Source organism: Patulibacter sp. NPDC049589, assembly GCF_040675535.1.
GTDB lineage: Bacteria > Actinomycetota > Thermoleophilia > Solirubrobacterales > Solirubrobacteraceae > Patulibacter.
This window is the reverse complement of record NZ_JBFAPC010000001.1, coordinates 1-57,671: the sequence shown is the minus strand read 5'-3', so window position 1 is coordinate 57,671 and position 57,671 is coordinate 1. Positions and strand designations below refer to the sequence as shown.

Genomic DNA, 57,671 nt, shown 5'->3' with positions numbered 1-57,671 from the left:
CACTCCTCGTCGTACGTGGTCGCGCCCATCACCTCGCGCGGACGGGCGATCGGCTTCCTCCACGCCGACCGCCGCGACGGCGACCAGCCGGTCACCGACATCGACCGCGACCGGATCGCGGCGTTCGCGTCGTGCTTCGGCCTGATCTACGAGCAGTCCGTCCTGCGCACCCGGCTCAAGGACCAGCTCGAGCGCTCCCGCGGAACGTTCGCCGCGGCCGAGTCGACCCTCGAGACGCTGGAGCGCTCCCGACTGGAGCTCGACGAGGCCGTGCTCGCCGCCGCGGAGGCCGCCGAGGCCGACGCCCGCTCGCGCATCTCGTCCGAGTCCTCCGCGATGCCGCGGATCGCGTCGGTCCTGACCGCCCGCGAGCGCGAGGTCCTGGGCCTGATGGCCGAGGGCGCCACGAACACCCGCATCGCGGAGCAGCTCGTGATCGCCGAGGGCACGGTCAAGTCCCACGTCAAGCACATCCTGCGCAAGCTCCACGCCCCCACGCGCGCCGCGGCGGTCGCCCGCTACGCCCACCTCTCGCAGCGGACGGAGCAGCACGCGTGAGCACCGCCGCACCCGCGGCGGTCCGCGCCCGCAACGCCGCCGACACCGCCCGCCAGCTCAACGACCTCGCCGGCCGGCTGCGCACCTGCGGCGTGGTCGTGCGCCCCTCCCGCGTGACCCCCGACGGGCTCCAGGCGGGCCTGGCGATGATCGACCAGGCGCTGGCCGGCGTCATGGAGCAGCTGCCGACGGCCGGCGCGAGCCGGCGCGCGCGGCTCGCGGCGATGACCGTCGAGCTGCACGACTGTCGGCGCAGCATCCGCGCGACCCGCATGGCCGGCCGCGGCCGGCCGGTCGACGCGATCAGCCAGGCGATCGGCCGCCTGCGCCGGGTCCGCTCGACGGCCGGGATCCTCGACCGCGTCTGCGCCGAGTCCGCCGAGGCGTGCGGCCTCTCGCGCGTCGCGCTGTCCGTCTTCTCGCACGGGGAGTGGAGCGTCCGGGGCGTCCACCCCGCCTCGGACGACGGGACGTCCCCGTGGAAGGACGGCCTGACCGAGTGGATGGTCTTCGAGTCCGGCACGCCGCGCCTCGTCGACGCCCGGCCGGCGCGGACGGGCGCCGACCCGATGGCCGGCGCCGCTCCCGGGGGCGACGAGTCCTACGTCGTCGTGCCGATCCAGGTGTCCTCCGGGGTGCTGGGGCTGCTCCGCGGCGACCACCACCCCTCCGACCGCCCGGTCGACGACGTCGACCGCGACCTGCTCGCGACGTTCGCGCGCGCCTTCGGCGACGTCTACGAGCGCAGCGCCCTGCTCGAGCGCCTCGAGCGCCAGCGCAAGGCCCTCGTGACGGCGTTCGAGGCCGAGCTCGACGCCGCCGACCGGCTCGTCGACGCGGAGTTCGACCTCTCCGAGGTCGAGCACGACGACCTCCTCCCCCGCGCGTCGGAGGACCACGGGGCGATCGACGAGCTGCTGACGCCGCGCGAGCGCGAGGTCGTCGCGCTGATCGTCGCCGGGGCCGCCAACGGCGCGATCGCCGAGCGCCTGGTGATCTCGACCGGGACGGTCAAGTCGCACGTCAAGCGGATCCTCCGCAAGCTCGGCGCGGCCAACCGCTCCGAGGCGATCTCGCGGTACCTCGAGCTCAAGCGCACCGGCGCCTGAGCGCCCGGACACCCGTCGCGGGGGCCGGTCACCCGGCCTGGCCCGGGGCCGGGACGGAGGTGAGTGCCTGCGGGTCGTACCCCCGTCGGGAGGCCCCGGTCCCTCCGTGTAGGGACGCCCCCGCCGGGAGCCGGGGCTAGCGTCGAGGAGGCTCGACGGTCGCCCCGCGCGTCCCGGCCCGCCACCCACCGCCCGCCCGCCAGGGGAACCCGCATGGCCTCCACCGACATCAGCACCCGCCGACCGCTCCCCGAGGCCCTCCGTGCCGCGACGCTCTGCGAGGCGTTCGCGACGACCGTGGCCGAGCGGCCCGACGACGTCGCGCTGCGCACCAGCGGACCGGACGGCGTCTCGATCACGTGGTCCCAGTACCGGGAACGCGTCCGTCGGATCGCCGCCGGCCTGCAGGCGATGGGCGTGGGGCGCGGCGACAGCGTCGCGCTGATGCTGACCAACGTGCCGGAGTTCCACCTCGTCGACACCGCCGCGCTGCACCTGGGCGCGGGCGCGTTCTCGCTCTACAACACGAGCCCGGCCGAGCAGCTGCTCGCCCCGCTGCGCAACTCCGAGGCGCGGATCGCGATCACCGAGGCGGCGTTCACGGCGACGCTCGCCGAGGCCGCGACGCTCGAGCCGACGCTGCAGCACGTCGTCTCGATCGACGGCGGCGAGGGCGCCACGTCCAGCCTGCAGGCGCTCGAGGAGGCCGGCGACCCGGACTTCGACCTCGACGCCGCCGCCGCGTCCGTGCAGGCGGACGACGTGGCGGTCCTCGTCTACACCTCGGGCACCACCGGCGTCCCGAAGGGCGTCCAGCACTCCCACGCGGGCCTGCTCTTCAACCTCCGCACGATGGAGACGTTCGCGCCCCCGACGCTCGGCGGCCGCGTCGTCTCGTACCTGCCGATGGCGCACATCGCCGAGCGCTACATCAGCCACTACGGCTCGCTCGCGTTCGGCTACGAGGTCACCTGCTGCCCCGACCCGAAGGTCCTCGCGGCGACGCTCGCGGAGGCCCGCCCGACGCGGCTGTTCGCGGTCCCGCGGATCCTCGAGAAGCTCGCCCTGGGCATCGAGCGGGCCGCCGCGGCGTCGCCCGAGCTCGCCGACGCGGTCCGGAAGGGCCGCGAGACCGTCGAGGCGATCCAGGCGGGCTGCCCGCCGCAGTTCCACCCCGGCGTCGGCCCCGAGGCCGAGGTCGTGCTCGCCGGCCTGCGCACGCAGCTCGGCCTCGACCAGCTGGAGTGGTTCGGCGTGGCCGCCGCCCCGTCGCCGCCGGAGGTGCTGCAGCTCTTCCACGCCGTCGGCCTCGAGGTCGTCGAGTTCTGGGGCATGTCCGAGACGGTCTTCACGATCTCCAACCCCCTGGAGCGCAACAAGCTCGGGACGGTCGGCCTGCCGCTGCCCGGCGTCGAGGTCCGCCTGGCGGACGACGGCGAGATCCTCGTCCGCGGCGAGAACGTGATGGTCGGCTACCGGGGCGACCCGGAGCGCACGGCCGAGGCGCTGGACGCCGACGGCTGGATGCACTCCGGCGACGTCGCCACGCGGGACGCCGACGGCTACCTGACGATCGTCGACCGCAAGAAGGAGCTGATCGTCAACGCGGCGGGGAAGAACATGTCCCCGGCCGGCATCGAGATGGCGATCAAGCCCGAGAGCGCGCTGATCGGGCAGATCGCCGCGATCGGGGACCGGCGGCCGTACAACGTCGCGCTGATCGCGCTGGACCGCGAGGCGCTGCAGGGCTTCGCCGAGCAGGAGGGCCTCGTCGCCGACGACCTCGCCGAGCTGACGACGCACGAGGCCGTCGTCGCCGCGGTCGACGCCGCCGTGGCACGCGGCAACCGCAAGCTCTCGCGCGTCGAGCAGATCAAGCGCTTCCAGATCGTGCCCGAGAAGTGGGCGCCCGGCGGCGACGAGCTGACGCCGACGATGAAGCTCAAGCGCCGCGTGATCCACGACCGCTACGCCCCGGAGATCGACGCGCTCTACGAGGCGCCGCGCTGAGCGGCGGGTCCGGCGGGGCGACCGCACCGCGTCGGCCCCGGCCGGCCGCGCGCCGGCGTCCCGCCCGCGCCTACGCCCCGGCGGGCTCCCCCGCCACGGTCGCGACGACGAGGTAGTCGACGCCCTCCACGAACGGCCACCGCCACAGCGCGGTGGCCAGGACGGGGATCCCGAGCGCCTCGACGGCGCGGCGGGGATCGGACTCGCGCGGCCCCTTCGTGCGCGCCGCGAGCGCCAGCGCGGCCGGCAGGTCGGTCTCCGCCGCCTCCAGGACGTCCTCCAGGTCGACGGGCTGCTCGTAGCCGTTGCCCCAGCACGCGAGGTCCTGGAGGTGGACGACGACCGGCGCGGACGCGTGGAGCCGCGCGACGACGGCGGCGGTGAGCGCCGCGCCGTGTCCGCCGATGGCCGCCCGCCGCCGGTCGGCGGGGACGCCCGCGTCCAGGAGCGCCGGGTAGAGCAGCTGGCTGTAGAGGAGGTCGCCGATCACCAGGTCGTACGGGCCGCCCGGCAGCGGGGCCGCCGAGCCCGGGGCGCCGCCGGGCGCCGGCGGCCCGACGGGATCGCCGCCCGCCGCGACGGCCCCCCGGACGACGTGGTCCGCGGCCCCGCCGGTGACGTCGTGGCGGAGCGTCCGCACGCGGCGGCGCAGCCCGCGGCGCACCCGGCCCCGGGCCCGCAGCGCCGCGTCGGGGTCGATGTCCAGCAGCGTCACGGACGACGCCCGCGCGGCGATCGCGCCGAGCGGCAGGTCGTCCCCGTTGCCGGCGCCGACGACCGCGACGCGCGCGCCCGGGACGAGGTGGTCCTGCAGCAGCGCGGCGAGCGCGGCGCGGGCCGGCGCCCAGCGGGCGCGGCGGCCGCGCTCCCGGCGGGTGTTGCGGGACGCGTTGGCGTCGGCGACCGGGCCGTCGGGGCTCATCGCCGCGGGACGCTAGCGGTCCGGCGCCGCCCCGTCCGTCGCGCCGTGGTCGGCGGCCACGACGGTGGTGCGGACGGGCGCGTCCGGTCGCGGAGCTGCGGCCAGGGGCTCGGGGAGCGGGGCGGCGGACGGGTGGCCCCGCCCGCCGGTGCTCACGTCGTGCGGCCCGCGACCACGCGGTAGGCGGTGAGGACGATCACGACGCCGATGATCGCGCTGAGCAGGCCGCCCAGGTCGAACGCGTCGTGGTCGCCGATGCCCAGCCCGCGGGTGAAGATGAAGTAGCCGACGAGCGCGCCGACCAGGCCGATGACCGTCGTGATCACGATGCCGCCGGGGTCCTCGCCCGGGACGAGCGCCTTGCCGACGAATCCGGCCACGAGGCCGAGGATGATGGCTCCGATCATGGAGCGTCCCTTCGTTGAGGTGGTCGCGGGCGGAACCCGACCGCCCGCGTGGCGGGACGCGTCGGGGTGCTGCCGCGTGTGGGGCGTCGCTACCCCGCCCCCGTCCCGGCAACCACGGGCGCGGGCCGATCAGACGAACGTCCGTACGCGTACGCCGTCCGGCGCCGTGGAGATCGGTGCTACGTTCCGGGTACCGGGCCTGTGACGACCGACACGGACGACGACCATGGACCACGAGGCGCAGCACCCACGAGCGATCCCCCGCAACGTCGCGACCGACGTCGGCGCGCGGTTCGTCGCCGTCGCGCTGGCCGTCGGGGCGGTCGTCGTGTTCGTGGTCGGCACGATCTTCTGGACGAAGCTCATGACCGACACGTTCAGCCCGCTCGGCTACGCGATGACACCGGTGGGGATGTACGGCATCGCGATCGTTCTGATCCCGCTGATGGGCGTCATCCACCGGCTGTGGATGAGCGGCGACGTCGATCGCCGCGAGGGCGTCGCCCAGGCCGCGGAGCGCGACCGGCTGCGCACGTCGCTGCTCGGCGCCCCGCAGCAGGGCGGGTTCCGCGGCGTGCGCGCCGCGCCGCCCCCGGACGACCTGCTGTTCGGCGACGACCCGGCGGAGCTGCGCCGGCGGCGACGCGAGGGGCGCTGAGTCGATCCGTCCCGGGGCCCCCGTCCGTCGGTGGATCGGCCGATGGTCAGTCCCCCCGGACGGCGCCGGTCACGCGCGTCCGCCGGTCGGGGTCCAGCGACCCTCGAGCGCCAGCACCCCGTTCATGAAGTTCGAGAGCAGCATCTGCGGCTCCCCGACCTCGAGGTCCGGCATCCGCGCGGTGAACTCCCGGAGGATGCTCTTGACCATCTGCCGACCGAGCGCCGAGCCCATGCAGTAGTGCGCGCCGTTGCCGAAGCTCAGGTGACGATTCGGCTGCCGCCGGAGGTCGAAGCGGTCCGGGTCGGGGAACGCGTCGGGGTCGCGGTTGCCCGAGCAGTACCAGAGGACGACCTTGTCACCCGCCTTGATGATCGTGCCGTCCAGGTCGTAGTCCTGCGTGGCCGTGCGGCGGAAGTGCATCAGCGGCGGCGACCAGCGCATCAGCTCCTCGACGGCGACGTCGAGCCGACCCTCGAGGTCCTCGAGCAGCACGGCCTTCTGGTCCGGGTGCTTCTGGAGGTTGATGATCGCGTGGGCCATCGCGTGGCGCGAGGTGTCGTTCGCCGCCCCGACGAGCAGCGTGAAGAACGCGCCGAGCTCCGGCTCGGTCAGTCCCTGACCGTCGTGCTGCGCCTGCACGATCCAGGTCATCAGGTTGTCGTCGGGCTCGCGACGGCAGCGCTCGGCCTCCTCGAACGCGATCGCCATGATCCGCTGGGCCGCATCCTGGAAGACGACCAGCGGGGGCCCGATGTGGGCGTAGGAAGGATCGGCCCAGGCCCCGAGCTGCTCGGCGGCCTCGATCAGGACATCACGGCGGTGCTCCTCCTGGATGCCCACGAACACCTCGGCGAACACGTAGCCCGGGAGCTGCTTGAAGACCAGCTCGCAGAGGTCGCCCTGGCCGAGCGGCGCGACGCCGTCGACGATGCGGCGGGCCACGGTGGCGATCTGCTCCTCCATCCGCCGGATGTTGCGGGGGTTGAACGCCGACTGGGTGATGTCGCGCAGCGCCTTGTGACGCGGGTCGTCCATCACGATGAACGAGAGAATCGTCTCGAGCTGCGGGAAGTCGTCGAGGAAGACGCCGTCGGCCGAGGAGAACGCCTCGGGGTTCCGGGAGATCTCGCGGATGTGCTCGTAGCGCGCGATCGCCCAGTAGCCCTTGGAGTTCTCGAGGCCGGGCGCGAGCGGGTCGGGGGCCCGCTGCCACGACACGGGGCGGTTCTCGCGCAGCCAGCGGAACGAGCGCTCCCGCTCCTCGTAGGGACGTGCCCAGAACTCGAGGGAGCTCAGGTCGATGTCCGTATCGGGGGTCGCGGTGCTCATGGTGGTGGTCCTCGGGTTGTGGGGCTCGGAGGGGTGGGGGGGCGCGGTCCGCGCTGCGTGGCCGGCGGACTCAGGCGGTGGCGACGCCGCTGATCGACAACGCGTCCTCGCGGATCAGGTCCGCGGCGCGCTCGGCGATCATCAGCGTCGGGGCGTTCGTGTTGCCGCGCGTCACGGTCGGCATCACCGACGCGTCGACGACGCGGAGCCCGTCGATGCCCCGGACGCGCAGCCGCGGGTCGACGACCCGGCCGATCCCGCAGGTCGACGTCGGGTGGTAGAGGCCCCAGCCGGTGCGCCGGGCGAAGGCGATGAGGCCCTCGTCGTCGTCCCGGTCGGGGCCGACGATGCAGCCGGTCGAGATCTCGGCGAGCGGCTCCTGGCGCGCGATCTCGAGCGCGATGCGCAGGCCGGCCACCATCGCGGCGCGGTCCTCGTCCGTCGTCAGGTGGTTGTTGACGATCCGCGGCTTCGCGTACGGGTCGGCGCTGCGCAGCCGGACGCTCCCGCGGCTCGTCGGCTTCACGACGCACGGTCCGAACGCGAAGGCCGGCCCCGTCGGTGGCGTGAGGCCCTCGTCGGAGAAGCCGACGGCCGCGACGTGGAACTGGAGGTCGGGCGCCGGGAGTCCCGGACGCGAGCGCACGAAGCCCGCGCCCTCCGCGACGTTCGACGTCAGGGGGCCGCGTCCCTCGCGCTCCAGCTGCGACAGGGCCTCGGGGCTGAACGCCGTCTCCAGCGTCGGGATCCGGGAGCCGAAGTTCAGGAGCGCGCAGACGTGATCCTGGAGCTCGTCGCCGACGGGCAGGTCGGCCCGCACGGGAATCCCGAGGCCGGTGAGGTGCTCGGCCGGCCCGATGCCCGACTGCATCAGCAGGGTCGGCGAGCCGTAGGCCCCCGCCGAGAGCACGACCTCGCGCTCGGCCCGCAGCTCGAGCCGCTCGCCGTGGCGCTCGACGGCGACGCCGACCGCGCGGTCGCCCTCGAGCAGGATCCGCAGGACGCGCGTCCGGCTGATCAGCTCGAGGTTCTCCCGGTGGAGCACCGGGTGCAGGAACGCCGCGGCCGCGCTGCAGCGCAGACCGGCCCGCTGCGTCACCTGGAGCGCGCCGAAGCCGTCCTGTCGCGGACCGTTGAAGTCGGGGTTGCGCGGATGGCCGGCCGCCTCCGCCGCCCGCACGAACGCCTCCGTCACCGGGTGGTTCGAGCGGCTGTCGGACACCGCGAGCGGACCGTCGGCCCCGTGGTGGTCGTCGGCGCCGCGCTCGTTGGCCTCGGAGCGGCGGAAGTACGGGAGGACGTCGTCGGCGGACCAGCCGTCGGCCCCGTCGGCCGCCCAGCCGTCGTAGTCCGCCGCGTTGCCGCGGATGTAGATCATGGCGTTCGTGCTGCTCGAACCCCCGACGACCAGGCCCCGGGGCAGGTAGACGTGGCGCCCGTCGAGTCCCGGCTCGGCCTCGGAGCTGAAGTCCCAGTCGTAGCCGGACTTGAACAGCGACCCGAACGCCACGGGGACGTGCAGCTCCTGCGCGTCGTCGGGTCCGCCGGCCTCGACGAGCGCGACCCGGACACCGGGATCCTCGCTCAGGCGGGCCGCGAGGACGCAGCCCGCCGATCCTGCACCGACGACGACGTAGTCGTAGGGGACCGGGGCGTTCGGATCGGAGCTCATGCGACGAACCTCCCAGGCGATGTCGGGTGCCGACGTCGGCCGCGTGGGGGAACCCGATACCCCATCGGGACGACGCCCCGGGGGCGACGGGGGACTAGCGTCGGGACGTGAGCGTCCCCGGAGCCCCCTCCCCCGCCCCGCCGCCCCCGCTCGTCCCGTCCCGGTCGGAGCTCGTGCGGCAACGCGACGCCGTGCGCCGCCGCCTGGAGCGACCGTCGGCGGGCGCGGCCGAGGACCTCGCGCGGCTCGTCGGCCTCGACCGGGCCATCTGCACCCACGACGGGCAGCGGCGCTCCGACGGCGCCGATGCGCTCCTGCGGGTCCACCGGGAGCTGGCGGGTCTCCGCCGCCTCGAGACGCCGGCGCAGCTCGTGGAGGCGTCACCCCGGGCCCTGGTCGCCACCGGGCGGTTCAGCCGCGCGATGCTCTCGCAGGTCCACGACGGCGTGTGGGACCCGAAGGTCATGGCCGCCCGCGACGGCGCCGACCCCGAGGAGACCGGCTTCCGGGACTTCATCCAGGAGGTCCGCCTGCCACTGGAGCGGCTCCGCCTGGAGACCGAGATGGCCCGGCGGCGGATGCCGGCCCTCGTCGACGACCCGGCCCACGACGACCGGGTCTTCGCCGACATCGTCGCGATGTCGCGGACGACGTCGTACGTGGCCGCTCCCGTCGTCGCGTCGCAGCGGGTCATCGGCTTCTTCCACGCCGACCGCTACGGGACGACGGCGCCGTGCGACGCGACGGACCGCGATCTGCTCCGCGACTTCGCCGACCGGTTCTCCGTGCTCTTCGAACGCGCGGTCCTGGCGGAGCGGCTCCGCGAGCAGCACGGCCGCCTGCGACGGGCGTTCCAGGACGCCATCACCGCGATCGACGAGCTCGCCGCGGCCGACGTCCCGATGGCCCGGGCCCGCCCCGGCGTCGTCCCGCACCCCGTCGCGGTCGAGGGCGCCGCGGCGGGAGCCGTGCCCCTGACGGGCCGTGAGCGGGAGATCCTCGACGGGCTCGCGCAGGGACTCGGCAACGCCCAGATCGCCGCGCGGCTCGTCGTCGCGGAGGAGACCGTCCGCTCGCACCTCAAGCGCATCAACCGCAAGCTCGGGACGTCGTCGAGGTCCGGCGCCGTCGCGGAGTACCTGCGCCGACCGGCGGGCCCGCGCGGGCCGGTCGCCCGAGACCGATGAGTGCATCGCGGCCCGCGGCCGCGACGTCGGCCGGCGCCATGCACGCCGCGGTGGACCGGATCCTCGGACCCGGCGACGCCGCGCACCCCCGCGTGCCGCCGCACCGGTCCGACGCCCTGGCCGCCCTCACCCGCCGGGTGGCCGACGGACTGGCCGGCGTCGTCGACGAGCAGGAGCGCCGCGCGCTCGTCGGGATCGCCGTGCGCGCGGCGGACCTCGCGGCCGCGGACCACGAGGCGTCGGCCGGCGCGCACGTCGACCTCCGTCGGCAGGTCGACGAAGGCCTGCGCCGCCTCCTGCGACTCGGCGGGTCCGCGGAGCTCGAGGACGCGATCTGCCGCGAGGCGTCGCGCGCGTGCGGATTCGAGCGCGTCCTCCTCAGCCGCCTCGACGCGGACCACTGGTGGCCGTGGCGCCTGTGCACGACCGGGGGCCTGGACCCCGCCTCCGACCCCGTGCACCGCGGGGCCGACGGCGGCAGGGCGCTCCCCTTCGCGGGGTCGCCGGTCGAGGCCCGGGTCGTGCGCTCCGGCCGGCCCGAGATCGTCCAGGCCGTTCCCGGCACCGAGCCCGCCCGGGGCGTCCTCCCCGGCTCGTCCTCGCTGGTCGTCGTGCCGATCGCGCCCGCGGGCCGGGCCCTCGGACTGCTCCATGCCGACCACGCCGACCGGCGGCCCGTCGACGCCGTCGACCAGGACGTCCTGGTGGTCTTCGCCGAGACGGTCGGCTGGATCCTCGAGCGCCGCGAGGTCTCGGAGCGGTTGCGGGCCCAGCGAGCGCGCGGATCGGCGCTCCAGGCCACGGTCGACGCGATGCCGGGCGACGACGAGGCCGTCGAGCTCTCCCGCGCGTCGGACTCGCGCGCCGGCACCGGGCTGCCCGCGACCACCCTCCGCGACGAGACCGCGCTGGCCGACATCCTCACCCCCCGCGAGCTCGAGGTCCTCGACTGCGTCGTTCGCGGACTGGGCAACCGGGAGATCAGCCACGACCTCTACATCACGCGCGCCACCGCGAAGACGCACGTCAGCCGGATCCTCCGGAAGCTCGGCGCACCGAACCGCGCGGCCGCGGTGGGTCTCGTCCTGGGTCGCGGGGCCCGGGAGGGCTGAGGGGCGACCCGGCCACGGCGGCCCGGGGTCCGTGGCCCGCCGGGGCTACGATCCCGCCCCGTGCCCCAGCTCCTCATCATCGGCATCGGCGTCGGCGACCCCGACCACGTCACCGTCCAGGCGGTGCGCGCGCTGGACGCCTTCGACGTGCTGTTCGCGGTCGTCAAGCCCGGTGTCGACGAGCCGCTCGCCCTGCGCCGCACCGTCGTCGAGCGCCACCGCACCGCCGGCCCGTACCGCACGGTCGAGCTGCCCGATCCGCCGCGGGAGCGCGAGGTCGACGGGGACCACCGCAAGGCCGTCGCGCAGTGGCGGGCGGCGCGCACCGCGACGTGGTCGGCGGCGATCGACGACGCGCTGGGCGACGACGAGACCGGCGCGTTCCTCGTCTGGGGCGACCCGTCGCTCTACGAGTCGACGCTGGCGATCGTCCAGGACGTCGCGGCGGCGTCCGCGCGCGAGCTCGCGGTGGACGTGGTCCCGGGCGTCAGCGCCGTCGCCGTCCTGACCGCGCGGCACCGGATCCCCCTCAACCGCGTCGGCCGCGCCGTGCAGATCACCCCCGCGCGCCTGCTCGCCGACGGCATGCCGGCGGACGTCGACGACGTCGTGGTGATGCTCGACGCCCACGCGACGTTCGCGTCGATCGACCCCGCCGGGATCGACATCTACTGGGGCGCGTACCTCGGCACCGAGGACGAGCTCCTGCGCAGCGGGCCGCTCGCCGACGTGGCGGGGGAGATCGCCGCCCTGCGCGCCGACGCGAAGGCGCGCAAGGGCTGGATGTTCGACACCTACCTGCTGCGGCGCTCCGCCTGAGCGTCGTCCTCGGGGTCCTCGGGGTCCTCGTACTCGCGGTCGTCCTGGACGTCGTACTCGCGGGTCTCCTGGGCGTCCGCCGGCCGCTCGTGCGGCACCGCCTCGATCGTGGCGTGCACCTGGCGGACGATGATCCGCTCGCCGCAGCTCCAGCAGAACTCGGCCGAGCGGCCGTGGGGTGCGCCGCAGAAGCGGCAGCTGCCGGCGATGCCGGCGTGGTCGGCGGCCAGGCGCTCGACCTCGCTCAGTCGGGCGTCGAGCCGCTGCAGCGCGGCGGCACGCTCCACGAGGACGTCGACGCGGAAGTGGTCGCGGACCGCCATCTCGTAGACGAGACCGCCGAGGTCCCAGGTGCTCTCGGCCACCTGGTCGGCGAGGCGGCGACGTTCGTCCTCGAGCGCCGCGCGCTGCGGGCTCATCCCCGGCGCCGGAAGGGGCTCGGACTTGCGCCGCCAGGGGATTCGAGAAGCACTCGACATCGGGCTCAGGGCCCCGTGGAGACGGAGTCGGGCAAGGACTGGGAGGCCTCGCGGGCCTTGTCCGGATCCTTGCTGTTGAGGTTCTTCTCCGTCGTGTCCGGAATCGCCGCCGCCTTCGGAGTGGTGGCGGGGGTCTTCTCGATCTCCGCCGCCTCCTTCTTCTGCGTGGCGTCGAGCTTGCTCTTGTCGATCTTCGTCACCGCGTCGGACTTGCCAGCCGCGGACGCCGACGCGTCGTCGGTCGTCGTGTCGGTCGCGGCCGTCGTTTCGGTGGTGGTCGGCGTCGGTGCCGCGGCGGAGGCCGCCGGCGCACCGCCGAGCACGATGGGTTGCTGCGCCCCTCCCCCGCCGCCCTTGTCGCCGACCAAGACGCCGACCCCGAACGCGAGCAGCACGCAGGCCAGCGCCGCGAGCAGCGTGGCCGTCGCGGGCCCCGAGCCCTGGGGTGCCGACCACAGGGCCGGCGGGAACGCACCGGCCTGCGGACCGCCGGGAAGGGACACCGGGACGATCGCGTCCTGAAACGGGAGCCGCGCGTGCTCGCGGCGGGCGCCGCACGAGAGGCAGTAGCGCTGATCGGACGCCATCGGCGCCCCGCAGGACGCGCAGGTCGCGGCACGCGGATCGTCAGCGGGCAGATACGGACTGGTACTCATCGGGAGGTCCTCTTGGTCTTCTGCAGCTTGGTGGGCAGGGCCGTCGCGGCCAGGCGGCCGCGTCGCCCGTCGCCGACCATCACGGCTTCGAAGGTGGCGCTCGATCGCGGGGCGATCGTGGCGATCCGGCTGGAACCCGCGGCCACCACGCGGGCACCGTCCTTGACGGTCACATAGACGGGCACTTCGGTCTGCGTCCGCGGGACGTCGTTGTGCACGACTCCGGTGATCGCAGTTCCGGCGGTTCCAGAGTCTTCCGCGCTGCGCTTCAGGCCGGTGATGCGCAGCGCCTTCGCGGGGCGACGCGAGCGGCGGATCGGCGCGCCGAGGATGACCTCGAGCGCGGCGCCCTTCGTGGCGGCCGGCACGTTCGAGTTGACCCAGTCCACCCGACTGCGCGGCGGCAGCACGGGAACCCGGAGCAGCAGCTCGTCGCCACCATCGCCATCGTTGAAGTACGTCTCCTTGCCGCCCGACTCCAGCCGCAGCGCGACGGGAACCCGCACGAGCGCACGCGGACCGCGATTCTCGAGCGAGACGACGACCGCGGTGCCGCTCGTCGTCCGCAGCTCGCTGCGACGGACGAGGCGGACGTCACCGTCGGGGCGACCCAGCGCGACGCGACCGGGCCTGTTCGCCTTGAGCGCCACGCGCTGGAGCGCCGCGCTCTTCTCCTGCGTCGTCGAGCACCCGGCCAGCACCAACGCACCTGCGACCGTCGCGACCACGGGGAGCATCGCGGCAGCGCCGCGGATGCCCCACGGCAGGCCCTCCCACACCTCCGCGTCGTGGCGTGGGCGCCTCACCCGAAGGCTCCCTGGACGTAGTCGCGCGTCCGGTCCGCACGCGGATTGGTGAAGAGCTCCTCGGTCGGCGCGTACTCGACGAGATCGCCCAGGTACATGAACGCCACGTGATCGCCGACCCGCCGCGCCTGTGCGAGGTTGTGCGTGACGATGACGATCGCCAGGTTCGCGCGGAGCTCGTGGATCAGATCCTCGACGACGCCGGTGGAGATCGGGTCCAGCGCCGAACACGGCTCGTCCATGAGCAACACGTCGGGCTCGACCGCGAGCGCGCGAGCGATGCAGAGCCGCTGCTGCTGGCCGCCCGAGAGCCGCAAAGCGGGACGCCCGAGGTCGTCGGCGACCTCGTCCCACAGACCGGCGCGACGGAGGGCCTTCTCGACTCGCGGCATCAGGACGGACCTGCCGGGCCGTCGCATCGCCTGCTCGCGGATCGCGTAGGCCACGTTGTCGAAGATCGACATGGGAAAGGGGTTGGGCTGCTGGAAGATCATCGAGACCCGACGTCGCAGCCGCGTGATCTCGATCGCGTCGACGTCGTCCCCGTCCAGCAGGATCCGGCCATCGCGACGCGCGCCCGGCGTCAGCTCGACCAGGCGGTTGAGCGAGCGCAGGAGCGTCGTCTTGCCGCAACCCGACGGTCCGATCAGCGCGAGCACCTCGCCCTGGCGGACGGGCAGCGTGACGCCGTTGACGGCCGGGCGGGCCGCGCCGGCGTACTGGATCGACACATCGTCGATCCGTAGCCGCTCGGGTCCGTACGCGGGCGCCATCGCTCGTGCGATGGGCTCGGGGATGCCGTTCCGGTTCGTGGGATCGACGACGTTCGGCGTCTGCTCGGAGCTGATCCGGCGAACGGGGGGCGGAAACTCGGCCATGGTCATCTCGGGAGGTCGTTTCCGGCGCGGCGACGGCCGATGATGGCCACCAGCAGGTTGAGGCCGATGATCAGGAGCATGAGGACGAACGCCGCGGCGTAGGCCTTCTCCGGAGCGTTGCCCTCACCGGTCGGGGAGTTGTTGTAGACGTAGCTCGTCAGCGTCGACCCGGTGCCCTGGAGGGTGCCGATCCCGGGGATGTCGCTGCCGGCCTGCAGTTGGAGCGTCGCGCCGAGCAGCAGGACGATGATCGCCGTATCCCCCGCGATGCGACCCATTCCCAACGCCGTACCGGTGGCGATGTCCGGTCGCACGGTCGGGAGCAGCACGCGTCGGATCGTCGCCCAGCGGGTCTTGCCCAGGCCGAAGCTCGCTTCGCGCACGTGGCGGGGCACCGAGAGCAGCGCCTCGCGCGTCGTGGCGAAGATCGACGGCACCGCGATCAGCGACATGACCACCCCTGCGGCGATGAAGCTGCGCCCGAAGACGCCACCGCCGTCCGCCGAGAAGGACGCCCAGGAGAACAGCGGCAGCTGGAAGATCGCCAGGCCGAAGATCGCGATCGCGATCGACGGCGCGCCGGCGATGACCTCGATGCCCGACTCGACGACCCGGGCCAGCCACCGCGGCCGCCCGTATTCGACGATCCACAGCGCCGCGCCGACCGCCAGCGGCAGCGCGATCGCGGTCGCGATGACGATGATCAGCAGCGTGCCGATGATGGGGTCGAGGATGCCTCCGGTCTGCGACTGGTCGGATCCGGGCTGCGGCCGCGAGACGAGCAGGTCGAGGTTGACGTACTGCAGCCCCTTGTAGCCCATGTAGATCAGGAGGGATGCCGCGACCAGCACGAGCAGCGCACCGACCAGCCAGGCCGAGGCGACGCCGACCAGGTCCAGTGGGCGCCAGAGCCGCAGCTCTCCGCGCAACCGACTCCAGCGGGAGCGTGGTGCCCCCACAGGCGACGGAACGCTCATCGCGCCGTCCCCAGGCGGAGGCGGCGCTTGATCAGCGAGCCCCCGATCGACAGGAAGAGCGACGAGACCAACAGCACGAGCGCCATCGCGTAGATGGTCGACTTCAGCGCCGGAGCGGCGATGCCCTCGGACTGCTCGGCGATCGTGGCCGCCAGCGGTCGCAGGGGCTCGAACAGGAAGATCACGCCGTCCCACGGCTGGGGGGCGAAGCCCTTCGAGCCGGAGACCATGGAGAGCATGATCGCCTCGCCCAACGCCCGTGCGCTGGCGAGCACCGCCGCTGCGACGATCGCGGGTCGGATGGCGCGGACGGACACCGACATCACGGCGCGCCACCGGGTCACGCCGAGCGCGAGAGCGCCCTCGCGCCAGCCGCGGGGCACGGCGCTGAGGGCGTCGACGACCAGCGAGATCATGATCGGGGTGATCATCAGCGTCAGCAGGACGACGGAGACCAGCAGCCCCGGTCCGCTGAGCGTGATGACGTACGCGACCGACTCGCGCTGGCCCTCGTCGATCAGGTGGTCGTTGACGAACGGGACGAGGACGAGGATGCCGATCAGCCCGTAGACGACGGACGGCACGGCGGCGAGCAGCCGGACGACCGGGACGACGACCGCCCGGACCTTCGGAGGGGCGAGCTCGACGATGAAGATGGAAGCGAGGACCGAGACCACGACGCCGATCCCAACGGCGAGGACCGTGGTCAGAGCGGTCGCGTAGAGGAGGGGCCACGCCCGGAACTCGTACGCGGACGGCTTCGGGTTGGCTCCTTGGTCGATCATGGCGCCGAGCTCGGCGTCCACGTCTGGCCCGGATCCGAACCAGCGCAGGCCGTTGTGCTGGAACGAGGGCCAGGCCGCTATCGCGATGAACACGATCATCGCGATGATGACCAGGACGACCATCACCGCCGAGGCGCCGAGTATGCGCTCGGCGCCTCGGTCGGTGAGCGGCTTGCGGAGGTTGCGCAGCACGCGGTGTTCCTGTCGGTGATTCGGGACTCGGTCTCGGGCGGGGTGCCGGGACTACTTGAGCGGGATGGCCTTCTCCGCGACGAGGATCTTGCGGGCCGCGCTGCTGGTGCGGACCCAGTTGATGAAGCGCGCGGGCTCCCCCTTCGTGCCCTCCTTGACGACCATCCAGAACGAGCGGGTGCCCTTGTAGGCGCCGGACTTCGCGTTGTCGGTCGTGCAGCTGACGCCCTGGTACGTCGCCGAGTTGACGCCGCTCGTGAACTCGATCGACACGAACCCGATCGCGCCCGGGTCGCGCTTGACGGCGGCCTGGATCAGGCCGTTGGAGCCGAGGCGCGCCGCGGTCGACGACAGCGCCGCGCCGCCCATGAACAGGTTCTGGAACGCGTCGAGCGTACCCGAGGCCTCGTTGCGCGCCTGGAGGCTGATCGTGCCGGTCTGCTGCGCCCCCGGGATGTCGGACCAGGAGCGGATCTTGCCGGAGAAGATGTCCGCGACCTGCTGCTGCGTCAGCCCATTGGCGAGCTTGTTGGCCGGGTTGGTGATCAGGCAGACCGCGTCGCGGGCGACGCGGACGAAGTTCAGGCCCTTCGGGTCCACGCCCTTGCGCGGGTCGCGGGAGGAGTTGCCGATCGTCACACGGCCCTTCGCGGCGTCGGTGATGCCCTTGTCGGAGCCACCCTGGGCGACGCGGAAGCTGACCTTGGAGTTCAGCGAGTGGTACTTGGCCTGGAGGGCGTTGACCAGCGGGTACATCGAGGTCGAGCCGCTCATCGTGATGGTGGTCTTCTTCGTCGCGGCCACGGAGGGCGCGGCGGCGACGGCGGGGATCGCGAAGGCGGCGGTCAGGGCCGTGGCGGTGGCCAGACGGGTGACGGGGGCGGAAAGGCGCATGGACTGGGGTCTCCTGGAGTAGAGGTCGAAGCGACGGGAGGACGGCGCCCTCCACCAGCCGGGGGCGGGGCGCACCGACCGAGATCATGGGACCTCGCCACGCTCGCACTGTGAACATCCCGTGGCGATCACGTAAACGACACGGGCACCCCCGCCGGACGACGTCAACATCGGACGAACGTCTTTCCGCGGCACACGAACGCTCGTCCGTGGTCCCCGCTCGTTCACAACTCGCTGTTGACGGACTGCGATCGTCCGTCTCGATGGCCGACGAGCGCTCGGACGACGACGTCGTCCCCGACGAGCCCGCCGGCCCCTGCCGCTCCTGCGGGACCCCGACGTCGTCCTCGCAGCGCTACTGCCTGTCGTGCGGCGAGCTCGTCGGGCAGCGCCGGCTCGAGCCGCTCGAGATCCTGCGTGCCCGCGCGGGCGAACCAGCGGCGCCGGCCCCCGCACCGCACGGCCGTGCCGTCCCCTTCGCGGCGGCCGCCGCGGCGATCCTCGTCGCGGGCTTCGCCGGCTCGCTCGTCCCCGGCGCCGGTTCCGGGGCCCGAGCCGCGGTCATCACGCAGCCCGCCGTCGCCGCCGTCCCGGCCCCGCCCGCCGCGACGACCGCCGCCGCACCGCCCACGACGACCCAGGACGACGCCGCCACCACCGACGAGGCGCCGGCCACGGACGACGCCGCGGCCACGACGGACGACGCGACCGCCGATGCGGCCGCCACGACGGACACGGCGGACTCCGGCGACTCCGGCGACACGGGCACCGACACCACAGACGACAGCACGACGCCGGACGATCCGACGATCCCGCCGCACGTCTGGCTTCTCGCGCTCGACGGCCCGGCGGCCAAGGAGGCCGTCGACCGGATCGCCGACCAGGGCGTCCGGCTGACCGGCGTCCGGCCCGTCGCCGCAGACACGATCGCCAACGCGTCGACGCTGCTGACGGGGACCCTGCCCCTCGCGGCCGGTTCGCCGGCTCCCGACCCCGCCGCCGCCGTCCCGCCGTCGCTCCCCGAGGAGCTGACGACCGCCGGGCAGACCTGGCGCACGTACGTGGACGCGCAGCCCGGCACCGGCGACCCGCTCCCGGGCGCCTGCACGGACCCGGCGCCCGGCGACGCGGGCGCCGCGCTGACCGCGACCCGTACGCCGTTCGGCCGGATCGCCGCGCTGCGCACCGACGACGCGTGCGCGAAGGGCACCTCGAGCCTCGAGACGCTCGGCAACGACGTCTCCAGCGGCGACACGCTCCCCTCGTTCTCGTACGCGACGCTCGGCGGCTGCGCGCCGCCCGATCGCACCGCCGTCGCGCTGCCCGACCAGGTCGCCGACACGCTCACCGCGATCACGGAGAGCACGGAGTTCCAGGACAGCGGCCTGATCGTCGTGACCGCGGTCGGCTCGGCCGACCCGTGCCCCGCCGCGGCCGTCCCCGGCACCTCGACGCCGGCCCCGGCGACGACGCCCGCCGCGCCGACCGACCCGGCCACGCCGACCCCGACCGTCGTCCTGCGGGCCGACGCGAAGCCGGGCAGCACCCTCGACGTCGCGGCCGACCTGCGGGCGCTCGCCCGCCTGACGGCCAAGACGCTCGGCGTCGACCCACCCGGCACCTCGGGCGCGGACGACGTCCCGGCGCTCGAGATCCCGCCCGCCGCGGGCCGCTGAGCCACGGGTCTCGTCCCGCCCCGGCGGCGAACGCGCGCGCCCGGGAAGGCCGCCCGGCGACCACTCGCACCCGACGCGACAGCGCACGATCTCGGCACGACGCGCGCTTGTCTCGTCGACTCCGCGCTGCCACCATGGGCTCATGGACCCGGAGCTCCGCACCTTCCTCGAGCGCGCCGACCACCGGCTGGAGACCTTCACCACCACCCTCGCCCGACAGACGGACGAGATCGCCCGACAGACAGACGGGATCGCTCGACAGACAGACGGGATCGCTCGACAGACGGACGGGATCGCCCGACGGACAGACGGGATCGCCATCCAGCGCGAGGACTTCCGCAGAGAGTCCGCCCTCCACCGCGAGGAACTGCTGGCCCTTCGTCACACGAGCGACCTCCAGACCGAGGAACTGCGGCGGCAGAACGACGAGCTGCGCCGCCAGAGCGATCGCAGCGAGATGCTCACCCAGGCGGTCGTCCGCGCCCTGGACCGCCTCGACGGCCCCCGGCCCGCCTGACGAGCAGCGCGGTTCCTCAGCCCGCGGTGACCGGTGAGGCCGGCAGGAGAACCGCCGCGGATCGTCGTTCCGGTTGCAACGTCCACGTCCGCGGCACCGGAAGACGCAGCCGCGCGCGGCGGCAGGCGAGAAGCCCTCAGGACCTATCCCGGTAGGGCGCGGTCCGTGGCGGCCGCTGACCGGCGGATCTCGCCCTCCGGTCCCTCGGTCAGGCACCCAGCCTGTCTCTCGGGACCGAAAGACGACCTCCTTGGTCATCGACCACCACGACTCCACCCCCTACAGGGATGGGCCCTTTTCGGGTCAGTCGATGTCCGTGGTGTACCCGGGACGGTCGACGCCGGGCCGGGCCGTCGGGAGCTCGATGGTCGCCACGTCGATCGGCTCGACCGGGGACAGAATCGCCTCCAGCGCGTGGCCGGAGAGCGTCTCGTACTCCACGAGCGACCTCGCGGTCTCCTGGACCGTGGCCCAGTTGGCCCGGAGGACGTGGGTCGCGCGGGCCTCGGCCTCGCCGACGATCCGCTCGACCTCGCTGTCGATGACGTTCAGCGCCTCGGGGCCGATCGACCCGAGGTCCTGCAGGGCTGCGCCGAGGAAGATCTCGCCGGCGGGCTCGCCGATCGTCACGTGCCCCAGGCGCGGCGACATGCCGAAGCTCGTGACCATCGAGCGGGCGAGCTTCGTCGCGGCGTGCAGGTCGTCCGTGCCGCCGGTGGACTCCTCGCCGAACTCGATGATCTCCGAGGCGACGCCGGCGAGGATCGCGACGAGCTGGCGCTCGAGGTCGGAGCGTCCGTGCATCACGGCGTCCTTGTCGGTCAGCATCGACGCGGCGGTTCCGAGCTGACGTCCGCGCGCGACGATCGACAGCTTCTGCGCGGCGACCGTCTGGCCGATCGCCCGCGTGGCGATCGCGTGACCGGCCTCGTGGACGGCGATCGTCCACTGCTCGTCCGGCGTCAGCACGTGCCGCTTGGCGGGTCCCGCGACGACGCGGTCGATGGCCTCCTCGAGCGTCGCCTGGTCGATGGTCTGGCGACCTTCGCGGACCGTCAGCAGCGCCGCCTCGTTGACGAGGTTCGCGAGCTCGGCGCCGGAGAAGCCCGGGCACAGGCTGGCGATCTGGTTGAGGTCGACGTCCATGTCGAACTGGCGGCCGCGGGCGTGCAGTTCCAGGATCTCGAGCCGGCCGTGGACGTCGGGGACGTCGATGACGACCTGGCGGTCGAACCGGCCCGGGCGCAGCAGGGCGGGGTCGAGGATGTCGGGGCGGTTCGTGGCGCCCATCACCACGACGCCGGCGTCGCCGCCGAAGCCGTCCATCTCGACGAGCATCTGGTTCAGCGTCTGCTCGCGCTCGTCGTTGCCCTGGCCGACGCCGGCTCCGCGCTTGCGGCCGGCGGCGTCGATCTCGTCGATGAAGATGATCGACGGCGCGGCCTTGCGCGCCTTGGCGAAGAGATCGCGGACGCGGGCGGCGCCGACGCCGACGAGGGACTCGACGAACTCGGCGCCGGAGGCCGTGAAGAACGCCGCGTCGGCCTCGCCGGCCGTCGCGCGGGCGAGCAGCGTCTTGCCGGTGCCCGGAGGCCCGACGAGCAGGACGCCCTTCGGCGCCGCGGCGCCCATCGCCAGGTACTTGGACGGGTCGTCGAGGAAGTCGCGGATCTCGCGCAGCTCGGCGAGCGCGTCGCCGGCGCCGGCAACGGAGTCGAACGTGATCTGGGAGCCGGCCTTCTTCTTCTTGCCCTTGCCCCGGAACGCCGAGAACCCGGCGATGCCGCCCGAGCCGTCGCCCTGCCCGAGGCGCGTGAACAGCGCGAAGAGGCAGACCAGCAGCAGGATCGGGAGCAGGAACTGCACGACCGTCGTCCGCGAGCCCTTCGAGGACTGCGGTTCGATGGTGACCTGGGCGTCGCTGGCCTGCAGCGACTGGAGCAGCTGCTGGGTGGCGGCGTCCGAGGACGGGTAGTCCGCGACGTACTGGCGACCCTCGCGGTTGACGATCACGACCTGGTGATCGTGGTCGTACAGCGTCGCTCGCGAGACCTGCTTGGCGCTCGCTGCGTCGACCACGCGCGTCAGCGAGATCGGCTCCCCCTCGCCCTCGGGCTTGAGCGAGCCCAGCAGGGTGAAGAACAGCACCGCCAGGGTGATCGAGGCCACCAGCAGGAACGTGCGCAGCAGGTCCTTCGTCAGCATCTTCAGGACGGCGGAGCCGGCACCGCGCAGCCAATCGAGCGTCGGGCTCGTGTTGCGCTTGGAGCTGGCTAGGCGGGGATTGCTCACTGACGGGTCCTTGTGTCTCGGGACGGCAAGGCTCCCACCGTGACGTGCGACCCCACCCCCGGTGTAAACATGGCGAGAACATCCGCCGAACGCCTCGTGAACAGTCGGCTGTTGCTGTGACCGTGTCGTGAACAGCTTGGTAGACACTCCGGCGAGGACCTAGGCTCCAGCGGTCCCCTGTCGTCCGGCGCCCATTCGCCCGGACTCCGAGGCCGCCCCGCGCCGCTGGCCGGGAGCGCCGCCCGTCCAGCCCCGATGCCCTCATCCCCGTTGTCCTCACCCCGCCGTTCACGCGCAGCACGCCACGCCCAACTAGCGCCTCGCGGGCCCGAGCTCCCGCGGACGGCCCGCGTCCGGCGCGCCGCGCTCCTGGGGACCCTGGCGCTCGCGGGCGTCGGCGGCCTCGTGGCCCCCGCCCCCAGCGGCGCGGTGATCCAGCCGGCGACGACGATCGCGGGGCCGGACACGTCGATCCTCTCGGTGGACGGCGTGGCGATGGCCGGCGACGGCACCGGCGGTGTCGTCTTCCGCAAGCTCGTCGACGGCGTGCCCCACGTGTTCGTGTCGCGGTTCCTGCGCGACCACTGGGCCGAGCCCCAGCGCGTGGACGTCGACCGCCCGTTCACCGCGACGATGCCCACGATCGCCGCCGCCGAGGGTGGCCGCCTCCTGGTGGTCTGGGCGACGCCGGTCCGCACGGTCGGGACGGAGGTCCGGTACAACCTCGTCTCGTCGTTCCTGGGCGAGGGCGCGACGGGCTTCGGGCCGACGATCGAGGTCGACGGGAACGACATCGGCGACGGCACCGCCGCCTTCCCGTCGCTGGCGATGTCCGACAACGGCAACGCGTACGTCGCCTACCGGGTCGTCACGAACGACCTCCTGCTCTCGGGCATCAACGTCGCACGCCCGATGCGTCCCGGCGACCAGCTGGTCGACGTCCGGGTCGCCCGCTTCAACGGCCTGACGTGGTCGTCGGTGGGCACGGTCAACCGGGTCAAGGGCGGCAGCATCACGATGCGCAAGCCGACGGCGGAGAACGCCCCGGCCGTCGCCGCCGACGCCACGAACGGCGGCATCGTCACCTGGCAGGAGCCCGGCATCGACGGCGTGGCGCGGATCTGGTCCCGCCGCCTCTTCAACCGCTCGCCGGGCGTCGTCCTCCCCGTCAGCGGCGACACCCTCGACGGCAAGCCCGTGACCGTCGACGCCGACGCTCCGGCGGTGGCGATCAACCGCATCGACGGCGCGCAGGTCGCCTACCGGCTGGCCGGGGGCACGGGCTCACCGCTGGGCACCCCGTACGTGCTGCGCGCGGGCCTGCCGTCCAGCGACCAGAGCGGCACGGCCTTCGCAGCCCCGTCGCCGATCGAGGGCGGGGCCGGCCTCGGCGTGCCCGACGTCGCGATCGACGCGACCGGCGGCTACCGGGTGACGTACGTCCTCGGCGGCCAGGCGCGCACGGTCGGCGGCGCCGACACCGGTCCGATCGGCCCGCCCGCCGCCCTGGGTGCGTCGACGGGCCGGCAGGTGCCCCAGAGCATCAACCCCGACGGGGGCGGCGTGACGGCCTGGCCGTCCGTCGACGACGCCGGCCGTCCCGTCACCGCCGTCCGCCAGGTCTTCCCGGGCGGCGCGTGGCAGCAGGCGACGCTGTCGTCGCCGATCAGCGGCCCGGTCACCGACGTCCGGGTGGGCTCCTCCCCGCTCGGCGACGGCCTGATCGCGGCGCTGCAGGGCCCGACCGACGGCCCCCGGATCATGGGGAGCCTCGCCGACTCGCCGCCCGGCGCGTTCTCGGCGTTCAAGCCCGAGACCGCGCCGGACTGGGTGCGCCGCAACCGCGCGCGGCTCGCGTGGGACGCCGCGCCGAAGGCCGGCCTCGGCGTGTACTACGACCTGGCGGTCGACGGCACGAAGGTCCTCACCCGCCAGTACCGCACGAGCGCGCGGCTGCCGTACCGCGGACTCGGCGACGGCGTCCACCAGGTCCAGGTGATCGCGGTCGACCGCAACGGCCAGCAGACGGCGAGCGCGCCGGCCGAGCTGCAGGTCGACACCAACGCGCCGACACTCACCGCCACGCGCGCGTCCGGCCGTCGCCTGCGGGTGCGGATCGCGGACAGGTTCTCCGGGGTCACCCGCGATTCCACCCGGGTGTCGTTCGGCGACGGCACCGCCGAGGTCCGCAAGCGCACGTCGATCGTCCACCGGTACAAGAAGCCGGGGCGCTACCGGGTCACGGCCCGCGTGCGGGACGAGGCCGGCAACCTCATCAACCGACGCACGAAGGTGACCATCCGATGAGCCCCCGCAGGTCGACCGCCCGCCCCGCCGTGGCGGCCCTCGTGGTCGTGGCCGGCCTCGCGCTGCCCACCGCCGCGCACGCGGCGTTCGACGTGCCCCGGCTCGTGTCCGGCAACGCGACGCTCGAGTCCGACGTGGCCCGGCAGCCCGCGGTCTCCGGCGACGGTCGGTACGTCGTCTTCACGGGCTCCGTCGCCGGCGTCTCCGGCGTCTACCGGCGGGACCTCGTGACCGGCGCCCTCGACCTCGTCGCGGGCGGCGACGCTGCGACCCCGTCCGTCTCCGGCGACGGCCGCTACGTGGCCTTCACGACGACCGCGGCGCTGGACCCCGCCAACGACAGCGGCGACGGCTGCCGCGACGTCTACGTGCGCGACCTGTCGCGCCCGGCCGACGCTGCGGACGCGTTCGCGCTCGCGTCCGCCCGCGACGGCGGCGCCACCGGCCTCAGCTACGACGCGGGGACGGGCGGCACCTGCACGTCCGGTGGCTCGGCGGCGGCCGGACGGGTGGCGCTCAGCGCCGACGGCCGCCGTGTGGCGTTCACCGTCCTCGGCGCGTCCGACCTGACCGCGCCCGCGGCCGGCGACCCGGTCACGCCCGCAGCCCAGGTGGCGCTGCGCGACCTCGACGCCCGCAGCACCACGCTCGTCACCCAGACCCGCGAGTCGCTCGGCGCGGCGCCGGTCCCCGTCGCCGACGGCGGCGCGTTCGTGCCGACGGTCGCCGGTGACGACGCGACGATCGCCGAGCGGAGCTCCGCCGCGATCAGCGCGGACGGCACGACGGTGGCGTGGATGGGCACCGACATCGCGGCGCAGGCGCCGGTCGTGCCGGGGGGGATGGCGGACACAGGGCAGCGGCTCGGTCGCTACCTCGAGCCGCTGTGGCGCCGTGTCGCGGATGGCCCCGGCGCGGCGACGCGGCGGATCGTCGGCGGCGACGACCCTGCCTGCGGCTGCGTGGGGCCCTTCGACACGCTGTTCGACAAAGAAGGAAACTCGAACCAGGGGAACGGTGGGGTATTCGGCCTCGGCACCTGGGGCCTCGCGCCGCGGCTGCCGGGGATGGTGCCCGCGCTCAGTGCCGACGGGCGGACGGTCGCGCTGCTCGTCGAGGCGGCGACCGACGAGAAGAAGGCGTCGCTCGCGAACGTCTCGTACTTCAGCGACGAGCCCCCCGACGTCTACGTCGTCGACATGAGTCCCGGACTCACGCGCCGGCAAGCGACCCGCCCGGTCACCCGGTGGGCCAGCACGGATTTCGAGGACTTCTCCCGTTCCGGACAGATCACCGACCTGGCGTTCTCCGCCGACGCCCGGCACCTGGCCTTCGTGACGACCCGCACCGCGTTCCCGTTCAGCCCTCCCGCACTCATCACCCCGTCACTCGGAGCGACCGCCGAGATCCAACAGCTCTACGTCGCCGACCTCGGTGCCGGCACGCTGTCGCTCGCCAGCATCGGCTACGACGGCGCACCGGGAAATCGCGGCACGCTCTCCCCCGCGCTCAGCGGCGACGGCGCGCGCATCGCGTTCACCTCCGGGGCCACGAACCTCGTCTTCGGCGCCAACAGCGTCGGGGCGACCGGGGTCTTCACGCTCGACGAGCGCCGCGTGCCCGCGGTGCCCGGCGTGCAGTCCGTGACGGCCCCGCCCGGCCCCGCCGCCGTCGCGGTCGCGACCCGCCGGCTGGGCCTCAGCACCCACCGGCGCGCGGACGGCCGGCTGACCGTCGACGTGACGGTGCCCGACGCCGGCCGGCTCACCGTCACCGCCCGCGGGCGGGTCACCGTCGTCAAGCGCCGCAAGCGCACGGTGGTCACCAAGTCCCTGACGAGCGCGAAGGCGACCGCCAAGCGCCCCGGCCGCACCACCCTGCGCCTGACGGTGGCGAAGGCCTACCGCCCGCTCGTGCGCACCAAGCACGGCCTCGACACCACGGTCGGCGTGACGTTCACGAGCGCCGGCAAGCCGACGCTGCGCACGGACGTCGCCGCCCGCTTCCGCGTCACGCTGACCGCCGCGCAGAAGAAGGCGGCGGCGAAGAAGGCCGCCGCCAAGAAGGCCGCGGCCAAGAAGCGGGCGGCCGCCAGGAAGAAGACGGCCGCCAAGAAGCGCCGCGAGCGCCTGCGGCGGTCCGCCACCACGAAGTCCGCCGCGATCCTGTCGACCCCCGGCACGACCACCGACCGATCCGGGAGCACCCGATGATCACCCTGCGCCGCGCGGCCTCGCTGCTCGCGGGCCTCGCGACGCTCGCCGTCGCCACGACGGTCGCCGCCCCGAGCGCGCACGCCGACGCCACCTGGCGGTTCGCTCCGGCCGACGCCCCCGCCCTGCCCGACGGTGCCTCCCCCGCGCCCTACGGCGTCGCGCTCGGCCCCGTGACCGACATCAGCTTCTGGTCGCCGAACCGCGGCGTCCTGATGACCGCCGGAAACGGCGTCGTCCCGCAGGGGCTCTACACCTACGACGGACGCAGCTGGCGGCAGCTCTCCACGGTCTGCGGCGGCAGCCCCGAGATCAGCGACTCCGGCGTGCAGGGCCAGGGCCGCGTCGCGTGGGCCGGACCCGACGAGTTCTGGACGATCGCCGACCAGCGCCCGGGCCAGATCGTCGGCGGCGGCGCGGACTCCAGGAACGTCTCTCTGTGCCACTTCAAGGACGGCCAGGTCGTGGCCTCCTACGCGCTCCCGGTCGGCCAGCCGACGTCGTACTCGCCGATGAACAGCGCAACGTGCAGCGGTCCGTCGGACTGCTGGTTCGGCGGGCTGTCGGCCCGGGGGAGCAGCCTCCCGTTCCACCTGCACTGGGACGGCTCGACGCTCTCCCGCGTGGGCGGCCTGCACCCGCACCGCGTCGCGTCGATGGTCACGATCGGCGGCCGGACGGTCGAGTCCGTCACGCTCGGCCGCAACGACGCGGTCGATCCCGCCGAGGACCCCGACCATCCGGCCGTCCTCCACGATCTGCGCAACGACGCCGGCGGCGTGCGGATCACCGACGCGCCGCTGGACGACGCCGGCTGCACCGGCGTGATCTGCCCGCCGCTGCCGAACTGGGGCACGGACGCGGCGTCCGGCCGCCCGGTCTCGCCGGTCACGATGACGGGCCTGCAGCTCTCGAGCGACGGCGGCACGATCGATCCGGCGTCCCGTCCGGCGTCCCCGCAGCTCTGGGCCGTGACCGGCCCGCTCGCGTCGGGCTCGTTCGTCCCGGCGGGGAAGGCCACGGGCCATCCGCTCGCCCTGCGGTACGCCGGCGGCGAGTGGCGCCAGGTCGAGATCCCCCCGGCGGCGATCCCGGTCGACGCGACCCCGTCGGCGATCGCCGCCGTCCCGGGCCAGCCCGCCGCCTGGGTGTCCTACGACCCCGACGGGGACGACGGAGCCCGCGTGGCACGGATCGCCGCGGACGGCACGGCGGGCGCACCCGTGCGGCTGGGCCCCGACCAGGACGTCGGCGGACGCGGCAACGCCGGCCCGATCGCCTGCCCGGCGGTCGACGACTGCTGGGCGGCCACCGACGCCGGCTGGCTCTTCCACCTGACCGACGGCACGACGCGCGCCCAGGACACCGATCCGGCGTTCGCGTCCGTCATCTCGTTCCGCCCGTCCGACGGCGGCACGCCGTTCGTCCCGCCCGACGCGATCCCGGTCGACGACTCGCTGGCCAACCAGGCGCCGCCGGTCGTCCCGCCCACGCTGGCCGCCACGCCGACCCCGACGACCACGACCCGCGTCCTCTCCCCGCTGAAGTCGACGGGCAAGGCGCGCGTCGTCAAGGGCAACACGCTCACGATCCGGATCGTGCTCCGTGGCCGCGCGAAGGTCCAGCTGCGGGCGCTGCGCACGACCAAGGTGACGGTCAAGGCGAAGGGCAAGACCAAGAAGCGGACGAAGACCGTGCTGCGCGTCGTCGCCCAGACGAAGCGCACCACGCTGAGCACCGGCGCCCACACCCTGCGCCTGAAGCTCGACCGCAAGCGCTGGCCGACGAAGATCGACCTGCGCGTCACCCGCGTCGGCAAGCCGCTGACCGAGGTCGTCCCGGTGGACGGCGGCGGCAGCAGCAGCGGCGACAGCGTGTCCACGCGGTGACGTCACCCTCGACGGTGACCTCGTCGTGCTGCAAGCCCGCTACCACTACGAGCGCTGAGCGCGCGGCGGACCCTCGTCTCCGCCGCGATGAACCCCGCGCTACCCCACCGCGAGTCCTGAGCGTGCTTGACTGCGTGGGGTAGCTGGTGTCGGTCGGGGCTTCGAGTTCCGGGGCTGCGGCAGGACATCGTCATGCCGACCGACGAGGCCGCGATGTCCGAAAGCGGACGTGAAGGGCGGGACCCGACTCCCCGCGACGGGACGACGAAGACGGCCGATGCGTTGTCGGCCGACGCGGTCGCGCTGCTGTTGCGGGCGCACGGTGGGGACTACGCCCGGCTGTTGCGCCAGCGCCGGCCCGGCAGTCGTGCGAGCGGCAGCGGATGGCGGTACTACGCCGACGCGACGGCGACGGCCGCCGGGGACGACGCCGAGGTCCACCAGATCCTCATCGACATCAGCGTCGCCGCGCAGCACCTGAGCACGAACGACGCCCTGCGGACCTACGCGTCGTCGAAGCGCCGCCGGGTCAGCGGCCCGATGGCCACCGCGTTCCTCGACGGGGTCATCGACCGCGTCGACCGCTTCCCGCACGACGTCCTGCGTCCGGACGGCTGACCCGCTTGCCGGGCGTCGCCGTCGTGCGCTCTGACGCTCTCGTCCTCGCCCTCACGGACGCCTGACGGACGCCCCGGCCCGTCGACGACGTGAACGGTTGGGGAACGCCCTGGCCACCGAGGCCTCCCGGGCGTACCGTCGGCCGCATGGGTACGCGCGATCCTGACCCCACGACGCGGTCCCGTCGCCCCGAGCGCGACCGGGCCCGGCCGGTCTACCGACCGGTGCGCCTGGACGACCGCGACGGCGAGCCGCCGCTCACCCACTCGCGACGGTCCGGGTGGGCACGCGCGACCGCGGGCTCCGCACCGTCGGCGGGCGAGAGGCGACGACCCTGAGACGTTCGTCCCGGCCCGGGAGCGTCACGGGCGGTGAGCACGCGGCGCATCGCCGACGTCGACGTCGGGACGTCCAACCCGTAGACTGGATCGTCCGTGTCATGCGGGCGTCGGGCCCGGTTCGCCTTGGAATCGTTGGCCGGTTCTGGCGCAGTCCTCTCGCGCGGTGCCGCCAGACCGGGGGCACGCGCGCTCCGGTGAGGCGGGTCGAGCAGGCAGCGCTCGACCCGCCCCCGCCAGTACCGGGCTACTTCAGCTTGAGGCTGAGCGTGCCGGACGCCTTCAGCCCGCCACCGGCGAGGCTGAGCTTGATCTTCGTCGACGTCTTCGTCGACTTGGCCGTCTTCAGCTTCACCGTGATCACCTTCGAGCCACCGGCCTTGATCGCGGCGACCTTGACCTTCACGGCCTTGCCGGCCTTGCCGGAGCCGACCCGCACGCCCTTGGGCGGCGTCACCGTCAACACCGATGCCGCAGACCCTGCGGTCCCGGAGTTGCGAACCGTCACCTTGAACGACAGCGACTTCCCGCGCTTGACCGCCTTCGGCTTCGCGATCGACAGCGCGAACTTCGCGACCAGCGTCGGCTTGAGGCCAGGCGGCGGGAGCTGTGTGGTCGGCACCGTCGTCGTCGGCGTGGTCTGCGTCGTCGTCTGCGTCGGCGGCTGCTGCTGATCCACCGGCTTCGGCGCCACCGACACCGACCGCGTCACCTCCGTGCTGTTCTGGAACGTGTTGTTCGTCACCCGCAACTTCGCGGTGAACGACCCCGCCGCCCCGTACACGTGCGACGCCTGCGCCGTCGACGTCGTCTCCGGGGCCGACCCATCACCCCAATCCCACCGGTACGACTTCAGCGTCGTCCCCAACGCCGTCGTCGACCCGGACCCGTCGAACGCGACCGCCTTGCCGGCCGTCGCACCCCCGGCGACCGTGAACGACGCCGTCGGCGCCTGCGCCGCCTGTACGACCACCGAGCCGGACTTCACGTACGGGCCGGACTCGCCCAGGATCCGCAGGCGGACCGGGAAGACGCCGGGCGTCGTGTACGTGAACGTCGCGTCGGGCACGAACGACGACGCCTTGATCTGGCCGTCGTTCGGGCGGGCGCCGGTGACCTCGTATCCGTCGCCGGCGGCACCGTTGGTCGCGTCGCCGTCGAGGTCCCATGCGCCGAGCTCGCGCTTACCGAAGCGCGGAGCGACCACGCCGGCCAACTCGGCGTCGGGGCCGTACGAGACACCCAGCGGCTTCGCCGGGTCGGTCGCGTCGTAGGCGGTGTCGAAGGTCACCTTCGTGCCGGTCGGCACGATCAGCGGATCGCTGTCGCTCGCCGGCGTCCGCGCGGTCGTCGTGCCGCCCTGGACGGTGAACGTCCCCGACGGCCGCTCGCTGCACGCCGTGCCGCCGGGGCCGAGCTCGACGATCTCGCGGCCGCTGGTGGTCGGGTAGTCGCCGCCGGAGGGGAAGACGGAGCTCTGGCTCCGCGAGAGGACCCACACGGAGCCGCCCGCACCGGCCGCGAAGGTCAGCCCGTTGCCGGCGAACGCGCACGGCCCGGTCTTCGTCGCCGAGGCCAGCGTCCCGGCCACCGTCGTGACGGGCGGGATCGGGGTGGCGAGCGCCCCCGACGCCAGCGGATCCACGAACGCCACCCCCTGCTGCGTCAGCGGCCGATTGCTGGTGTCCCCGCTGCCGCCGCCGTACGTGTACGGGTCCGCGGCCGCCGCCCAGGCGCCGGTGCTCGTCGCGACCGTCAGGTTGCCCGCGCCCCCGGCGGTCGATGGAGTGTTCCCGTACTCCGGAACGGTTCCCCGGGCCGGCAGCCCGATCGTCCCGCCTTGGGCCGCCCACAGGACCGGGTAGTCGGTTCGGGCGTTGCTGAGGAGGATCTTGGGATTGGCGAGGTCGGCGTCGAGACGCACGATCTCTGCCGACTCGATGTTGCCGCTGAGGACGAGAGCGAGCGCGCCGCTGCCGTCCGGCAGCGCCTGCAGACCCGCCGCGCCTTGAGACGTGGACTCGTGCCCGGACGCGTCCGGGAGCCCGGCGAGCGCGTCGGACGTCCAGCGCCCGAGCCGCGCGCCCCGGGTGCCGGTCAGCGCGAAGTCCTGCACCACCGCGCCCTGCGCGTAATCGCCGCTGACGAGCTCGCCCGTGAGCGCGCTGGCGAGCGCGAGCGCCCGCGCCCCGCCGGGCCGGGTGTGGACGGCCAGGCCCTGCACCGCGAAGGTCTCGTTGCCCGCGGCGGCCAGGGTGCTCGCGGCCCCGAGCGCGCCGGGAGCGCCGAAGCCGGCGCCAGGCGCCAGCAGCGCGGCGCCGACGGGGTTCAGGCCGGCGGCCGCGACGAGCTTGCCGTCCTGCGGAGCGGTCGACCAGCCGACGACCTCCTCGGCGCGGCCGATGGTGCCGTTGCTGCCCGCCGTGTTGCGCTCGATCACCGCGTAGACCGCGCCGGCGCCCGCCGACCCGGTCGTGTGGTCGACGGCGAGGCCGACGATGGTGCGGTTGTTGCCGTCGGCGTCCTTCGGCACGGAGAACGTCGTGGTGCCGAGCACCTCGCCGGTCTGGCTCAGCTTCTGCAGCCGGAACTGCTGCACGGCGGCGATGTTCGTGCGGTCCAGCACCCACACGGCCTGCGTCGGCGCGGTGGCCGTGCCGCCGTCCTGCGGGTCGACGGTGAAGCCGACCGGATCGACGAGCTTGCCGGCCGTCAGCGCCCCGGTGTACGCGTTCTCGGCGTAGCGGGCGGTGTCGAACCCCCCGAAGCGGTGCAGCTCGCCGTACTTCGACAGGTCGGTCGCGGCGTGCGCGGGCGCCGCGACGAGCGCGGGAGCGGCCAGCAACGCCAGGCCGGCCGCGGCGGACACCAGCAGGCGGGCCCCCCGGCGACGAGTGCCGTGGGCCGGCGGGGACGGAACGGGCAGGGGTGAGCCGCGATCGGGGGCGGGAGCGGGACTACGGGACACAGGGAACCTCGTGGGGTCGGACGTCGGAATCGGGAGGGGAAGAGGGTGGGAGTCGGGGCGGCCCAGACACGCGCGGCGACGGCCAACGGGCTCGCCCGCCGGCGCGTGAGCGCCGGCGGGCGGACCGACGGAGACCGGACGGCGGCGGAACGCGCGTTCGCGCCCCGCCGCCGGTGCTGACCGCCGTGCGGCGGGTGCTAGTTGACGAGTCCGGCGGCCGTCACGGCCTTCGTCTGCACGTTGGTGGGCAGCGGCGCGTAGCCGTTGGCGGTGACCGTCGGCTGGCCCTTGCCAACGGCGGTGCTGACCAGGTAATCGAAGTAGTTGTTCGCCGTGGTGATCTGCGCCGCGGTGTAGGTCGCCGCGCCGCCGGCACCATTGGTCACGGCCGCGTAGTTGTCCCAGCCCAGGTCGTACGTCGGGGCGGCGAGCGGGTAGCCGGCGAGCGACGTCGACGTCGAGCTCGCGATCGTGTTCTCCCACGTCGTCGTCGCCGTGATGCTCGCGGGCACCGCGCTCCACGAGCCGGAGCCCGAAGTGGTCAGGTTGCCGGCGGCGGTCGTCTGGCTGGCCGGGTTGGACGAGGCATCCCGGGGAATGGCACCAACCTTCAGCTGGAAGCGGATGACCTGGTGCGAGGCCGAGCCACCGGTCGTGACCGCGACGGGCAGGTTCGTGACCGTCGCGGTCGTGTCGGCGAGGTTCGCGTAGCCGATCGAGCCCGGGTTGCTCAGCGTGCTGGTGACCAGCGCGCCGCCGCCCGTGTTCGCGCCGCCGTTGGTCGTCGTGCCGGACGTGTTGGTCCAGGAGTCGCTGCCCTCGTGGTTCCAGCCGTGCGTGTCGCCGGTGTCGATCTGCTCGAGGAAGCCCTTCACCGCGCGGGTCGTGCCGGAGTCGCCGACGCGGACCTGCAGCGTGATCGCCGTGGCGCTCGCGCCGCCCGTGTCGCCGGTGATCGAGGCGCCGGCGGCGTTCAGCGCCGCGCCCCAGGTGTTGGCGGCGTAGGCGCCCGACGCCGGGACGGCGTGGTGGTAGATCTGCTCGAGCTGCGCCTGCGACAGCGCGACCTGCGTGTTGCTGATCGTCAGGCCGGCCGGCAGGCTGGCGATGATCGCCACCGGCGCCTGCGCGACCGGGACCGTGATCTCGTTGGCGTTGGTGCCCGTGGCGGTCTTCGCCTTGGCGGTCTGCGTGGCGTCGGGCGCGTCGTCGGTGCCGACGAAGACGTCGACGCCGCCAGCCGTCTTCAGCACGCTGTTGTCGTTGCCGAACTCCGACAGGCCCGATCCCGAGCTCGTCGAGGTGTAGCTGATCGCGTCGGACGGGAACGCCGTCGTGAACGACGGCGCCCAGAGGCTCTGCTGGGCGTTCTTCTGCAGCGACGAGCCGCTGCCGTTGATCGTGGTGGCGGACGCCGACGCCGCGGCGCCGAGCGAGAAGACGACGGCGGCGCCGAAGGCGACCATGGTGCGTGAGATGGCGAACATGCGAGTGTGTCCTTGGTGGGTGTCAGCGAGTGATGATCGGGGCCCGGTTCGCCTTGGATGCGTTGGCCGGACCCGCTCGCCCACCTAAGCGCATCTCCGTCCCATCCGCCACCCGCAACGACCCGAAATCACTGGACGGTCACAATCCATTCTCCTGAATGCCGACGTGCAAAGACCAATTTTTGACTCAAGGCCGCGTCCACCAACGCCCGCGATGCGACAGGCCACCGTCGCCTGTCGCACCGCACCGTCGCGAGGGGCACCTGCCGTCGACCGGGTCGCCGGCACAGGCCAACGGGGCGGTCCCCCGCTCCGACACCCCGTCCCGCCCCACGCCGGACCGCGGCGGCAGGCGGGGCCGCCGGGTCAGCCGCCGGGCCGGATGGCCGTCGCGCTGCCGTCGTCGTGCACCAGCTCGGTCGCGTCGATCGCCGCGACGTCGTCGACCTCGAGCCGGTAGACGTTGGATCGGACGGGCGCCGTCGCCACCGTCCCGCCGTCCGCGTCGACCACGCGGACCGCGTCGACGCCGTCGGGCACGACGCCCCGGACGACGCCCGGGCCGTCGAGCGGCGACCCGCCCGGCTCGTCGCCGGCGCCGGGCGCCGGAGGCTGCACGTCGATCACGCGCAGCGTCCCGGCGTCGACGTTCGCCGTCGATGCGCACGCCACCGTCGCGTCGGGCGTGACGAGGCACGCGCCGTCCCGGCTCGGGACGACGAACCAGCGGTCCGTCGGCGACCCCGGGCTCGCGATCTGCTTTGCGGACTGGGGATCAGCGCCCCGGTCGGCCAGCGACGGGCCGCCGAGCACACGCACCGCGGCCGGCGGGAGCGACGCCGCAGGACCCGCCGAGAGGACGGCCACGTGGGGCGCCGCGGGGGCGGCACCGACCGCCGGCCCGGGGAGCACCGCGACGAGCCCGGCGACGGCCGCGACCGACACGCCGGACGCCGCGAGGAGGATGCGGGGACGACGCATGCTAGTAGTCCTCCCGGCACCGCATGTACGCGGCGCCCGACCCGGCGGGCACGCCGCACCAGCCGTACCGCAGCGTCGCGTTGTACGGGTGCGCGACGACGTTGTCGACGCCGTCGATGCAGTACGCGGTACCCACGATCGCGTGGCTCGCGTCGGCGGCCGCGGTGCACGAGAGCGCGCCGCCGAGCGACCGGACGGACGTCTCGATCAGTGAGTGCCAGGGCCCGAACTGGCTGGTCGTCGTCCCTTCGTAGTACGCGATCGAGGCCGCGTCCGCGGGGCCCGCCGAGGCGAGCGCGCAGCCGGCGACGACCGCCGCGAGCGCACCCGCACGTTTGAGGTGGTGCTGCATTCGTTGCTCCTGATGTCGTGTGTGAACCATCGGCCACGCGCGGCACGGGACCTCCCCACACCACGCGGACCGGCGCTGAGGGTATGCACACGAACCAGAGCACACAACGAAAAACATCGTCCCGTGGTGTACCTGCGGGCGCAGCGGGACCAACCACCGATCGTGGTCGCAACGTGCGCGTTATCTTGGTGTCACCGGGCGAGCCGGCGGGTGCGATTCCTAGGGCGCGCCGACCCTCCGACCGGTGTCGTCCAGCAGCGTCACGGGGGCGTCGACCGCGGCCCCCGCGGGCAGCTCCAGCACGTACGCGTTGTCCCGGACCGGGGCGGTCGTGCCGTCGTCGCCGCGGACCGCCGCCACACCGTCGGGCACGAGGCCGATGCGGCGACCGCCCGCCACCGCCGGCTGGGCGCCGGCGCCCTCCGCAGTGGCCCGGTCGGTTCCGCCTGCGCCGTCGGCCGGCCGCTCCTGACCTCCCACGGCGTCGCGCGTCACGAGCCGGACGGCGACCAGGGACCCGTGTCCCTCCCGGATCTGGCGCGTGGTCCAGCAGCTGATCCCGCCGCCGCCGGCGGCCCGATCGGGGGCGAAGAGGCACAGTGCGTCGGCGGCACCGGTGCTCGACCGCGCCACCGGCACGAGCACCGTGCCGGGGGCCCCAGCCGGCGCGCGGACGCGGTCCGTGCGGACGCCGGAGAAGCGGCCGCCGACGTAGCGCAGCGCCGCCCGTGCGGCGGCGCCGCGGTCCGCGTCCGTCGCCGGCCGCCGCAGGACCGCGAAGGCCGCGAGCTGGTCGGCGGGGACGTCGGACGCGCTCGCCGACGGTCGCCCGCGATCGTCGTCGCCGAGCGACGGGGACCAGAGCCCGGTCGCCGCCGCGGCGCCTCCCGCGGCCACGAGTCCCGTCAGCGTCGCGGCGACCCAGAGCCGGCGGCTGCTGCGTCCCGGAATCCGGACCATCCGGCCCAGCGACCCGGGCGCCGGGCGCTCGGACTGGCGGCGGACGATCGCCGTCACGCGGTCGAGCCTCGACGCCTCCACGGCCGCATCGAGGTCGAGCCCGAGGTCGCGCAGCGCGCGGACCTCGTCCAGGTCGGCCTGCGGCCCACCCGTCCCGTCGAGGTCGTCGTCGTGGTCGTCGCGGTGGCTCTCGCGCTCGTCGTCGCGACCATCGTGATCGAGATCGTCGTCGTCGCGCTCCTCGTCGGAGCCGTCGTCCTCGCCGTAGGGGCCGACGGGCGGGCGGGTGTCCTCGTGGTCTCCGCCGTCGCGCTCGCCGCCGGGCTCGAGGGGCCCAGATGGTGCTGCGAGCGACGGCCGGGACTCAGAGGTCGTTCCCTCGCCCCACGTGGGCTCCGGCCGCACCTGCAGCCGCGCGAGCTTGCGCCGGGCCGACGCGACCCGCGAGTGGAGGGTCCCGAGCGGCACGTCCGTGACCGTCGCCGCCTCCCGGAACGAGAGCTCTCCCCACGCGATGAGCAGCAGCGACTCGCGCTCGACGGCGCTCAGGCGGCGCAGTCCCTCGACGAGGGCCGGGTTGACGGGCTCGTAGGCCCGCGCGTCGGCGGCGGTGGGCTCGGCCGCGACGCGCGCGATGGCGCGCAGGCGGCGCCGCTCGCTGCGGCGCCGGTCCTGGATGATGTTCCGGGCGATCGTGTAGAGCCACGCACGGACCGCGCGCTCCGGCTGGTCCCCGACCAGCCCGGATCGGCTGCGCAGGACCCGCACGAAGACCTCGGCGGCCGCGTCGTCCGCCGTCGCGTCGTCGAGCCGGCGGCGCATGTAGCGCACGATCTCCGGCAGGTACCGCGCGTACAGCGCTTCGAAGTCCGTCGGTGGCCCGGACCGGGTGCCTGGGGGACGGAGTTCGCGCGCGCGTGAAGCTTGGGGGGAGCGCATCCAGTCCTATAAACGCCGCAAGCTCGCAAATCAGTCGGACCGGATCGCAACATTCGTCCAGCAGCGATGCGTCTTCACGCAGCGGGCGGCTGCCGCCGATGAGCGGGCCTCGGAGGCGGTTGCGCACCGTCGCCTCGGAGAACCACGATGGGCCGCCCAGCGCCTGCGCGCTGAGCGGCCCATCGGGTCTCCTGTGGAGCCGGGGCCCATGGCCCCCGGCGCGCTCCTACTTCAGCTTCAGTGCGAGCGAGCCCGACGCCTTCAGGCCGCCACCGGCGAGGCCGAGCGTGACCTTCGTCGACTTCTTCGTCGACTTGGCCGTCTTCAGCTTCACCGTGATGACCTTCGAGCCGCCGGCCTTGATGGCGGCGATCTTGATCTTCACGGCCTTGCCGGCCTTGCCGGAGCCGACGCGCACGCCCTTCGGGGGCGTGACGGTCAGGACCGACGCGGCGGAGGCACCGGCGCCCGAGTTGCGGACGGTCACCTTGAACGACAGCGACGCGCCGCGCTTGACCGACTTCGGCTTCGCGACCGACAGCGCGAACTTCGCGACCTTCGGCGCGACGACCGGCGGCGTGACGACCGGGGGCGTCACGACGGGCGGGGTGACGACCGGCGGCGTGACGACCGGGGGGTCGACCGGGGTGTCGACCGGCGGGACGACCACCGGACCGCCGATGCCGGCGACGGCCGACTGCGCCGTCTTCGCGATCTGCGCCGGGAGCTTCGTGTAGGACGCCGTGTTGATGGCGGTCTGACCGGCATCGCTCGTCACGTAGCCGAGGTAGTCCTTGACCGTCGCCTGGACGCCGGCGGCCGTCGCGCCGTTCTTCGTGTACGCGGCGGCGAGGTTGCCCGTGGTGTAGTCGGCCCACGCCAGGTCGTACGTCACGGCGCAGGCGGGGTAGAAGTTCTGCCCCGTGAAGCCCTTGACGTTCGGGTCGCTGGCCAGGACGTTGCTCCAGTCGGCGGTGCCGCTGTCCGGTGCACCCTGCCAGCGCGGCAGCGAGCCGACGTCGGTCGCGCAGTTGCCCGTGGTGGCGCTCGCCGCCTGCGGCGACGCGAAGGTCGCGCCCGCGACCGTCGTGCCGTTGTTCTGCAGGCTCGCGAAGGCGATGCGGTTGCTGGTCGCCGCCTGCAGCGTCGCCGTGGCGGTGTACCCGCCCGCGACGGCGTCGGAGAGGTCGGCGAAGCCGATGGTGCCCGGCGTCTTCTTGACGTAGCCGGACAGCAGCGACCCGCTGCTGAGGGCGGTCGAGCCGTCGGCGGAGACGGTGTCGGCCGGACCGGGCCAGCTCGTGCCGTCGTTGGCGAACGACGCCCAGGTCGCCGTGTCGACCTGGTTGAGGAAGTTGCGGAAGGCGAACGACGTGCCCGAGGTGTTCGAGCGCACGACGCGCTTGACCGCCACGCCGCAGCCGGCGCCGGTCGGCGTGATGCCCGCGCCGGACAGCAGGTCCGTCCAGGTCGTGTACGTGCCGGCGAAGGCCTTCGACAGCACCGAGTTGGGCAGGTTGACGGCGCCGGTGACGGCGCAGTCGGCCGGCAGGCTCACCAGGGCCGTGACGGGGGCCTGCGCGACGGGGATCGTCAGCAGGCGGACGTTGCCCGAAGCGTTGCGGGCGAGCCCCAGGGCCGTCGTGTTCGGCGCCGCGTCGGTGCCGATGTAGCCGTAGAGCGTGTCGGTCGGCTTGTCCGGGTTGGACGCGTTGTTAAACGTCGGGTCGAGGACGCCGTTCGTGGTCCCGAACGCCGCGCGGGTGCCGCTGCCGCCGGCGCCGTACTTGATGGTCGGCTTGGGCGAGAGCGCCGAGGTCCAGCTCGGGAGCCAGATCGTGTTCTGGGCGTTGGTCTGGAACGTCGAGCCGCCGCCGTAGACGGTGCTGCCTGTCGCCGCCAGGGCCCCGGAGGCGCCGAGGCCGAGGAGGCCACCGGTCGCAAGTGCGACGGCCGTTGACCGCCGCGTGAGGGTGCGCCACTGCATGGGTGTGATGTGCTCCGTTCCCCGTGAGGGGTCGTGGGTCGAGAGATTCGCACCCTAGCTCCGGAACACGCCCGTGAACATCGGGTTGCAACATGTTCACGTCGCGGTATCAACGCGGCAACAGGTGCGCCACGGGGAGCGGACGCACGGCGGCCCCGCGAGGCCCGCCGTTGCCCTTGGAGCCCGGGCTCGACGGTCAGCGGCGCCGGCCGTACCGAGCCTCGGCCCGGACGGGCGCGGCCCCCCTGCGACGCGTGCGCACCGCGGCCCCCGCGGCGGCCAGGATGATGACCGCCGCGATCGGGATGCCCGGCGGCAGCCGCTGGTCGTCGTGGCGGTAGGCGACCATGTTGTGCGACGCCTCGACCGCGGGCTCCGGCTCCTCCTCGCGCTCGGGCGCGCCGACCGGCTGGGACACCGGGGTCTGGGCGGGTACCTGAGCGCCGCCGTTCGGCGGGATCGGCCGGCCGGCCGACGGCGCCGGCGGGGGAACGGCTCCGCGCACGGGCGGCACGGGCGTCGCGCCGAGCAGCGGTGCGAGCAGCACCGGCTCCCGCGGGATCCGGCGCCGAGGCTTCGGCTGGGGGCGACGCGCGGGCGGGGACGGCCGCGCCGGGAACGCCGGCACCGCGATGTCCGGGGAGACGTCCGGCTGCGGCGTCGCGTCGGGCTCGTCGCCGAGGTCGGGGACGTCCTGCGCCTGGGTGACCGCCTTCGCGGGCGGCGGGTCCTTCAGCGGAACGGTGCCGCAGGGCTGCGCCACGCTGCCGGCCTGGACCGTGACCACCGCGGACGAGCTGAGCCCGCCGGTGGTGACGGTCACGGTCGTCGTCCCGGAGTTGAACGCACAGAACAGGCCGGAGGACCCGTCCGGGATCGGCTTGCCGTCTCCGCCCTGCAGCACGGCCCGCGGGTTGGTGGACGCCGGGTCCTGCCGGACGAAGTCCCCGATGTCGGGGTTGGAGGACGAGAACGTCGCCGCGGGCGGGATGAACTGGTTGCAGTCGCCGCCCTGGCAGGTCTGCGGGACCGTGACGTAGGGGTTGGGGTAGATGTCGTCGAAGCCGCTCGACCCGACATGGAACAACGACCCGCCGAGCGGCCGGCGCGCGAGGCCCTGGAACAGCGACACGCTGCTGCGTCGCAACAGCTGGCCGTCGCGGGCGTCGAGCGCCAGCTGGCCGCTGTTCGGGATCAGCGTCGCGGTGACGGGCGCCTGGTTCGTCGCCGCGTTGCGGGCCCCGACGTCGACGCTCGTCAGGAGGAAGCCGCTCGCGGTGCGGTCGTCCTGCGGGACCGCCGGCACGCCGGTGTACCCGAGCGAGCCCGTCCCGAACGCCGGCACCGTCGTCCCGGACCGCGTGATCGACTGCCGGACGTTCTCGCCCGGGCTGTCGAAGAGGTACGCGGACGCGCCGCCCGCGGCCAGGATCTGCCCGACGACGCCGGCGTCCGCGGCGTAGTTGGTCGCTGAGGCGTCCGTGATGTTGGCGTTGCCGACGACGACGGCCGGCAGCTTCGTCTTCGCGTCGGCGAGCTGCGCCCGCAGCCACTCCTGCTGGTCAGGACCGAGCTGCGGACTCGTGCCCTGCGAGTAGTCGAGGACGATCAGCCGCACCGCGCCGCCGCTGCCGGCCGAGTCGACCGCGTAGGCGGCGCTCCCCGCCGGGGGGGCCGGCGTGTCGGTGGGCGCGGTGCCCACCGGCGCCAGGGCGCCCATCGCCGCCCCGAACGCGGCGGCGGACCCGTCGGTGGGGCTGATCGCGGCGAACGTCCTGACGGCGCCGGTGCCGCGCAGCACCTGGGCGTACCGGGCGAGCTCGGCGGCGTTGCCCGCGGACCCGGGCGCGATGCGCCCGCCGGTGTAGACGAAGGCGTGCAGCCCGTCGATCGCGCCGGCGCTGCGCACCGCGGCGTCGAGCCACGTGTCCGGGCCGATCCGCTGCCGCGCGCGGTCCGCGCAGGGCCCACCGCAGGCGGCCTGGCCGCCGACGGCGAACGACACCTGTCCGGCCGGCGCCGCGATCGGGGCGGTCGTCGCCCCGGGCGGCGACGCGTCGCCGCCGAGGCGCTGGACCGCGCCCGTCTGGGCCGTGAGCGACGGCGCGTCGGCCTGGGTGATGCCCGTCTGGCCGCCGACCGCCCAGCCGCGGCTGCCGGTCGGGTCGACCGCGAGCGCGAGCACCGGATCGGGCGTGTACGGCTGGTCGACGGTGCGCGAGATCGGGAACGCCTCGTGCTGGACGTCCTGCCAGCCGTCGGCGGTCTCCCGCAGCAGGAAGCCCGTGCGGGTGATGCGGTCGGGCCCGATCTGCGCCGCGGGCTGTCCGGGCGCCGCCGGGGCCACCTGATCGCCCTGCTGCAGCTTCTGCACGTACGTCGAGTCCTCGACGTCACCCGAGACGAGGGCGCGCACGCTCCCACCCTCGCGGAACGCGGCGATCGCGACGATGTCGGCGCTGGCGCCCGACACGGCCCCGCTCGCCGGCGGCTGGGTGGAGAACCGCCACGGCGCGCCCGGCCCGTCGCGCTCGACCACGAGCCCGGGGCCGGCGGCCACGATCCCGCCGTCGGCCAGGCCGGCCACGCGGGCCAGCCAGGGCCGGCGCTTGCCGGCGGGGTACGCGCTGGCCAGCAGCGTGTCGAGGTCGGGGTCGCGACGCCACCCGGAGCCGTCGTTGACGATCAGGCCGCCGGACTGCTCGTACCCGTTGCTCCCCGGGTCGGCGATGCGGTACGTCGCCACCGCGACACCGCCGGCGAACGCGACGGACGTGAACTGCGCGCCCTGGAGCCCGTCCGGGGCGGCCTCCGCCGTCCACGTCTTGTCGTAGCGCAGCAGCACGCCCTGCTTGCCGACGGCGTACCCGCGGTTCGGGTTCGTCTGGGAGAACGCGACCCCGGTGAGGTTGCCGTGGAAGTTCAGCGGCCGTCCGCCGTCCGGGCTCCACAGCTGGGTCTGCCCGTTGTAGACCCACATCGCCCCGTCGTCGCCGACGGCGTAGGCACGGTTCTGCATCGGCCAGGCGACGCCGCGCAGACGCGGGGTCGCCCGTGCCCCGCTGGAGTCGTAGAGGAAGTCGGCGGTCCAGCCGGTGCCCGGCACGTAGCGGGTCACCTGCCCCTGGTCGCCGACCGCGAGGGCCGGCGCGTCGGCCGCGCCGGCCGTGGCGCCGGGCGACGTCGCGATCGCGAACAGCGGCCGGCGGAACGGCACGGGCCAGCTCGACAGGGCCGGGGCGACCGTCTCGGTCGTCGCGTGGATCAGCAGCGAGGTGCCTCCGCCTTCGAGTCCGAGCCACCCCTCGTCGGGGGACGGGAACGCGGACGTCGCCCCGCCCGCGCCGCCGCCGACGACGTACGAGAAGCCCGCGTCCCCGGGGTCGCGGCGCAGCAGCCCGCCGCTGCCCACCCCGGTGATGATGCGGGTGCCGGGGTCGTCGCCCGTGCCCTGAAACGCCGAGCTGCCGTAGCGCCCGGTCGGCATGGCGGAACCGAGCTGGTGCGCGTCCGCACCGCAGACCGCGGTCGCGGAGCACCAGATGCCGCCGACGGGCGGCGCGTCGGGATCGACGGCCGAGACGAGCGTGGTGGCGTCGGTGGTGCCGTCGACCCGGAGGTCGACCCAGACCCCCTGGTTCGTCGCCGTCAGCATCGCGCCGTCCGTCCGCACGGTCACGGACGCCGGGCCGATGCCCGACGGCGCGCCGCTGCCGCCGAGCAGCCAGGTCTGGGGGTGCCGCTGCTGCCACACGTACCCGGGGCCGGACGGGTCGAGAACCCGCTGGTAGACGAGCGGCTGGCCCGTCGGGGTGCGCGCGAGCAGCCAGCCGCGGCCGGCCGGGGCCGCGGCGATGCGCACGATCGCCGCCACGTCCGTGGGGACCCCGCAATCGGTGCCGACGAGCGTCGCGCAGAGCGGCTCGCGGGTCCAGGTCGTGCCGTCGAAGTGCAGGACGCCGGGGCCGGTGGCGGCGCTCACCGCGCGAGGCGACGCGACCGACGGCGTCGCGAACGGGTCCGTCGTCCCCGTCAGGGTGGTCGCCGGGCTCGGGACCGCCGTGCTCGGAGTGGACCCGGTGGTGGTCGTCGGCGCCGCGTCGGTCGTGGTCGTCGGCGCGGCGTCGGTCGTCGTCGGCGCGGCGGCCTCGGTGGTCACCGGGGTCGCGTCCGTCCTGGACGTCGCGGAGGGCGTGGTCGCCGCCGTCGCGTCCGGCGTGGTGGTGGTCGCGTCCGGCGCGTCGGCCGTCGACGTCGCATGCGCGTCCGTCGTCGTGGCCGGGGCCGCCGAGGTCGCCGTCGTCGTCGCCGACGCCTTCGTCGCCGCCGGGGACGCGTCACCGCCGGCGACGGGCATGACGATGCCCCGCGGCGCCGTCAGGTCGATCGTGCCGGCGATGCCCTGGGTCGCGCTGCCGTCCGCCTTGACGGGCGCCACGAGCGCTCCGGTGTGGCCGTCGTCGTCGATGGCCGCGAACGGGTTGGACGGCGCCGCCGAGGCCAGGAACAGCTGCTCGCCCGCGGCGAGCACGGCGTCGTCGCCGGTCGCGCTCGGCGCCGGGGCGATCGTCGTGGCGCCGCCCGGGCCGCCGGGTGCCCGGATCGCGAGCTGCTGGGGCGTGGCCTGCCCCGGGCTGCCGGCCGTGGCCTGGCCGAGCGCCGCGACGCCGCCGGTCGGTGACACCGTGGCCGTCTCGGCGTCGAACGGCAGCTGGTCCCCGGCGCCGTCGGCGTACGGGACGACGGACCACGTGCCCGTGCCCGTCGTGCGCCGGAGCAGCACCTGGGTGTCGGCGATCCGCTTGCCGCCGACGACGATCGGCGTCGTGCCGACCCGTCCGGACGCCCAGGTCTCGCCGGGCTCGCCGTCGGCGGGGGCTCCGATCACCTCGAGGTTCGTCGCGGGGATCCCGAGCGTCGGCACGTAGGTGGTGGGCGCTGCGTGCGAGGCCGGCACGGAGCGGACGGTCAGGTGGCCGACGGCGGCGGCGCGGTGGTCGGCGTCGGTCAGGAACGTGGCGGCCGCCCGCGGCGACGCGTTCGCGCCGGCGGTGACCGGCAGTGCGTCGGTGCTGCTGCCGACGGCGACCGTCGGCTGCTCCACGGTCCGGAACTGCTCGAGGAGCTGGTCCCAGTCCCCCGGCTTCACCGCCGCCAGGGCCTGGCTCAGCGCCGACCGGGAGGCGCGCGGAGCGGCGGGAGCCGCCTGGCCGGTTCCGGCCTGCGTCGCCGACTGCGCGTACCCGACGTGGATGTGGTTGTAGTGGTCCGGCAGCGCGAACGCGGTGTCCTGACCCGGGAACGTCATCAGGCTGATGACCTGGTGCGGCGCGAGCGCCGGGCCGAGCTGCAGGATCCGCCGGATCGTGCGGTCCGTGACCGTCCCGGCCCCCTGGTGGCCGAGGATCGGCACGCCGTTGATCGCGGCGATGTCGACCGCGCTGCCGATCGAGTGCTCAGAGACGTTGCCGGACGCCGTCATCTCGCCGTGGCCGCACTCGAGCGACGAGACGGTCGGGTTCAGGTGCGAGTCCGCGAGCGTCAGCAGCAGGGCGAGGACCCGGCGGTCGATGCGGTGCTGCTCGATGTCGCGTCGCCCGCAGGCGTAGATCTGGATGCGCGGATCGGCGAGGACCTTGCGACCGAGCTCCGCCTCCGTCCGCTGCGTCGGGTCGACGACGGAGCCGCCGTCGTCGGCGGTCGCGCGGTCGGGCCCGAAGAGCGGCTGGGTGCCGGTCTTCGCGCCGGCGGAGGTGCGAGCGAGCTGGCTCCAGGCGGTCAGGATCGCGCGCGGGTCGACGCGGGTCGCGCCGGCCGGCCGGACCTCGAACGTCACGGCCCGGCCCGTCGCGGTCCGCCGGGCGCGCCCGATGACGGCGCCGGCGGCGACCTTCGTCCCCGGCCGGAGCCGGCGCAGGACGACGCCCTTCCGGCGCCCCGGCCGGGATCCCACCGAGGACCGCTTCGCCGTCGACGCAGTCGACGACGCCCCGCGACGGCGCTTCGACGACGTGGCCGTCGACGACGCCCCGCGGGTGCGCTTCTTGGACGTGGCCTCGCTCGCGGCGACGACCTGGGGCACCGACGCCAGGCCGGAGTACGTGAACTCGTTGCCGCGGTCGTCGCGCAGGCGCACCGTGAGCCCGCGGGAGCGCTCGCGACGGATGTGGACGACCGTTCCCGCCCGCACGGCGAGCACCGAGTGGCTGTGGCGGGCCCGGATCTTCGCGGCGACCACTCGGTCGCCGTCGCGGTCGAGCTCGACGGCCTGACCGCCGGCCAGCGGCGGACGTCCGTCGAAGAGCGACGTCGCACCGTCCGCGAGGGCCGACGGCACGGTCGCGAGCTGCCGGACCTTGGAGAGGACGGCCTCGACGTACTCGTCCGAGTGGTTGTAGGAGAAGATCGCCTTCCGCAGGTCGGCGCCACCACCCGACGCGCGCAAGTACCGCGCGGCGGCGAAGATCGCGTCGGCCGGGTTCTGTGGATCCCGGTACCCGTGGCCTACGGCGTCGACGCCGTAGGTCTTCCAGGTCGACGGCATGAACTGCATCCAGCCCTGGGCGCCTGCGGACGAGACCGAGGGGTTGCGTCCCAGGTCGGTCTCGACGACGTTGATCGCCGCGAGCACCTGCCACGGGATCCCGTAGCGATCGCCCGCCGCGCGATAGATCGGCAGCAGGAAGCCCGGGAGGCCGAGCTGCTGGACGACGGCCCCGGCCGACGCGTTCGAGCTCAAGCTCGAGTCGAGCCCGAGGGTTCCCAGGAATCCCTGCCCGAGCAGGCCACCGGGGGCGGCGGTCGGGGGCGTGGCGTCGTCCGCGATCGCCGAGGCCGAGGCGTCGTGCTCCTCGCGCTCCTTCGGAGCCGCTCCGCCGCCGGACCCGGGCGTCTTCTTCTTCGTCTTCCGCTTCTCGGGCGGGTGCGAGGGCCCCGCGCCGTCGGTCGTCGTGGTCGGCGGCGGCGCCGCGGACGTCGTGGTCGGCGGCGGGGTCGTGACCGTGTCCGGCAGCGTCGTCGTCGTCGTGGTCGTGCTCGGCAGCACCGCGGGCGGCGCTGCGTCGGTGACCGTGGTGGTCGCGCCGGGGGTGGGCGCCTCGGGCCCGGTCGCACCTGGCGTGGCGTCCGCGGCCAGCGCGGCGGTACCGGAGACGATCCCGCCGGCCCCGAACGTGGCCAGCAACGCGAGCAGCACGAGGACGTGCCGTAGACGCGCCCGCGTCCCCCGCATCGGCGTCCGGAGTGTCCCTTCGCGACCCGGAGTGGCGAGCCGTTGAGCCTCGGCGCCCCGGTCAGAAGGTGAGGGGCGGTTCATCGAGCAGCGCAAGCGGAGGAGGTGTAGCGGGAGGCGCGTGAGGACGCGCGAGATCGCCACCGTCCAACACGCCGCAGTGTTCAGGAGCCTCCCCCACCTTCAGCAGCGCCAAGTGAACAACCGGTGACAACGCCGTGTTGAAGATTACGTTGACGTCAGCGTTCCCCAGGCGTTGACATCACGACCGAGAATGCCGGGCATGATCGGCGGTCGTCGTCACACCCGTCATCGGTCGGCCACCCGGCCATGCGTGGCCGACGACACGTGCGGCAACCGCCGTCGCCCCGGATCGACGAGGTCCGCGGTTCGCCATCCCCGCCATCCAGGAGTCCACGCATGTTCCGCCGCCTGTCCCACCGCCTGCACCGCCACGGCGGGCCCGCCGCGCTCGTGGTCTCGGTCCTCGCCCTCGGCATCGCGATCAGCGGCGTCGCGCAGAGCGCCCCGGCGCCACCGGTCCGCGCCGCGAGTGCGCCCGCGGCACTGACCAAGGCGAGCTCCGCGAAGACGACGGCCAAGAAGAAGGCCAAGAAGCAGGCGAAGAAGACCAGTGCCCGGACGCCGGCGGCGAGCCAGAAGGTCAAGGCCTACGGGCTGCTGCGCCTGGACAAGCACGGGCGCTTCCCGACGAAGGCGATCCCGACGGTCGCCCGGGCGAAGCTCGCCGACCGGGCCACCCGGGCCACGCTCCTGGGAGGCAAGACGGTCGCGCAGATCCAGGGCAGCTGCGCGCCGACGACCGTCGACCTGGGCACGTGGTGCCTCGACGCGGCCGTCCAGGCGGTTCCCCCGGCCGATCTGGGCAAGAACGACTTCGCCTACGCGACACAGCGGTGCATCGACCTCGGGGGCTACCTGCCGGACGCGGCGCAGCTGATCGGCGCCGCCGACGAGGTGCGCCTGTCGTCGACGGTGGACGACAGCCCGACGTCGGCCCTGATCTCCGACCCCGAGCGCACCGACCGCGGGCTGAAGGACCTCCGCGAGATGAGCAGCACGCTCGTGACCACCGCCGCCGGCAGCGACTCCGCCGGCAGCGAGGGCGTCAGCGCCGGTGCCACGGGCGATCCGCACCTCGGCCAGCCGAACCCGGCGCCGCAGCCGGCGAACCCCTTCCCCGAGACCCTGCAGTACGTGACCGTCTACGACAACCACGACAAGGGCGGCTTCGCGGGCTCCGCTCCCGTCGGCCAGGCCGAGCGGTTCCGCTGCGCGTACGACCGCCTTCCCGGCGCCTCGGACAAGGACGCCGAGTAGCGGCGGACGCCCGGTCGGCGCGTACGGGTCTACGGACGCTCCCCGGGGCGAGAGGTCCGGCGGGGCGCGCCGCGGCGTCCGGGGGTGGCCGCTGCGTCGCCGTCATCTGTAATTGTTTCGTGAACGGACGGTGCCGGGCCGGCGGCGGTCGGGATAGGCTGCACCCGCGTCCGGCGAGGCCCGGCGACGTCCGCCCATCGCAGACGTGCCGCCGAGGTCCCGGATCCCCCGCGCAATGCCCAAGAACCCGCCGCCGAACTCCCCCGAGCGTCCGACCCCCGAGCGCGACGCCTCTCCCGACGTCGTCCCCGAGGACGAGCACGCATCCTCAGACACCATCGACGAGATCGTGCGGACCGCCCGCACACGGTTGGAGGAGCTCCAGCCGTACCTCGAGGAAGCCGCCCGTCTCGAGGCGGTCCTCGCGGCCAGCAAGGACCACTCGGAGCCCAGCAACGGGCGTCGTCCTCCGGGCTCGAACAAGGCGGCGATCCTCGCCGTCATCGCCACCCGCCCCGGTGTCACCGCCGCCGAGATCTCCCGGACGTGCGGGATGAAGCGCACGGTGGTGGCGTCGACCGTCAGCCGGCTGAAGCGCACGGGCGAGCTGCTGCCGGAAGGACGCGGCGTCCGCTTGCCCGGCCCGGGCGAACAGCCAGGCGCGTAGGCCGGCTCGGACCCTCGACGGCGGTGCGGTCGGGTCCCCCCGCCCCGGCGGGCGCCGGGGTGTCGGGCGCGGCACCACGTGCAGGGTCGCCGCGGCGACGCCCCACAGCACGAGTTGCGGCAGTGGATGCGGTGACATCGACGACGGCGGGGGTTACCCAACCCGCCGCCGGCGCTGCTGGACGGTGCCGCTCAGCCGACGGCGTGCTGTGTGCCCCGATCCGAGCTCGAGGCCGAGGGCCGCGGCGTCCGCCTGGCGCGCGGCGCCGGCCGGGAGCCACCGGCCCGGCCGGCCCTACCCCGGCCCCTCGTCCCCCGACCGTTCCCGCAGGTCGATCCAGTAGCCGTCGGCCCGGCGCAGCCGGACGCCCATCAGGACGTCGAACGCGCGGCCGTCGACCCGCAGCCGGACCTCGATGCCCTCGCCGGTGGTGAGGGCGAGATCGTGCCCGGTGACGGCGAGCTCCGGGGGTTCCACGGGCCGCCCGTCGAGCAGGACCGTGGTGCGGTCCGCCGCGTCGCCCGAGCCCTCGACCACGACCTCGATGTCGTGGCCCTCGTAGCGGGCGCCGAACCGCGCGCGCCGCGACGCGAGGCCGCCGGACCGTCCTTCGCTGCGGGAACCCTCCACACCAGGAGAACGACCGGGGCGGCCCGCTGGATGCGACCGGACCGGCCGATCGGGGCCACGTGCATCGTCGCCGCGCGATCGGGCACCGGCGCTCCGACGGCGGTCCGCGTCGCCCACACGGCGCGGACCGTCGACGGTCCGTGCCCGGCCCGGATCAGTCCGGGTCGTCGAGCAGGAAGACCTCGGTGGCCGCGTCGATCGTCGTGCTGTAGCCGGGGACGTGGCCGCGGACCCGGCGCCCCGTCACCTGCTCGACCACGGCGATCATCTCGCCGCGGGCGTGCTGCTGGAAGCGGGCCCGCGCCTCGTGCACGAGGTCTCGGCCGCCGAGCTGCAGGATCGTCTGCTCGTAGGGCGTGTCGGTGTCCTCGAGGACGCACAGCACGTGGCTGGCCGCGATCGTCGTCACGACCTTCGTCGGCCCTCGGCCGATGTGGGCCTTGTAGAGCTGCGCTATCGCGTTGGAGATCTCCTGCTGGGGAACGGCGTGGTGCTCGGACATCTGGCGTATCGGGACCTCGGTACCGGGGACAGGCGACCCTCGGGGACCGGCGGCGCTGGGCACGGCCGGCCCGTCGGGTCCCGACCACGACGGGGAGGTGCCGGTCCGGGGACCGAGCGCCGCCGCCCTGATCGGCCTGTAACGGTAGTTCGTCCGGGGGCGGATGGGGAGGGCGGCGCCGGGGTACGGGGCTGGCCCGCGGCCCTCGCGGCGTGACGCCCGACGGGAGACGCTCAGCGGCGACCGCGCGCGCCCCGTCGTCCGTGGTGCCCGAGAGTCCACACCGGGTACCGTCTCCCCGTGCCGCTGGAGCCCCGTCTGATCGAGACCGCCGTCCCGGACGATCCCGAGGGCCTCGTGCTCGTCCTCCACGGCGGAGCCGCCCGGCGCCCCGCCACGGCCGTCAGCCCGACCCAGCTCTCGGTCGTGCGGATGATCCCGATCGCCCGCCGCATCGCGCGCACGGGCGAGGGCCGCCTGGCGGTCTACCGGCTGCTGAACTCGCAGCGTGGCTGGGACGTGGGCCACACCCCGGTCGACGACGCGCGCTGGGCCCTGGACGAGGTCGCCCGGCGGCTCGGGACCGCGCTGCCGACGTGCCTGGTCGGCCACTCCCTCGGCGGCCGCGCGACGCTCCTGACGGCGGGCCACCCGGCGGTCCGGAGCGCCGCGGCCCTCGCCCCGTGGGTCTACCCCGACGACGACCCGCCCGGCCTCGCGGGCCGGCGCATCCTCGTCGTCCACGGGGACCGCGACCGGGTCGCCCTGGCGGACCGCTCCCTGGCCGTCGCCCGCACGATGGGCCGGACGACGGAGGTCGGCTACGTGACGATCCGCGGCGGCAAGCACGCGATGCTCGGCCACCACGACCGATTCGACGGGCTCGCGGCCGAGTTCGCGGCCACCACGCTGCTCGCGCGGCGGCCGGAGGGCGTCCTCGCCCGGATCGCGGCCGGCGAGCTCCAGGTCGAGGTCTGAGGAGGGCCGCCCGCACCGCGGGCCCGCGGCGCGGGCCCGCGGCGCGCTCAGGCCGCGAGCACGGCGTCCGCGCCGGTCTCCCGCAGGTGCTCGCGCATGTCCTTCAGGGCCCCGCTGACGACGCGTGAGACCTGCATCTGCGACACGCCGACGTCGGCGGCGATCTCGCGCTGCAGGCGCTCCCGGTAGAAGCGGTCGTGCACGACCCGGCGGGCGCGCGGATCCAGCGCACCCAGGGCCTGCTCGACGACGCTGCGGTCCTCGACCGTCGCGTACCCCGGGTCGCGGTCGCCGCGGACGTCGAGCATCGCGCGGTCCTCGCCCGCGGGGTGGTCGAGCGACAGCGCGTCGTAGCCCTCCCCGGCCTTCAGGGCGTCCTCGACGTCGTCGACGGTGACCTCGAGCACGCCGGCGAGCTCCTCGGCCGTGGGCTCGTCGCCCGTGACCTCGGTCCAGGTGCGCTGCTCGGCCTTGACCTTCTGCCACAGCTCCTGGGTCGAGCGCGGGACGCGGACCGCCCAGCAGTGGTCGCGGAAGTGCCGGCGGATCTCTCCCTGGATCGTCGGGATCGCGTAGGACACGAAGCGGTGGCCGGCGTCGAGGTCGAAGCGGTCGATGGCCTTGACGAGCCCGATCGATCCGGCCTGGACGAGATCCTCGAAGGGCTCGCGGCTCGAGCTGTACTTGCGGGCGATCGACCGCACGAGCGGCATGCAGCGCTCGGTCAGCTCGTCGCGGGCCCAGGGATCGCCCTGGGTGCGGTGACGGCGCAGCAGCTCGAGGTCGTGCCGCTCACGGCGGATTGCGTCTTCCAGCATGAAGTGCTCCGGGGGAAGGAGTCGGTCTTCCGGCACGCATCTCCCGGATCCCGTACGGGGCCGGACCACGTGGTGCCTGCTGTCTCTCGTGCGCTCCGCCGAACTTCGCGTGACGTCAGGACCGGCGCTCCGGGGGGAGCAGCGCGCCTGGCCGCCTGGTCACCGATGGACGGTGCACACCCGTAGGACGTTACCCCACCCGGCGACGCGCGGCCAGTGCCGGGCCGGGCGCCGACCGCCGATCAGCCCTCGGACTCGAGCAGGAAGACCTCGGTCGCGACGTCCGACGAGGCCCGGTACCCCGGGACGTGGACGCGCACCTTGCGGCCGGTCGCCTGCTCGACGATGACCACGAGCTCCGGCGTGCACTGCAGCTGGAAGCGGGAGCGGGCCTGCTGCACGAGGTCGCGGGCCCCGAGGTCCAGCAGGGTCTCCTCGAACGGCGTGTCCGTGTCCTCCAGGACGCAGACGACGACGTCGCCGACGATCGTCGTGGAGACCTTGGTCGGCCCCCGGCCCATCCGGGTCTTGTAGAGCTGGGCGATCCCGTTGGAGATCTCCTGCTGCGGTACTGGTAGGCGATCGGGCATCGCGGTATTTCGGCCTCGAAGGGTGCGTCGACAGGAACTCCTCACCGCCGAGCGCTCCGTCGCGGGTACGGACCGCCCCTTCGTGGGTACCGCGTCCGAGGCCGTCCCACGTCCCCTCGGGGCGCGGGTCTTCCCCGTATCGGCCATACGGTAGTGGTCGTGCGGCGGACGCGCTTCCGCGCACGCCCCCGCCCGCCGCCGCGTGGGGCGAACGGCCAGGCGACGCCCCATGCTGCGCGACGGACACCGCGGCGATACCGGTCTGCGACCTTCGGGGCCTAGAACTCATGGCATGACGGAGCACCACCACGACGCCACGGGAGCCCCCAGGGGCGACCGGAGCGTCCCCAGCGGTGCCACCCACCACACGGAGTCCTCCGGATGCTGATCGAGACCTCTCTGACCCTCGACGAGCGCGACACGATCCCCGCCCCGTCGGCCGCCGGCGCACAGGACCCCCGCGGCGAGGTCTCCCCCGTCGACGTGGCGCGCGCCGAGCGCGTCGCCCGGGTGCTTGACGCCGTCGACACCCTGGAGCGCCGCCGCCGCGCCAACGAGCTGGTGGAGGCGCTCGAGCGCCTCGGCGACGGCCTCGATCGCACGCTCGCCGTCCTCGACTCCGCCGTCGACGCCGCCCGCGAGCTGCAGCCGGCCGCCGTGCCCGCCGCGTGGATCCCGATCTCGACCCCGCTCGTCCCGATCACGGCCCCCGTCGCGGCCCCGGCCCTCCCGGCCCCGGCTCCGGCCGCCCCGCGCGCGGTCGCCGCGGCGCCCGTCCCCGCCGCCCCGGCGGCCCCGTCCGTGCCGGCGGCCCCGTCCGTGCCGGCGGCCCGGTCCGTGCGGGCGGCCACGAGGAAGCCGCGCCTCCAGGCGCCCGCCGGCCTCGCGGCGTTCGTCATCGACTTCCCCGAGATCACGGGCTGAGCCGCCGCGGTCGGCGGACGCCGGCCGCTCACGAGGGCCCGCGCCGGGCCGCTCGACGCCGGATTCGCGCCCGACGGCCGCCCGCGCTCAGCGCCGGGGCGCGTCGGCTCCCAGCCGCCCGGCGGACGGAAGGACCTACGGCGGTGGCATCGGCAGATCGGAGCCGGACCTGGACCCCGGCGGGGCGCCGGCGAGGACCGCGCCGCCGCCGGTCGGCGCACGGGGCGCGAGAACCGACCCCCGTGGCGCCCGGAGCGCACTACGATCGCGTGGTGACCATCGAGCCGCACCAGCCGCCGCCGCCCGCCGGCGGGCCCGAGGATCCGGGGGGCGACTGGCCCAGCCCGTTCGCCCTGATCCTCATCGGCGTCTTCCTGATCGCCGTGACCATCGCGTTCGTCGAGATGAGCTGAGCGGCCCCGGGCGGCCCGTCCGCCCGGCGGGGCTCACCCGTCGCCGAGGGCGACCGCCGCCTCCGGCGTCGCGACGCGGAACGTGAACGACTCCTCGAGGTACAGGTGCACGGTCGAGTGGTCGTGGTGCTCGTACCCGACCGAGAGGTCCTGCCCGGACGCGAAGAGGAAGTCCCCGCCGCGCAGGCTGACGACGGCGCCGCCGCGGACGCCGGGCGCGCGGACGATCGGTCCGCCGACGATCTCCCGCAGGTGGTCGAACAACGGGTAGCCGCCGTGCTCGGCCGTCTCGACGACGGCGGTGTGGCGGTCAGGCGCGAGCACCAGGGCGTACGGCCCGTCGACGCCGCTGACGCGCAGGACCTCGACCGCGCCGGCGACCTTGCGGGTCCACCCCTCGACGTCGTCGCCCAGCGGCACCACGGGGTGCGGCGTGACCGTCGCGATGCCCTCGATCCCGGCGGCCTCCCAGCCGTGGAAGACCGCGACGTTCTCCGCCGTGGCGATCCGCAGCGCGGCGGCGTCGAGGCTCTCGTAGTCGACGTCGACGGCACCGCGGTCCGCGTTGAGCAGCTCCTCGCGATCGACGGTGAACGGCGCCCGCAGCTCGGCGAGCGGCAGGACGCGACGGAGGCTCGAGACGACGCCGTCGACGGGGCCGCCGTCCAGCGGGGTGGTGCGGCCGAGGTTCACGGCCGAGCGCCGCCAGCCCTCCGGGCCGTCGAAGTCGACGACCCGCCGGGCGGCGAGGTTGGCGACGAGGCGCTCCTTGGCCTCGTCGTCGACGTCGGCCCAGCCGGCGTCGGTGATCGGGGCGTGCCCGCGCAGCAGGTGGTTCATCGAAGTGCTCCCTTGAGACTGCCGATGCCGAGCGAGCCGCCCGGCGCGGGTGGGGTGGGGACGGAGGCCGTGGCAGTGCCCAGGACGCCGCCCGCGACGTCGACGGGGCCGCGGGCGCCCTTCGGCACGCCCTCGGCCTCCTCGCCGTTCTCGGTGATGTCGCCGTCCTTGAAGAGGATCCCCCGCGCGATCAGGCCCCACTCGGGCTTGCGGCGCAGCAGGAACTCGAGGTCCATCGCGAAGTGCTTGTACTCCTCGTGGACCGCGTCCGCCATGACGGCGCGGGCCTCGGGATCGGGCTCGACGGCGAGTCGCTGCTCGTACCAGCCGATCGCCTCGGCCTCCTCGGTGAGGGACGCGCAGAGGCGTGCGAACGTCCGCGTCTCCGCGGGGAGCTCCTCGGGCGGCTCGTGGTACTGGTCGAAGCCCATCTGTCCTCCGTGCGTGCTGGTGGCGGTCCCGTCGATCGGACCCTACGGCCGATGACCGCCCGGCACCAGTGCCCGACCGGCCCCCGGAGCAAACCCCCGGGGCGGGCACCACGCCGGTGCCCGCCGGGGCGTACGGTGTCGCCCGGCACGGCCGTCGCCCGCGGGGCGCGGCCCCACCGAACCCAAGGCCGCCTACGGATTCGTAGGCTACTCTTGAGTAACCCGCTTCCAGACCGTAGGATCCCGCCCATGAGCACCACCGCTGCGTCGCCGCAGTCCATCACCACCGCGCCCCTCCCCGAGGAGGTCCGCGTCGCCATCGTCGGCAGCGGCTTCTCCGGCCTCGGGATGGCCGTCGGGCTGCTGCAGGACGACGAGCGCAACTTCGTGATCCTCGAGACCGCGAGCGACATCGGCGGCACCTGGCGCGACAACGTCTACCCCGGCTGCGCGTGCGACGTCCCCTCGCACATGTACTCGTTCTCGTTCGCGCCGAACCCGAACTGGACGCGCTCGTTCGCGACCCAGCCGGAGATCTGGGCCTACCAGCAGAGCGTCGTCGAGCGCTTCGGCCTGCGCCCATACGTGCGCACGGGCGCGGAGGTCGTCAACGCGACCTGGGACGCCGACCGCCAGCGCTGGATCGTCGAGACCGTCCGCGGCACCGTCGTGGCCCAGTTCCTGGTCGCCGGCACCGGCCCGCTGTGCGAGCCGAAGTACCCCGACCTGCCGGGCCTCGACACCTTCGAGGGCACGGTCTTCCACTCGGCCCGCTGGAACCACGACCACGACCTCGCAGGCGAGCGGATCGCCGTCATCGGCACCGGGGCCTCCGCGATCCAGTTCGTCCCGCGGATCCAGCCGGACGCGAAGTCGCTGCTGCTGTTCCAGCGCACCCCGCCGTGGGTCCTCCCCCGCCCGGACCGGCCGATTACCAACCTCGAGCGCTTCGTCTTCCGGCACCTGCCGTTCGCGCAGAAGCTCGCCCGGCTCGGGATCTACCTGGGCCGCGAGAGCTTCGTGCTGTCGTTCAACCACGTCGCGAAGCTCCGCGGCCTGCCGCGCGTCATCGGCCTGAAGCACATGAAGCACCAGATTCCCGACGACGCGGAGCTGCGCGCGAAGCTCACCCCCGACTACCAGGTCGGCTGCAAGCGGGTCCTGATCTCCAACGAGTACTTCCCGGCGCTGAACGCCGACAACGCGGACGTCAACACGACCGGCATCCGCGAGGTCCGGCCGCACTCGATCGTCGACAACGCGGGCGTCGAGCACGAGGTCGACACGATCATCCACGGCACCGGCTTCCACGTGACGGACCAGCCGATCGCCGACCGCCTCGTCGGCGCCGACGGCCGCCGCCTGGCCGAGCACTGGAGCCAGGGGATGGAGGCCTACCGCGGCACCACGATCGCGGGCTTCCCGAACCTCTTCATGCTCGTCGGGCCGAACACCGGCCTCGGCCACAACTCGATCATCTACATGATCGAGTCGCAGGTGACCTACGTCCGCGACGCGCTGCGCAAGACCCGCCGCGGCCGGATCGGCGCGATCGTCCCCCGCCGCCCGGTCGTCGACGCCGAGAACGAGGAGATCCAGCACCGCCTCGAGGGCACGGTCTGGAACGACGGCGGCTGCGCCTCGTGGTACCAGGACGCCCGCGGCCGCAACACGACGCTGTGGCCGGACTTCACGTTCCTCTACCGGCGGCGCGTCGCGTCGTTCGACGAGGAGAGCTACGAGACGACCCCCGCGGTCCCCGCCCGGGAGACCGTCGGGGTCTGAGGTCGGGCGCAGGCCGGGTCCCCATCGGACCCGGCCTGCGCGGGCCTCGATCGGGCCGGCCCGGGGGCCTGCGGCGGCGGCCCGGACCGCGCCGGCCGGGGCTCAGGCCACGCGCTGGACGCGCCGCGCCGAGGCGCGGCCCCAGTGCTCGGCGCACTCGGCCGAACAGAAGCAGCGCAGGTGCACGGCCTCCTCGCCCGCCGGGGCGACCGCGACCGACGGATCGATCGGCAGGCCGCAGACCGGGTCCATCACGGGCCGGGCGTCGCCGTCGACGCGCATGTCGATCTCCTGGACCGCGAGCGGCCGCGTCAGGCCGGCGACCTCCACGATGCCGAACGGCCGCACGACGGCCCACGGCGGGACCGTGGCGTCGGGGTGCTCGGCCATCAGCAGCTGCCCCGGGGCGGCCTTGTCGCAGAGTCGGGCCGCGACGTTGATGACGGTGCCGACGTAGTCGTCGCCGTCGAAGACGAGCGCCGCGCCGCGGCAGATCCCGACGCGGACCTCCAGCGGGCAGGCGCCGCCGAGGTGGTGGCGGATCTCCAGCGCCGCCGCGGCGACCGCACCGCGCTCCGCGCCGGACAGCATCACACCGTCGCCGAGCCACTTCATGACCCGGACGCCGCGACGGTCCGCGGCGCGCCGCACGACGGAGCGCATCATCGACAGGACCGAGACGGCCTCCTCGTCGCCGTTGCGCTCCGTGTACGCGCTGAAGCCGCAGAGGTCGATGAAGGCGAAGCAGCGGTCGACCCTCATGATCGACGACCGTGGGGCGCGGAGGACCGGATGGATGTCGGGACGCTCGAACCGATCCACCCATCATGACACCCCCGATGTGTGCCCGGGAGCACCTCCCCCCGCCCGGGTGGTGCGTCGCACCAACGCCCGTCCAGGGGCCCGGCGGCCGGCCGGGACCGGCCGGTCCCGACGATGCCCGGGCGCCGCCGGGACCGGCCCTCGCCGCTCAGTTGAGGCCGAGGAAGACCGGGTAGACCTTGCGCTCGTCCCCGTCGATCGTCTTCAGGCCCGAGTAGAAGATGTCGGTGGGGTCGCGCACCTGGAACCACAGGAAGCCGCGCAGCTGGTTCTTCTTGGCGATGTCCCAGGCCTCCTGGGTCCAGGCCGCGGCGTTCTCCTCGGACGTCGACTGGCTGCCCTCGGCGATGTAGGCGAACTCCGTGATGTAGATCTTCGACGCCGCGGAGGACGAGATCCGCCGGGTCTTCGCGATCTTGCGCAGCAGCGCCTTCGTGCGCGGGATGTTCCGGATCGTCCACTGCGTGTCGCTCTTCAGCGTCTTGGACGGGTCCGTCGTGTAGTCGTAGGAGTGCAGCGTCCAGCCGTCGGCCTTGATCGCGTAGTCCTTGGCCTTCGTGCCCTTGCGCGGCTTGAACTTCGAGTCCAGGCCGAGCGCCCGCTGGACCCAGGTGCCCGGGTTCGTGGACTTCGGGTTGCGCGCGTAGGGGGCGAGCTCGCCCGCCATGACCGGCGCCTTCGGCGTCTGCGCCTTGATCTCCTCGTAGGCGATGTTCTGCATC

The 57,671-nt window shown here is 74.2% G+C and carries 44 protein-coding genes and 2 pseudogenes (1 of these 46 running past the window's edge); 19 read left to right on the top strand and 27 right to left on the bottom strand.

What is annotated here, in order from left to right:
• From AB0L40_RS00230 to AB0L40_RS00220, 3 genes are all read left to right on the top strand, one after another.
• Positions 1–558 carry the 3' portion of a LuxR C-terminal-related transcriptional regulator gene (locus tag AB0L40_RS00230; RefSeq protein ID WP_364347420.1) on the top strand. 609 nt of this gene lie to the left of the window's left edge, so the window shows 558 of its 1,167 coding nt (coding positions 610–1,167); the start codon falls outside the window, past its left edge; it ends in the stop codon at positions 556–558.
• Complete coding sequence (locus tag AB0L40_RS00225; RefSeq protein WP_364347417.1) at positions 555–1,667, top strand: LuxR C-terminal-related transcriptional regulator; 1,113 nt, start codon at positions 555–557, stop codon at positions 1,665–1,667. Before AB0L40_RS00230 ends, AB0L40_RS00225 begins: the two co-directional genes overlap by 4 nt.
• A gap of 213 nt (positions 1,668–1,880) precedes the next feature.
• Complete coding sequence (locus AB0L40_RS00220) at positions 1,881–3,677, top strand: long-chain fatty acid--CoA ligase (RefSeq protein ID WP_364347414.1); 1,797 nt, start codon at positions 1,881–1,883, stop codon at positions 3,675–3,677.
• A 70-nt stretch (positions 3,678–3,747) separates the two neighbouring features.
• Here AB0L40_RS00220 and AB0L40_RS00215 read toward each other — a convergent pair whose 3' ends face one another.
• Both AB0L40_RS00215 and AB0L40_RS00210 read right to left on the bottom strand, forming a co-directional pair.
• Positions 3,748–4,599 carry a hypothetical protein gene (locus AB0L40_RS00215; RefSeq protein ID WP_364347411.1) on the bottom strand — a complete coding sequence of 284 codons (852 nt, stop codon included), beginning with the start codon at positions 4,597–4,599 and terminating at the stop codon, positions 3,748–3,750.
• A 152-nt stretch (positions 4,600–4,751) separates the two neighbouring features.
• A complete protein-coding gene (locus AB0L40_RS00210) occupies positions 4,752–5,006 on the bottom strand; it encodes a GlsB/YeaQ/YmgE family stress response membrane protein (RefSeq protein WP_364347408.1) in 255 nt (84 codons plus the stop codon).
• Between the two features lie 226 nt (positions 5,007–5,232).
• Here AB0L40_RS00210 and AB0L40_RS00205 point away from each other — a divergent pair, with 226 nt between their 5' ends.
• Positions 5,233–5,664, top strand: a complete 432-nt coding sequence (locus AB0L40_RS00205; RefSeq protein WP_364347405.1) for a hypothetical protein — start codon at positions 5,233–5,235, stop codon at positions 5,662–5,664.
• A gap of 69 nt (positions 5,665–5,733) precedes the next feature.
• Here the strand turns inward: AB0L40_RS00205 and AB0L40_RS00200 are convergent, their stop codons facing one another.
• Positions 5,734–6,996 carry a cytochrome P450 gene (locus tag AB0L40_RS00200; protein ID WP_364347402.1) on the bottom strand — a complete coding sequence of 421 codons (1,263 nt, stop codon included), beginning with the start codon at positions 6,994–6,996 and terminating at the stop codon, positions 5,734–5,736.
• Positions 6,997–7,066: 70 nt separating this feature from the next.
• Positions 7,067–8,668, bottom strand: a complete 1,602-nt coding sequence (locus AB0L40_RS00195) for an FAD-dependent oxidoreductase (RefSeq protein ID WP_364347399.1) — start codon at positions 8,666–8,668, stop codon at positions 7,067–7,069.
• A gap of 107 nt (positions 8,669–8,775) precedes the next feature.
• Here AB0L40_RS00195 and AB0L40_RS00190 point away from each other — a divergent pair, with 107 nt between their 5' ends.
• The 3 genes from AB0L40_RS00190 to cobF are packed head-to-tail and all read left to right on the top strand — an operon-like array spanning position 8,776 to position 11,786.
• Entirely contained in the window at positions 8,776–9,855 is a 1,080-nt protein-coding gene (locus AB0L40_RS00190; protein ID WP_364347396.1) for a LuxR C-terminal-related transcriptional regulator, read from the top strand.
• Positions 9,852–10,967 carry a LuxR C-terminal-related transcriptional regulator gene (locus tag AB0L40_RS00185; protein WP_364347393.1) on the top strand — a complete coding sequence of 372 codons (1,116 nt, stop codon included), beginning with the start codon at positions 9,852–9,854 and terminating at the stop codon, positions 10,965–10,967. Before AB0L40_RS00190 ends, AB0L40_RS00185 begins: the two co-directional genes overlap by 4 nt.
• Positions 10,968–11,027: 60 nt before the next feature.
• Positions 11,028–11,786: a precorrin-6A synthase (deacetylating) gene (cobF, locus tag AB0L40_RS00180; RefSeq protein WP_364347391.1), complete on the top strand. Its 759-nt coding sequence runs from the start codon at positions 11,028–11,030 to the stop codon at positions 11,784–11,786.
• Here the strand turns inward: cobF and AB0L40_RS00175 are convergent.
• The 7 genes from AB0L40_RS00175 to AB0L40_RS00145 all read right to left on the bottom strand — a co-directional run bounded on the left by AB0L40_RS00175 (position 11,762) and on the right by AB0L40_RS00145 (position 17,453).
• Positions 11,762–12,205: a hypothetical protein gene (locus tag AB0L40_RS00175; RefSeq protein WP_364347389.1), complete on the bottom strand. Its 444-nt coding sequence runs from the start codon at positions 12,203–12,205 to the stop codon at positions 11,762–11,764. The two genes, cobF and AB0L40_RS00175, sit on opposite strands and share 25 nt — an antisense overlap.
• A 65-nt stretch (positions 12,206–12,270) precedes the next feature.
• Positions 12,271–12,921, bottom strand: coding sequence for a hypothetical protein (locus tag AB0L40_RS00170; RefSeq protein ID WP_364347386.1), 651 nt, complete (start codon positions 12,919–12,921; stop codon positions 12,271–12,273).
• Entirely contained in the window at positions 12,918–13,727 is an 810-nt protein-coding gene (locus AB0L40_RS00165) for a hypothetical protein (protein WP_364347383.1), read from the bottom strand. The genes AB0L40_RS00170 and AB0L40_RS00165 overlap by 4 nt, the downstream gene beginning before the upstream one ends.
• Positions 13,724–14,500 (bottom strand): phosphate ABC transporter ATP-binding protein, encoded by a 777-nt coding sequence (locus tag AB0L40_RS00160; protein ID WP_364347494.1) that lies wholly within the window; start codon positions 14,498–14,500, stop codon positions 13,724–13,726. Before AB0L40_RS00160 ends, AB0L40_RS00165 begins: the two co-directional genes overlap by 4 nt.
• Before the next feature lie 107 nt (positions 14,501–14,607).
• A complete protein-coding gene (locus AB0L40_RS00155) occupies positions 14,608–15,582 on the bottom strand; it encodes an ABC transporter permease subunit (RefSeq protein WP_364347381.1) in 975 nt (324 codons plus the stop codon).
• On the bottom strand, positions 15,579–16,559 hold the full coding sequence (pstC, locus tag AB0L40_RS00150; RefSeq protein WP_364347379.1) for a phosphate ABC transporter permease subunit PstC: 981 nt from the start codon (positions 16,557–16,559) through the stop codon (positions 15,579–15,581). Before pstC ends, AB0L40_RS00155 begins: the two co-directional genes overlap by 4 nt.
• Positions 16,560–16,610: 51 nt before the next feature.
• Positions 16,611–17,453, bottom strand: a complete 843-nt coding sequence (locus AB0L40_RS00145; RefSeq protein ID WP_364347377.1) for a phosphate ABC transporter substrate-binding protein — start codon at positions 17,451–17,453, stop codon at positions 16,611–16,613.
• A 263-nt stretch (positions 17,454–17,716) separates the two neighbouring features.
• Between AB0L40_RS00145 and AB0L40_RS00140 the strand changes: the two genes are divergently transcribed.
• Both AB0L40_RS00140 and AB0L40_RS00135 read left to right on the top strand, forming a co-directional pair.
• Positions 17,717–19,129 (top strand): hypothetical protein, encoded by a 1,413-nt coding sequence (locus AB0L40_RS00140; protein WP_364347375.1) that lies wholly within the window; start codon positions 17,717–17,719, stop codon positions 19,127–19,129.
• A 142-nt stretch (positions 19,130–19,271) separates the two neighbouring features.
• The gene (locus AB0L40_RS00135) at positions 19,272–19,646 is read left to right on the top strand and encodes a hypothetical protein (RefSeq protein WP_364347372.1); all 375 of its coding nucleotides are present in this window, start codon (positions 19,272–19,274) and stop codon (positions 19,644–19,646) included.
• A gap of 303 nt (positions 19,647–19,949) precedes the next feature.
• Here AB0L40_RS00135 and ftsH read toward each other — a convergent pair whose 3' ends face one another.
• A complete protein-coding gene (ftsH, locus tag AB0L40_RS00130) occupies positions 19,950–21,938 on the bottom strand; it encodes an ATP-dependent zinc metalloprotease FtsH (protein ID WP_364347369.1) in 1,989 nt (662 codons plus the stop codon).
• A 405-nt stretch (positions 21,939–22,343) separates the two neighbouring features.
• On the opposite strand from ftsH, the gene AB0L40_RS00125 reads away from it, so the two are divergent.
• The 4 genes from AB0L40_RS00125 (at position 22,344) to AB0L40_RS00110 (ending at position 28,965) form a co-directional block, all read left to right on the top strand.
• The gene (locus AB0L40_RS00125) at positions 22,344–24,245 is read left to right on the top strand and encodes a PKD domain-containing protein (protein ID WP_364347366.1); all 1,902 of its coding nucleotides are present in this window, start codon (positions 22,344–22,346) and stop codon (positions 24,243–24,245) included.
• On the top strand, positions 24,242–26,458 hold the full coding sequence (locus AB0L40_RS00120; RefSeq protein ID WP_364347363.1) for a hypothetical protein: 2,217 nt from the start codon (positions 24,242–24,244) through the stop codon (positions 26,456–26,458). Before AB0L40_RS00125 ends, AB0L40_RS00120 begins: the two co-directional genes overlap by 4 nt.
• The gene (locus AB0L40_RS00115; protein ID WP_364347360.1) at positions 26,455–28,347 is read left to right on the top strand and encodes a hypothetical protein; all 1,893 of its coding nucleotides are present in this window, start codon (positions 26,455–26,457) and stop codon (positions 28,345–28,347) included. The genes AB0L40_RS00120 and AB0L40_RS00115 overlap by 4 nt, the downstream gene beginning before the upstream one ends.
• Positions 28,348–28,539: 192 nt before the next feature.
• Positions 28,540–28,965, top strand: a complete 426-nt coding sequence (locus AB0L40_RS00110; protein ID WP_364347358.1) for a hypothetical protein — start codon at positions 28,540–28,542, stop codon at positions 28,963–28,965.
• Between the two features lie 585 nt (positions 28,966–29,550).
• Here the strand turns inward: AB0L40_RS00110 and AB0L40_RS00105 are convergent.
• The 7 genes from AB0L40_RS00105 to AB0L40_RS00075 form a co-directional block, all read right to left on the bottom strand.
• Positions 29,551–32,172: a PKD domain-containing protein gene (locus tag AB0L40_RS00105; RefSeq protein WP_364347355.1), complete on the bottom strand. Its 2,622-nt coding sequence runs from the start codon at positions 32,170–32,172 to the stop codon at positions 29,551–29,553.
• Positions 32,173–32,468: 296 nt separating this feature from the next.
• On the bottom strand, positions 32,469–33,758 hold the full coding sequence (locus tag AB0L40_RS00100) for a hypothetical protein (RefSeq protein ID WP_364347352.1): 1,290 nt from the start codon (positions 33,756–33,758) through the stop codon (positions 32,469–32,471).
• Between the two features lie 366 nt (positions 33,759–34,124).
• Positions 34,125–34,739: a hypothetical protein gene (locus AB0L40_RS00095; RefSeq protein WP_364347349.1), complete on the bottom strand. Its 615-nt coding sequence runs from the start codon at positions 34,737–34,739 to the stop codon at positions 34,125–34,127.
• Between the two features lies 1 nt (position 34,740).
• Entirely contained in the window at positions 34,741–35,091 is a 351-nt protein-coding gene (locus AB0L40_RS00090; RefSeq protein WP_364347346.1) for a hypothetical protein, read from the bottom strand.
• 219 nt (positions 35,092–35,310) lie between these two features.
• The gene (locus AB0L40_RS00085; RefSeq protein WP_364347343.1) at positions 35,311–36,990 is read right to left on the bottom strand and encodes an RNA polymerase sigma factor; all 1,680 of its coding nucleotides are present in this window, start codon (positions 36,988–36,990) and stop codon (positions 35,311–35,313) included.
• A gap of 226 nt (positions 36,991–37,216) precedes the next feature.
• Positions 37,217–38,977 carry a hypothetical protein gene (locus AB0L40_RS00080; RefSeq protein ID WP_364347340.1) on the bottom strand — a complete coding sequence of 587 codons (1,761 nt, stop codon included), beginning with the start codon at positions 38,975–38,977 and terminating at the stop codon, positions 37,217–37,219.
• Between the two features lie 196 nt (positions 38,978–39,173).
• Positions 39,174–46,172, bottom strand: a complete 6,999-nt coding sequence (locus AB0L40_RS00075) for a lytic murein transglycosylase (RefSeq protein WP_364347337.1) — start codon at positions 46,170–46,172, stop codon at positions 39,174–39,176.
• Between the two features lie 456 nt (positions 46,173–46,628).
• Between AB0L40_RS00075 and AB0L40_RS00070 the strand changes: the two genes are divergently transcribed.
• Positions 46,629–47,549, top strand: a complete 921-nt coding sequence (locus tag AB0L40_RS00070) for a hypothetical protein (protein ID WP_364347334.1) — start codon at positions 46,629–46,631, stop codon at positions 47,547–47,549.
• 235 nt (positions 47,550–47,784) lie between these two features.
• Positions 47,785–48,216: a helix-turn-helix domain-containing protein gene (locus tag AB0L40_RS00065; RefSeq protein WP_364347331.1), complete on the top strand. Its 432-nt coding sequence runs from the start codon at positions 47,785–47,787 to the stop codon at positions 48,214–48,216.
• A 294-nt stretch (positions 48,217–48,510) separates the two neighbouring features.
• Here AB0L40_RS00065 and AB0L40_RS00060 read toward each other — a convergent pair whose 3' ends face one another.
• Both AB0L40_RS00060 and AB0L40_RS00055 read right to left on the bottom strand, forming a co-directional pair.
• Positions 48,511–48,846, bottom strand: coding sequence for a hypothetical protein (locus AB0L40_RS00060; RefSeq protein ID WP_364347328.1), 336 nt, complete (start codon positions 48,844–48,846; stop codon positions 48,511–48,513).
• A gap of 154 nt (positions 48,847–49,000) precedes the next feature.
• The gene (locus AB0L40_RS00055; protein ID WP_364347325.1) at positions 49,001–49,348 is read right to left on the bottom strand and encodes a Na-translocating system protein MpsC family protein; all 348 of its coding nucleotides are present in this window, start codon (positions 49,346–49,348) and stop codon (positions 49,001–49,003) included.
• A 300-nt stretch (positions 49,349–49,648) separates the two neighbouring features.
• Here AB0L40_RS00055 and AB0L40_RS00050 point away from each other — a divergent pair, with 300 nt between their 5' ends.
• Complete coding sequence (locus tag AB0L40_RS00050; RefSeq protein WP_364347322.1) at positions 49,649–50,326, top strand: alpha/beta hydrolase; 678 nt, start codon at positions 49,649–49,651, stop codon at positions 50,324–50,326.
• 47 nt (positions 50,327–50,373) lie between these two features.
• On the opposite strand, the gene AB0L40_RS00045 is transcribed toward AB0L40_RS00050, so the two are convergent.
• Together AB0L40_RS00045 and AB0L40_RS00040 are read right to left on the bottom strand one after the other, a co-directional pair.
• Complete coding sequence (locus tag AB0L40_RS00045; protein WP_364347319.1) at positions 50,374–51,144, bottom strand: SigB/SigF/SigG family RNA polymerase sigma factor; 771 nt, start codon at positions 51,142–51,144, stop codon at positions 50,374–50,376.
• Positions 51,145–51,386: 242 nt separating this feature from the next.
• A complete protein-coding gene (locus tag AB0L40_RS00040; protein ID WP_364347316.1) occupies positions 51,387–51,734 on the bottom strand; it encodes a Na-translocating system protein MpsC family protein in 348 nt (115 codons plus the stop codon).
• A gap of 381 nt (positions 51,735–52,115) precedes the next feature.
• Between AB0L40_RS00040 and AB0L40_RS00035 the strand changes: the two genes are divergently transcribed.
• On the top strand, positions 52,116–52,658 hold the full coding sequence (locus AB0L40_RS00035; protein ID WP_364347313.1) for a hypothetical protein: 543 nt from the start codon (positions 52,116–52,118) through the stop codon (positions 52,656–52,658).
• A gap of 272 nt (positions 52,659–52,930) precedes the next feature.
• Positions 52,931–53,071, top strand: coding sequence for a hypothetical protein (locus AB0L40_RS00030; protein WP_364347310.1), 141 nt, complete (start codon positions 52,931–52,933; stop codon positions 53,069–53,071).
• Positions 53,072–53,104: 33 nt separating this feature from the next.
• Here AB0L40_RS00030 and AB0L40_RS00025 read toward each other — a convergent pair whose 3' ends face one another.
• Together AB0L40_RS00025 and AB0L40_RS00020 are read right to left on the bottom strand one after the other, a co-directional pair.
• On the bottom strand, positions 53,105–53,911 hold the full coding sequence (locus AB0L40_RS00025) for a family 1 encapsulin nanocompartment shell protein (protein WP_364347307.1): 807 nt from the start codon (positions 53,909–53,911) through the stop codon (positions 53,105–53,107).
• A gap of 131 nt (positions 53,912–54,042) precedes the next feature.
• A pseudogene (locus AB0L40_RS00020) lies at positions 54,043–54,342 on the bottom strand (hypothetical protein); the annotation flags it as partial.
• 249 nt (positions 54,343–54,591) lie between these two features.
• Here AB0L40_RS00020 and AB0L40_RS00015 point away from each other — a divergent pair.
• Positions 54,592–56,127 carry an NAD(P)/FAD-dependent oxidoreductase gene (locus tag AB0L40_RS00015; RefSeq protein WP_364347304.1) on the top strand — a complete coding sequence of 512 codons (1,536 nt, stop codon included), beginning with the start codon at positions 54,592–54,594 and terminating at the stop codon, positions 56,125–56,127.
• A gap of 102 nt (positions 56,128–56,229) precedes the next feature.
• Here AB0L40_RS00015 and AB0L40_RS00010 read toward each other — a convergent pair whose 3' ends face one another.
• The gene (locus AB0L40_RS00010) at positions 56,230–56,889 is read right to left on the bottom strand and encodes an adenylate/guanylate cyclase domain-containing protein (protein ID WP_364347301.1); all 660 of its coding nucleotides are present in this window, start codon (positions 56,887–56,889) and stop codon (positions 56,230–56,232) included.
• A 208-nt stretch (positions 56,890–57,097) separates the two neighbouring features.
• Positions 57,098–57,671 (bottom strand): annotated as a pseudogene (locus AB0L40_RS00005) (hypothetical protein); the annotation flags it as partial.

Bases quoted from the DNA above. Each gene is read 5' to 3' on its own strand.
- AB0L40_RS00220 (WP_364347414.1), top strand. From the start codon at position 1,881: ATGGCCTCCACCGACATCAGCACCCGCCGACCGCTCCCCGAGGCCCTC.
- AB0L40_RS00215 (WP_364347411.1), bottom strand. From the start codon at position 4,599: ATGAGCCCCGACGGCCCGGTCGCCGACGCCAACGCGTCCCGCAACACC.
- AB0L40_RS00210 (WP_364347408.1), bottom strand. From the start codon at position 5,006: ATGATCGGAGCCATCATCCTCGGCCTCGTGGCCGGATTCGTCGGCAAG.
- AB0L40_RS00205 (WP_364347405.1), top strand. From the start codon at position 5,233: ATGGACCACGAGGCGCAGCACCCACGAGCGATCCCCCGCAACGTCGCG.
- AB0L40_RS00200 (WP_364347402.1), bottom strand. From the start codon at position 6,996: ATGAGCACCGCGACCCCCGATACGGACATCGACCTGAGCTCCCTCGAG.
- AB0L40_RS00195 (WP_364347399.1), bottom strand. From the start codon at position 8,668: ATGAGCTCCGATCCGAACGCCCCGGTCCCCTACGACTACGTCGTCGTC.
- AB0L40_RS00185 (WP_364347393.1), top strand. From the start codon at position 9,852: ATGAGTGCATCGCGGCCCGCGGCCGCGACGTCGGCCGGCGCCATGCAC.
- AB0L40_RS00175 (WP_364347389.1), bottom strand. From the start codon at position 12,205: ATGAGCCCGCAGCGCGCGGCGCTCGAGGACGAACGTCGCCGCCTCGCC.
- AB0L40_RS00170 (WP_364347386.1), bottom strand. From the start codon at position 12,921: ATGAGTACCAGTCCGTATCTGCCCGCTGACGATCCGCGTGCCGCGACC.
- AB0L40_RS00160 (WP_364347494.1), bottom strand. From the start codon at position 14,500: ATGGCGCCCGCGTACGGACCCGAGCGGCTACGGATCGACGATGTGTCG.
- AB0L40_RS00155 (WP_364347381.1), bottom strand. From the start codon at position 15,582: ATGAGCGTTCCGTCGCCTGTGGGGGCACCACGCTCCCGCTGGAGTCGG.
- AB0L40_RS00145 (WP_364347377.1), bottom strand. From the start codon at position 17,453: ATGCGCCTTTCCGCCCCCGTCACCCGTCTGGCCACCGCCACGGCCCTG.
- AB0L40_RS00140 (WP_364347375.1), top strand. From the start codon at position 17,717: ATGGCCGACGAGCGCTCGGACGACGACGTCGTCCCCGACGAGCCCGCC.
- AB0L40_RS00135 (WP_364347372.1), top strand. From the start codon at position 19,272: ATGGACCCGGAGCTCCGCACCTTCCTCGAGCGCGCCGACCACCGGCTG.
- AB0L40_RS00120 (WP_364347363.1), top strand. From the start codon at position 24,242: ATGAGCCCCCGCAGGTCGACCGCCCGCCCCGCCGTGGCGGCCCTCGTG.
- AB0L40_RS00115 (WP_364347360.1), top strand. From the start codon at position 26,455: ATGATCACCCTGCGCCGCGCGGCCTCGCTGCTCGCGGGCCTCGCGACG.
- AB0L40_RS00110 (WP_364347358.1), top strand. From the start codon at position 28,540: ATGCCGACCGACGAGGCCGCGATGTCCGAAAGCGGACGTGAAGGGCGG.
- AB0L40_RS00100 (WP_364347352.1), bottom strand. From the start codon at position 33,758: ATGTTCGCCATCTCACGCACCATGGTCGCCTTCGGCGCCGCCGTCGTC.
- AB0L40_RS00095 (WP_364347349.1), bottom strand. From the start codon at position 34,739: ATGCGTCGTCCCCGCATCCTCCTCGCGGCGTCCGGCGTGTCGGTCGCG.
- AB0L40_RS00090 (WP_364347346.1), bottom strand. From the start codon at position 35,091: ATGCAGCACCACCTCAAACGTGCGGGTGCGCTCGCGGCGGTCGTCGCC.
- AB0L40_RS00085 (WP_364347343.1), bottom strand. From the start codon at position 36,990: ATGCGCTCCCCCCAAGCTTCACGCGCGCGCGAACTCCGTCCCCCAGGC.
- AB0L40_RS00080 (WP_364347340.1), bottom strand. From the start codon at position 38,977: ATGCAGTGGCGCACCCTCACGCGGCGGTCAACGGCCGTCGCACTTGCG.
- AB0L40_RS00070 (WP_364347334.1), top strand. From the start codon at position 46,629: ATGTTCCGCCGCCTGTCCCACCGCCTGCACCGCCACGGCGGGCCCGCC.
- AB0L40_RS00065 (WP_364347331.1), top strand. From the start codon at position 47,785: ATGCCCAAGAACCCGCCGCCGAACTCCCCCGAGCGTCCGACCCCCGAG.
- AB0L40_RS00055 (WP_364347325.1), bottom strand. From the start codon at position 49,348: ATGTCCGAGCACCACGCCGTTCCCCAGCAGGAGATCTCCAACGCGATA.
- AB0L40_RS00045 (WP_364347319.1), bottom strand. From the start codon at position 51,144: ATGCTGGAAGACGCAATCCGCCGTGAGCGGCACGACCTCGAGCTGCTG.
- AB0L40_RS00040 (WP_364347316.1), bottom strand. From the start codon at position 51,734: ATGCCCGATCGCCTACCAGTACCGCAGCAGGAGATCTCCAACGGGATC.
- AB0L40_RS00035 (WP_364347313.1), top strand. From the start codon at position 52,116: ATGCTGATCGAGACCTCTCTGACCCTCGACGAGCGCGACACGATCCCC.
- AB0L40_RS00025 (WP_364347307.1), bottom strand. From the start codon at position 53,911: ATGAACCACCTGCTGCGCGGGCACGCCCCGATCACCGACGCCGGCTGG.
- AB0L40_RS00015 (WP_364347304.1), top strand. From the start codon at position 54,592: ATGAGCACCACCGCTGCGTCGCCGCAGTCCATCACCACCGCGCCCCTC.
- AB0L40_RS00010 (WP_364347301.1), bottom strand. From the start codon at position 56,889: ATGAGGGTCGACCGCTGCTTCGCCTTCATCGACCTCTGCGGCTTCAGC.